The organism is Neobacillus cucumis (assembly GCF_023715505.1).
The window spans coordinates 1-57,671 of sequence record NZ_JAMBOH010000017.1 but is presented as its reverse complement, the minus strand read 5'-3'; the positions used below and the strand labels follow the sequence as shown (position 1 = coordinate 57,671).

The following is a 57,671-nucleotide window of genomic DNA, read 5'->3' as shown; positions in this document are numbered from 1 at the left end:
CCATTGAATATCAACTTGTTCGCCCTTATTAAGCACAGCTTCTAAGTCAACGCCGCCTGTGCCAAGTTCAGCGAAGAATTGTTCTTCATCGGTCGTCATATCTTTCAAGTGAATTAACGGTGTTCGATTTTGATATCGTTCTATCCACTCTGCCGGCTTTTGACCCGCTTTAGTCAGCCAGTACACATCAAGCTCAGCCTTTACCATGTCAGGGTTTGTTTCATCAAAAATCGCTTCAAGTGCCATTCTGCCATCAGATAAGCGCTCAAGTTCAAAATCGTGATTATGATAGCAAAGGGAAATCCCTTCTTGGCGCGTAATCTCACCCGCATGTTCTAAAAACGAAATAAGGGCTATGTAGTCACTTTCACTGCGTCTATCTGGCATTAAATATGGACATACAACATACTTACTTCCTAATATCTTTTGATCTTCAATGACCTGTGCCAGATTGTTTTCTAACTGGTCAAGCGGCACATGACAGGCAGCTGTTTTAAGTCCAAGCTGATCTAATAACTCTTTTATTTCCATCGGAGTTAATCCGTGATAACCAGCAAGCTCAACACCATCAAAGCCAAGTTGTGCGACTTTCTTTAGAGTTCCTGCAAAATCTTTTGCACTTTCTTCCCTTAATGTGAACATTTGTACCGCTACTGGAATTTTTCTCATCCTTACTCCTCCTTTTCTAGAAACCTGCCTTATTTGATTACATCTTAAATTTTATTTCTACTACTAAACATAGATGATATAATTAAAACATCTACTATTCTGCTATCTTTTTCGAAGAGGAAAATTATGACCACAAACATACTTTTTTGCGGCTATTCCTATCATACAAAGGGATATCACTCCCAACATAAATCCGGATATCCTTCCTATCTTTTTCGACTGCAAACAGAAGGGCTATGTGAGGTAGTCGTAAAAGGAACCAATATGGAACTTAAGAAGGGCGATCTCCTTCTAATTAAACCAGGCGATCATTACGAACTACTTGTCAATGAAGGGCAAATTAGCGGAGACTATCACATCGGATGCGAGGGAGCCTGGCTCGACGAATGGTGGAACCGTTCCGCTAAGCCTGCCATTTCCCGTATTGAATTGGATGAAAAACTGCTGCTCCTATGGCGTCAGATTATAATTGAAAAAAGGCGTCCTGGTTCCAATCAGAATGAGGAACTTGCCGACTATCTAGTCCGGGCACTTTGTTTAACGCTTGAACGTGCTGTCAGTGAAACAGTCCCTTCCTTTCATTATCCATATCCAGTTACACGGATGATGAGGTACATTGAGGAGCATGCCACAACCCAGTTTAAAGTCGAGGATGTAGCACGCCATTCAGGACTGAGTGTCTCCCGGTCGGTTCATCTTTTTAAAAGCAGTGTGGGAAAAACCATCATGGAATACACGCAGGAAATCCGCTTATCCGCTGCCCTTGAACGGATGAAGTACACTGCACTAACACTCGAACAAATCGCTGAAGACTGTGGTTTTGGCACCTATCCCTATTTTCATAGAGTGTTTAAAAAGAAGTATGGTGTTGCTCCCGGTATGTACCGCCGGCTTGAATAATATTTTGCAAGGGCTAGAAAACACCAGTTTTCTAGCCCTTTCCATTTCTTATTAACTAACTTAATTCAATTTTGAAGGTACAAGATCAAAGTCTTTAATGACTTGGTTAGTTTCGGCTGATTTAAAAATCGTTTCCATTAATCGCAGGACACGTAAAACTTCCTCGTTTTTCACGATTGGTTCGGCATTCCCTGCCACTACTGAAACAACATTTTCATAAAAGCTTTCCATTGTTTTTTCTACTTTAGGTAAATCAGATGTACTCACAGCTTTTTCAGACGGAGGTGCCATTGTCTTCGTTAAGCCCTGTCCAGCTTTAATCGGTTTAGGGGCTTCTACTTCGCCCAGATTCTGAGTGACAATTTTACCATTAATATCCCAATCGTTAATGACTGCTGTACCTTTGGTTCCTTTTGTATACCAACGCGGAAGTTGAATGAAGTTGGTTGTTCCAACCTCTATCAATGAAGTGATACCGTTTTCAAATGTAATAAACACCTGAAATCCATCATCTACCTCGTCCCCCAAAATATAACTTAAATTAGCAAAGACACTCGTAATCTTGCTATCAACCATAAATAAGAGCTGATCTAATAAATGGACACCCCAGTCAAGAAGCATCCCGCCGCCATATTCTTTCAAGTGACGCCAGTCTCCAGGAATACCATTTGCTCCTTGAACCCGTGATTCGATATGAAAAACATCTCCGATGATCTGTTCGTCGTAAATCTTTTTCATCGTTAGGAAGTCTTCATCCCACCTGCGGTTCTGGTGGACAATAAAGGCACGGTCATTAATTTTTGCCGCTTCCATAATCTCAAGCAACTCTTCACTGTAAATAGTCACCGGCTTTTCACAAATTACATCCTTACCTGCGTTCAAAGCTGCGATGGCAATTTCTTTATGTACATCATTAGGGGTAGCAATTAGAACAAAATCAACAACATCGTCAGACAAAACAGCAGATAAACTTTCATAGACCTTGTAGCCGTCTGCTAAAGAAGCTGTTCTTCTATCCTCAGATATGTCATAGGTTCCAACGACCTCAATGTTTTGGTTGTCTTTTAATAGCTTTGCATGATAGCTCCCCATACCACCATAACCAACAATAACTAAATGATAGTTTTTATTCGTCATCTTATTTTCTCCTTTTTTGCACCTATTCTCCTACAGGCATTTTGGGTATTTTCATAAACTTATAAAAACATTTCTTATTTGATTCCATCTTATTATGAATATGTGAATTAAAACATAGATTATATAGTTAAAAGATGAACTATTTTGCTATTATTCTTTAACTGAACCCGAGGTTAAACCGGATACAATCCTTCGTTGAAAGATTAGCACCATAATAACCAGTGGAACACTTACTACAACTGTAGCGGCTGCAATCTCACCCCATGGAATGGTAAATTGCCCCTGAAACATAGCAATCCCAATCGGTACCGTCTTATACTTATCATCTGTATTGATGGTAAGGGCAAAAAAGAACTCATTCCATGCTGCAATAAAAACAAGGATAGCGGTTGTAAATATTCCTGGTACTGCAAGCGGCATGATGACCTTCCAAAAAGTTTGCATTAAAGTAGCTCCGTCTATTTTTGCCGCTTCTTCAAGATCTAGCGGTATTTTGCGGAAAAAGGTTACTAATATCCAAATAGACAACGGCAGCGTAAAGGTTGAATAAGGAATAATCAATCCTAAATAGGAATTGGTGAGTCCAAGGTTCTTTAAAAAGATATAAATTGGTGTAATGGTTGCGATTTGTGGAAACATCGAGACAGATAGTACAATCCCAAGAATAAAAGTTTTTCCTTTAAATTGAAGCCTCGCAATGGCATAAGCAGCAAATGATGCAACTGTAACGGCATACACAGTTGTAATAGTGGAAACCACCGTACTATTCCATAAATATCTTAAAAACGGATGATCAAAGAAAACGGATTTATAATTTTCCATTGTCGGATGGGAGGTGTAGGGAGTAAATGCCTTGTCCCCGAACAATTCAGTAGCTGGTTTTATTGAACTAATCAGCATCCATAAAAATGGAAACATTACAACAAATACAAACAGTATAAGAAACACATAAAAGAATGGGCTTGCTTTTTTCTGCATGTTAAAATTCCCCCTAAAATGGTGTACTGTCGAATTCCCTTATCTGTCATTTAGTAAATCTCTGCCCAAAAACTTGATATAAATCATTGAAATAATCGCTACGCATATAAATACAATGACAGATAGGGCAGAACCGTCACCAAAATTAGTCTGAGAAAACATCACCTTATAAGCGAGGATAGAAATGGTTTCAGTGGAGTTAGCAGGACCGCCGCCAGTTAGAACGTAAATTAAGTCAAAAACACGAAAAGCGTCAAGTGTTCGAAATAGAAGTGCAACAAGTATGCTTGACTTTAACAAAGGCAATGTAATTTTCATAAATTGCTTCCATTTACTTGCACCATCAATGGAAGCTGCTTCGTAAAGTGAGTCTGGAATGGTTTGAAGCCCGGCCAATAACAGCAAAGACATGTATGGAGTGGTCTTCCAGACATCAGAAAAGATGACTGAAAACATGGCACCGGTGTCAGTTACAAGGAGTTTTTCCATCTTATCCACCAACCCGATATCTGCAAAAATTTTGGCGACAATGCCATTTTGCCCATCATATAAAAACTTCCACATAAGGGCGGAGACCGCGGTCGGAATGGCCCAAGGAATCAGAATGCTCGCCCTAATAATCCCGCGTCCGATGAAAGCCTTATTAATCAAAAGGGCAATCGCTAGTCCAAGAACAAGCTCCACAAGGACAGAGATAATCGTAAATGTAGTAGTATTTCCAATCGCCTTCCACATTCTGCTAGCTGTTAAATTATCTTTGTAATGTTGAAAACCGATAAAATTAGGCTGAATAAGCGCATCTCCATATCCTGCTGCTAAACCCAGGAGTTTCTTTTCTTGAGTGAACTTAACATTGCCGGACAATTTCTTCATTTTATTATTAATAATTTCAGAAGTATTTTCATATTCTTTAGCCATTTTTTTATCAATTTTTGCAATGCTAAGCTCAGAGTTCACCTGTTCAAAATTCATTAACTTATCGTTTACGGAATCATATTTTGTGCTGATCTCAGATCTGCTGCGAATCATCTTATCTATTGATTGCAGTTGATCCTTTATGGGCTGAAGCTCCTCGGCGCCATTCCCACTCTTTATTTCATTATCAATGGTTCCGATTAAAAACGGATAGTTATTCAGATATCGTTCTAGGTCGAGATTATAACTTAAATGGACTTCCGATTTAGTGGGATTGTTTAATCTTAAATCAAACAAACTGAAATAAAAGGATTGCAAAACAGGCCAAATCGCAATGAGGAAGATTAAAATCATAGCAGGCGCCACAAGATAATACCCGGCCGTTTTCTCAGTAAAGAGTTTTTTTCTTTTCTTCTTCGGGGTAATAGAAGTCTTTCTAACCGATGCTTTATAATCATCTGTTTCTACTTTAAGGGCACTATTTTTCACGTTACCCCCTCCTATTTTAGGGATTTAAACGGATTAGCCCCCAAGGAGAAGGCTAATCCTAGCTTTTAAATATTATTTATTAAGGGCTGCCTTCATTTCTTTTTCCATATTTTGAGCCGCTTGTTCAACAGTTTGTTCCCCTGCAATTGCTTTTGAAATATTAATCTGAATAATCTCTGAAATTTCTGGATAATTCGGAGCGACTGGTCGAGAAACTGCTGCACTTAAACCATCTACAAAGCCTTTATCAGCAAAAGTTGGGTTTGCTTTAAGAGTCTCTTGATCTTGGTATAGCTTTGTAATTGTTGGAGCATGTCCACCGTAGATTGCATCAATCTTTTGACCCTCAGCTCCCGCCATGAACTTTAAGAATTCCCAAGCTTCTTTCGGATGCTTGGAATACTTATTGATACCAGCCATCCAACCGCCTAGTGCCGCAGCGGATCCTTTGTCACCTGCTGGAAGTGGAGCTACGCCTACCTGACCTACAATCTTGGACTTCTCTTTGTCATTTGCACTAGCATATTCATATGGCCAGTTACGTAAGAATACCGTTTGTCCTTCAATAAAGGCTTGGTCTGATTCAATCTCAGTAAACGTTGTGACATTACCAGGTACTACATCAGACTTGGCAATTTCAACTAATTTCTTTAAACCTTTGATTGCTTCTGGACTATTAACGGCTACGTTCCCATTTTTATCGATAAACGCTCCGCCATATGAGGCGACAAATTCTACTGCGTTACATACAAGCCCTTCGTACTGTTTCGATTGAAAAACATAACCAAATTTTGTGTTGCCTTGTCCCTTCTTGTCTTTTGCTTTTGCCAATAACTCATCCCATGTTTTTGGAACTTCGTCTTCTTTAACTAAGTCTTTTCGATAGTATAGTAGACCTGCATCAACAAATTTAGGAAGGGCCCATTGTTTCCCGTTAAACTGGGCTGCACCAAGAGCTCCTTGGTTATATTCATTTAAGTCAATTCCATCCTGCTGGATAAAACGGTCAAGTGGAAGCACATAGCCCGCCTGAGCAAATTCCGCAGGCCAAATTACGTCCATATCGATAACATCGATTTCAGAAGACTTTGCATTAAAAGCCGTTATATATGCATCATGCTGCTTTCCGGTATCAGAGGGCATTTCTCGGAACTCAATATCAATATTTGGGTGTGTTGCTTCAAAAGCCTCCACCACTTTTTCCGTTCCCTTAGTTACATCCTTCCCGCGTGCATAGACAATTTTTACTTTTTGCTCAGTTGCTGTTTTTGTTTTGTCGCCAGCTGGCTTTTCCTTTGTGCTGGTTTGATCGGAACTACAGGCAGCAAGTGCCAAGGATAATGTAGCAAATACGGCTAGAAGTTTTGCTTTTTTCGACTTTTTCAACGTTATTCCCCCTATATTGAAATCGATTTCAATTTTGACATAGTTGAATCTCTAATTACCAAATCATAGGGTAATAGAATCTCCTGGTGGTTGACTTCTTTCTTAAAGGCAATGAAATCAATCATTACTTCCATTGCTGTCTTTCCAAGTTCTTCGATTGGTTGTCTAATGGTTGTAAGAGCCGGCTCTACCACCCTGGCAATCGGCTGGTCATCAAAACCAATGATGGCGATATCATCAGGAACATTTTTACCTAACGCCTTGGCTGCCATAATCATTCCGGCTGCCACCTGGTCACTCCCTGTAAAAACGGCTGTAGGTGCTTCTTTCAAATTTATAATCGTTCTTAATACCCTTTTACCGTCTTCGATGTCGAATACATTAGAGAAGATCCAGTCCTCTTGAACCGAAATTCCTGTTTCCACAAGTGCTTTCCTGTACCCGGCCTGTCTATCCTTTGCTAAATTACTTTTATCGCCACAGGTACATGCAATTCTTATATGCCCTTGTTCAATCAAGTGCCGTGTTCCTATGTAGCTCGCCTCAAATTGATCCATACGAATGATTGGCACCTTTGTGTTTCTTTCATATTCATTGCATAAGACCATGGGGCCAAACGCTGAATATGGCTCAATTTTTTTCCACTCGTTTTCATAGGAAGTTAAGATTAAACCATCTACTTGTTTTGTTCTTAATAGCTCTAGAAAATCCATTTCCTTCTGTTTGCTATACCTCGTTTGGCAAATAAGTAACTGAAGATGGTTCTTAGTTGCTACCATATCCATCGCTTCCAGCAAATAGGCGAAAAATGGATTTGTAAGGACTGGAACTAGTATGGCAATGGTGTCTGTTCTTTGGTTCCGGAGCCGCTGAGCAGTTGTATTTGGAACATACTTTAACGACTCCATTGCTTCACGAACTAACCTTTTTTTATCTTCTGTAACATTTGGATGGTTGTTAAGCACCCTTGAAACGGTAGCCCTTGAAAGCCCTGCTCTTTTTGCTACATCGGCAATTGTTGCCAAACAAAATCCCCCCTTTTCCCTCCTTTTAAAAGATATTCTCTCTATTTGTAATCGATTTCAGTAAGCGATTACATTTCTACTTTAATAGATTACCCTTCCAATTTCAATACATATTTCCAGAAAAGTTATAGATTTCAAAAAATATTTTTATGCTTTAAAATCTAGCTAGTAATAAAAGAAAATGACCCCAGTTTGATAACAAACAAACCAGGGTCATTTTCTTTTAATTACCATTCTATTAATTTTGAATAATTCTTCCTGCTACTGATTTAAAAAAATAGGTTGTAAGAGTTCCCTCCATCTGCTTGTTTATTTATTAAAATAAACGGCCTCTCCAGTTTGCGCCGATTTATAGATAGCTTCTAAAATTTCAGTAACTACTAGTGCCTCCTCTGGTTTTACGACCGGCTCGGTATCATTTAAGATACTTTCAATCCACAGTCTTGCTTCTAGTTCGGCTGCACCCTCCGTTTCCCCGTCATAAAAATCAACACCTTTAGCATCTAAATTGATGTGATTCGTATACAACTTGCTGAAATCTTCCCCATTGATGCGAAGGCCATCCCACATATCTGCTCCGCCTTCTGTCCCGCACAGCGTACATTTGGCTTCTCCTGTCTGCAGCATATTAATGGCCCAGCTCGATTCAAGCATGATGGTGGCACCATTTTCCATCGTAATATATCCGAAAGCCGAATCCTCTACTTTAAATTTCTCTGGATCCCACGATCCCCAAGCATTTGCTGCATCTTTCTTCTGCCCAAGCTTATGGAATGTACTTCCTAAAACTGCCTTAGGCTTATAGTTGTTCATCATCCACAAGGTTAAATCGAGCGCGTGCGTTCCAATATCGATTAACGGGCCTCCGCCTTGCTTCTCTTCATCAAGGAATACGCCCCATGTTGGCACCGCACGACGGCGAATCGCATGGGCCTTCGCATAATAAATTTCTCCTAGATCTCCGCGTTCGCATACCTTTTGCAGATATTGACTGTCAGTACGGAAACGGTTTTGGTAACCGATTGTTAATTTCTTCCCAGTCCGCTTGGCTGCCTCTACCATTCTTCTAGCATCTGCTGCTGTTTTGGCCATCGGTTTTTCGCACATTACATGTTTGTCCGCTTCCAATGCCGCGACGGTGATATCGGCATGAGAGTCATTAGGAGTACATACATGGACTACATCGATGGTCTCGTCCTTTAACAGTTCTTGATAATCCACATAGATTGCAGCATCTTCGATTCCATATTTTGAAGCTGCCTCAACAGCACGATCCTCTTCAATATCACAGAAAGCCACCATTTCAATCTGTGAAAGCTTGGCCAAGCTTGGCAAGTGCTTTCCCTTTGCAATTCCACCGCACCCAATGATGGCAACGCGTAATTTTTTTGTCATGTTCTATTCCTCCCCCAATCCTATTTTCATCATCCGTATCTTACTATTTCTATAGAGAAAGCGCTTAAAATCATAAACTTATCTTATATCGTATAAAGATAATAAAACATAGACCATCTAATGAAAACATATACTATTTTGCTATTTTTGTATCAAGCTTACTACGAACACAAAGGAAAAAGCATTCCGTGCGTGAGGCACTGCGAATGCTTTTCTTTTTGAACTTTATCTAATTTCAGATGAAAGGGTCCACTGCTGGCTCTCTAAATCTGGATTCCAATCGTTTAATGTCAAACTGCCCTCTTCTGATATTTCAAGTGCCCTCCCGTTATGAACAGATGTAATGGTTACCGTTCCATTCTCATTTTTTATAAGAATCCAGCGCTGATTGTTATAGCCTAGATAATTATAGAGCTGAATTTTATTTTGCCCCGTATCCAGGTCAAGTGCCCTGCCGCCCTCAGTACGTATCGAATAAGAACCATATTCGTCACCAGTTGGAATTAAAGTCCAATCTGTAGCTTTGTCAGCATCAGTTATTGTCACAGGCTCCCCGTTTTCTGACTTAGCTGTATAAAGCGCTTTGCCTAGTACTTTATTTGTAAAGCTTGTAACAGTTAAATCAGCTGAAGACAGATTGCTTACATTCACATTCTGATAGGAAACTTGACCTCCAAATACATTTAAACCAAAATGACCTTCTGCAAAGGTCCCATCCTGTAAATCCATGACTTTCTGGCCATCCACATAGATCTGGATGTAAGGACCTTTCGCTTCGATTTTCACCTTATATGTCTTTCCTGGTTGAATAAAGGCAGGGACTTTCGCTATGACCATACGGTCCTCAAAGCCACCGTCAATCTTGTAAAATAGACGAAAAGCCTTCATATTCGGATCAAGATTGAGGTAATAACCACTTCTTCCGTCTTCACTTGCCCGGAACAAGATGGAACCTGCCCCTCCTGATTGTCCCAGCACCATATCTGTTTCATACGTAAAGTCTCCCGCTGTTTCCTTGGCCATATAGTTGGCATCACTTGTATACGTACCACGAATTCCATTTTCGGTGATGGTCCAGTGGGAGGAAGACAGATCTGATTTCCATCCAGTCAGATTCGTATAAAATTCACCATCGTACACTCTTACCACAACACTTGCAGAAGCTTTTCCATTTGGTAGATAGGCGGTAATGGTCGCTTCACCTTTGCTTCCTGCTTTAAGCACGGCTTTGGAGTCAGCTGCAGAGGCAACCTTCACTACATTCGGATTACTCGATTTCCACTCAATTGGCTTAGTTCCCTTTCCTTTTCCATTTTTCACTGAAGCAAATAAAGTAAGAGAATCACCAATATTCATCTCTTTTTGATTTGAATCCATGACAATACTGGTACCCTCATCACCGTATGGCCTCCAAGTATTGGATAGCGAATGGACTTTTAAGGATAAAACATTCACCTCTCCACCCTTTGTGTAGAAGTTCATGCTTCGACTTGATGGATCAGGGAAAATGACATCAGAAAAAACTACTTTTCCATCATTAGCAAATACTTCAATCGAAGATTCATCTACAAATATATTCATTTTAATACGTTTATTATTTGGTTTTAAAGGAGCTTCATGTAAAGTAGAAAAAAGGCTGGAGAAATCAGTCTCTCCTGACTCGGCACGATCAACAAATAATTGATTCTCCTCTGTTTTATACCCAACAACCGTTTTTTGGCCAGCTCCTTCACGAACATGAAATCCAAATTCGCTTGTCTTACTGTCAGCAGGGATTTCGACCTCTACTTCTATCTCGAAGGCTCCTGAGTAGATTCCCTTCAATAAGTTGGAAGCATTGGTCGAATTGACTACCTTATTTTGCGCCTGAAATAGAGTACTGCGAATGGACTGCAGCTCTTTAATCGGTGCTTGTGCAAGTCTGATTCCATCAACAGTTTTCAGCAATCTTACTTCTCTTGGAATCGTCAGTTCTCCCTTCCAGCCCGTCGTCGGGAAAGCAAATGGATAATCCCAGTTGGTCATCCACGCCAACATTACACGGCGGTTATCAGGCATATTGGCAAAGGACGTCGACGCATAGAACTCCTTCCCGTAATCCGTTTTCAGTACCGCACCCGCTGGATTATCATTAATAAATTTTCCCTCAGCTGTTAGATTACCAATAAAATACTCCGCATCGGATCCTTGTGTCTTCGGATTGGCTCCTGTACTGATCATCAGAACCCATTTCTTCTCCCCTGTACCGTCTACCGGAAGTTCGAAGAGATCAGGACATTCCCAAACACCACCGCGAACATAATCTCCATAACCAAAATTATCGGTAAGCTTCCAATCTATTAAGTTTATTGAAGTAAAGAAGCGAATGTGGTCTCCTCCAGATACAACCATAATCCACCGATTGTTCGTCTCATCTCGGACCACCTTTGGATCACGGAAATCCCACCCACCTAGATCGTCACCATTCTTACCCGGATTCTCGATAACGATGGGGTGCTCTGTTGAATATTTCCAGGTACGCCCTTGATCGGTACTATAGGCAAGACCGACCCGCTGATTCCCATTAGGTCCATCTGGGTTAAATGAAGTATAGTAGGCAATCAGCCCTTTACCACCAGCATTAGTGAATAAACCGGAGGTATTTGTTACATCTGCTATGGCAGAACCAGACCATACATGTCCGTAATCATTCCATGGTAACGCAATAGGAAGGCGCTTCCAATTTACCAAATCTTTACTAACTGCATGAGCCCAAGTTCCTCCATCCTGATGGAATAAGTGATATTCTCCTTCGTAATAAACGAGTCCATTCGGATCACTTACAGATCCGCGGGCTGGAGTATAATGATAATCTGGCCGATATTTTTCCGTATAATAGCTTGATGCTGGAACAAGATAAGTATCTTGGAAGTATGCAGTCCCTGATACAACGGTAAAACCAGCAAAGCCTGTGCTGTTACTCGTATCCGTCGCATTTACTGCTGCATCCGTATATCCATCAACATAAAGTTCAATTTGATCGCCGTTTGTGATAATTTCAAGATGGTGTATGGTACCTTCTTGAGATTTATAAGTGCGGTCTGATGTTTTAAGTACAGTACCGTCCGCTTTCTCTAATTGAGCTTTGACCGAGTTTCCTTCTTTGATAAGTACCGCTTGATAACCCGTAGTTCCTTGCTCATTTGTACGAAATAAAAGGCCAGCTTCCGCTAGATCTTGGTCAAATGATATATTTCCTTCAAGAACAAAGTCGCTTTCACATCTTTTAAAGATTTGCTTGGCTTTCACCCCGTCAATGGCCATTCCCTTTAGACCTTTAATGGCTGGTTCCCAGCTTCCTTCCTTATATTGATAGGAGCCTAGATTGGTAGATAGTTTGCTAGCGTTTACATTTTGAAATATGGCTGATCCATCCCATACGTTGAGACCAAGTAATCCCTTCTTATATAGATTGTTATGAACATCAATGACAGGAGCATAATGATCCCCCCAATAAACTTGGAGATGATCACCAACCGCCTTTACCTTCAGGTGATAGATCCCCCCTTCTTGCAGGTTCACTTGGTGTTCAACTTTTAATCTCGACTCATCACGAGCATCACGAAGACGAATAATTCCCGCGTTTGGCACGATTTGCAGCATGTACGAGTCCCAGCCATCTTCATTTGATCGGAACACTAATGTGGCGTCTGCGTTCCTGTCGATGATTTTTACATCAGCTTCATAAATAAAATCTTCAGTTGTAACACCCGATATCGCCATGACATTTTCTTTAGGTTCTGAAGTGAGCAAAAGTCCCTGTTCTGTGTCTTCTAATGTGCCTTTCCCTTTCACTTGCCAGTCTGTTAGATTTGTATTTGCTTTGGTTGTGTTTTCATTAATAGTTGAACCCTCCCCGCTTTCTGTCGATTCAGTTGCCATGCCTGTCGTAGGATGAGTAAAAATCGTTCCCATTGCAGCCGTGATAAGCACGATTGACAAAAATACAAAAGCCCATTTTTTCAAAGTCGATTTCATCCATTGCCCTCTCTTCCAATTACACTAATTACTAGATTCATATCTTTATTAGAGCTCGATTATAAATTTACTTCTTCAGATTCCATCTCATCAAAAACTGTATCTTCATACTTGTGCTTTTTACCATTTAGGATGTCTTTAACTTTGACTGGCTGGCCAATTGTTGCGGATTCTAGTGCAGCAAATACAATGCCTAATGCTTCTAGGCCTCTTTGAGCACCAGAAATAGGTGTCTTATTTTTAATAATTGCATCCCATAATTCCACATATGAATGGGCAAATGGATGTGTAACAATATCCGATGCATATCTTTCTATTAATTCTGGTATCAAAATTCTTCTTCCATCATCAAGTGCTACATGCTGTCCAGGACGAAGACATCCTTTATTCCCATAAATCCATACACCCCCGGTTCTTTCACCATGAGCCGATGTGGCACACATCCAATGTCCAAGTCCCCCATTATTAAATTTAAACACAGTAACCGCAGTATCTTCTCCAGTAGGTTTAATTGTCACCTCTCCATTACTTAATTCTTTTTCAAAAATTTCTGTATAGGCAAAAACCTCATCAATCGCACCATTAATTTCAGTGAAGAAGTGTGTTCGATGTACACCATGGTCATTAATCCAGCCAGCCCCAGCCTTACCCTTCATATGCCTCCACGGAGTACCAGCGAAAAATCCTCGATTTAAAGAAACTGTCGCATAATCCATAATTAAAGAAACAGAACCAATTATTCCATCTTTTACAGCATTCACCATCGCAACATTTGCTGCACCTAACACACTTGGTTCTGAAACTGTTAGAATACGATTATACTTTTTGGCATCAGAAATCATTTTCTGACCAAAAGACGGGGAAATGGCTAACGGCTTTTGCATTTGCACATTTACCCCTGCAGCAAAGCAATCTTCCGCTACTGAATGATGCAGATCATGATTGACCAAAACAGAAACGGCATTTAATTGTTCTTTTTCTAACATCACACGATAATCAGAATATACAGCTGGCCGTTTACCTAACCTTTTTTCTACCTCTATAGAAAAATTTTCAGCTCTTTCAACCTGAATGTCACATACTGCTGACAATTCAAATGTTTCCAGTCCTTTGCTCTTTAACTCCGCTAATCCTTCAACATGCTCAATTGAAATAACTCCACAGCCAATAAAGCCTAATTGCATGAAATGCCCTCCTATAAAGTGTTTTATACTCAATTAATGGATGAAAAAGGGCAGGTTCACTCAGGTTGAAATCTGCCCTTACTCAAATAATTCATTTAATTTGAAATAACAATTAACTTCAGCAGTTCAGAAAAAACAAAACTGGATGTAGTCATTAAAAAATTGAAGCCAATTGAACGATGACTAACGAGGCTAATTTAACCTTCTTATTTGTAGTATATAATTCAATCCCTGTACTTTTAGGATCAGGGAAGATTAAATCTGTGATCACCACTTGGCCATTGTTCGCAAAAATCTCAACAGATGAACTGTCTACTAAAATGTGCAGTTTAATTCGATTATTCTCCGCCTTTAACGAGGCTCCATGTAAACATGGGAAATATTCGTTAAACTCAGTAACTCCTGAGTTAATCCGATTAATAAATAGGAATTCATTTACAGCATCATATCCTATAATGGTTTCCTCAGAATCAGATTTTCGGATTTTGATACCAAATTCTGTTGCCGACTCAAGTTCAAATTCAGCTATAATTTCTGACTGTTCTCCAGAAACGTCAAGTGATACATGTTTCCCTGGTTCAATGAAGAGCTGATTCCATGACCGTTTTTCCCGTCTGATTTTTTCAAGCTCAGCCACTGGAGTTTGAATAAGTCTAACGCCATCAGAAGTTTCTTTTAATGTTAACTCCCTAGGAAGGGTTACGGCACTTCTCCACCCGACGGTTGGTGTTTCATTTGCATATTTCCAATTACTCATCCAGCCAATAAAGATCCGCCGTCCATCTTCATGCGAGATATCAGACCAAGTTACACCGGCATAATTATCTCGTCCATAATCCAGCCAAAGAACTGTGTCATCCGAATTCTCGTTTGTAAACGATATACCATCAAACTGACCTATAAAGTACTGCGTTCTTGATCCTTCAATATAAGCGGAGTCGTTGCCAATACTAACGATCATTACCCACTTGCTGGTATTTTCAACTCCGACAACTGGTAATTTGAAGATGTCAGGACACTCCCATACACCAGCATGGGACCCGGATTGGGAACCGAACTCGCTTGCAAACTCCCAAGACTTTAGATTGTGTGAAGCATAGAACCGAACATGGTTCCCTGCAGCAAGAATCATAATCCACTTATGGGTCTCCTCATGCCAAAATACTTTTGGATCACGGAAATCAGTGATTGATTCATCAGCTAAGACGGGATTTCCTTCATATTTAATCCAAGTACGTCCACGATCTGTACTATAGGCAAGACTCTGCCTTTGTCTTGGACGGTCTGAATTCGGGTATTGATCCGCATGTGTAAAAATGGCTACAAGTCCAGATGCACCTTTAAAAAAACCTGTTGAATCATTCCAATCGACCACCACACTGCCAGAAAATATGTCTCCATGCTCGTCAGGTGCCAAAGCGATTGGATGGTGATCCCAATGAATTAAATCTTTGCTTACAGCATGCCCCCAATGCATAGGCCCCCATGTCGTACCGTAAGGATGGTGCTGATAAAACAAATGGTACTCCCCGGCATAATAAACCATTCCATTTGGATCATTCATCCAGTTCGATTCGGGTGAAAAATGATACTGTGGACGAAACTTTTCTTTCATATCAACGTTGATCATAATGATTCCATTCCCCTTTTAATTAATACTTGGCTGTCTCTTAATGCGCTAATTTCTTCTATTAAGGGCATTGCCGGGATTGCCCCTTTTTTTGTTGTTGCTAAGGCTCCTACGGCATTCGCAAATAATACTATTTGTTTTACATCATTTAAAGTCAATTCAGAGAGCGAACGATTATACTCAAGAATTTGATAAAGAACGCCTGCTAAAAAGGCATCTCCTGCACCCGTTGTATCATTTGACACTACCTCATAGCCGCTGCATTTCCCCACTTTTTCTCCTAAACGGTAGAAGCAGCCTTCTCCTCCCATGGTAACGAAGATTAATTCAGTATGAAATTGGTCATAGATATAGGCCGTACCCTTATCAGGATCTTTCGTGCCTGAAATAAAATCTAGCTCTTCTTCAGATATTTTTAAGACATTGGCATATCCTAAACCAATAGTAAACATCTCCTTTGCGCGGCTCAAATTCCCCCAAAGATTAACTCTTAAATTTGGGTCAAATGAGATGAGGAGGCCCTTTTCCTTCGCATACTTAATCGCCATTAAAGTGGCAGATGCAGCAGGTTCATGTGTCATGGAGATCGTTCCGAAATGGAAGATACGCGTATGATCTAATAACTCTAGATTGACTTCTTGCTCCTTTAACATCATATCTGCCCCAGGATTACGATAAAAACTGAAAGACCGATCCCCTTGTTCATCTAAATGTACAAAAGCTAGTGTTGTATTTATCTCATTCGAGAACACAAGGCCCTTCGTGTTGATGTCATTCTTACCTAATACAGAATGTAAATAATGACCAAACTGATCATTACCTACCTTACCAATAAACGCTGTTTTCTTTCCTAACTTAGCTAGTGCTGCAAGAACGTATGCTGGGGCTCCTCCTGGATTCCTTTCAAACTGAACTTCACCACTTTCTGATTTCCCTGCTGGCGTAAAGTCTATCAATACTTCACCCAATGCCGTTACATCGAACATGTCTACTCACCTAACTTTATGAAAAATAAGCCGAACAGAAACGAAATTCTGTTTCGGCTTGGATGGTCATTCCTTAATTTAATAGTCTACTAACTTATTCCCCGCCATTATACTTATCTAATGCCTTTTGTTTAATGTCTAATAGTTTTGGAAGGCCGTTTTTGTCCAATTGTTTTAAATAGTCGTCCCATTGTTTTTCAATACCGCCTTTTAAAATCCATTCCGCTTTCTTTCTTTCTACATATGGTTTTACCACTGTCTCCAGTTGTGTTAATTGATCTTGATCGTCTTTATCTAAGAAAATTGGTGGATAATTATAGGTTGCTTTCATAGAAGGAACATATATTTTATGCAGGATATCAAGTCTCCAAGCAGCATCATCTGGCATGGTCGTTACCGTTCCATAGTAGTTATCTAAAACTGCCAAAGGCCCATCAACATTTGTTTTTTGCCTTAAATCCCAAGGTGAAGTGGAACCAAGCGGTAAATGTTTTAGAGAACCATTGCTGGTAAGTTCAAAGATATTTTGTTGCTTCTTATCTCCATAAGTACCCCAGTTATTTTGTACAGATTGAATTGGTTCATAAGCCTTATCAATCCATTTTGCTGTTAATTCAAGATTCTTGTTTGCACTTGTTACGACCATTCGGCCCCTATCAAAACCATATCCATTGGTCCTTGTTACATTGATCTGCCCATCTGGTCCTTTTAATGGAGGAAGTGGAACATAATCTTCATTATTACCAGAAATATTGGCTCTGTCCCACGTAAAGTATAAGCCGTAGCGGCCGTTCTTCCCTTTGGCCACATACGTATTCCAATCTTGCGTAAAGGCCTCCTTATCGATTAAACCTTTTTGTTGCAGCTGGTGAAGCCATTCAATTCCCTTTTTATATCCCTCTTGGTTTGCTGTATACATGACTTTCTTATCTTCTGATACTACATAATGATCATAGTTATCGCCTGACCCGAAGGCACCTAAGAGCATAGCTGGATCTTCACCGCCATGGTTGATCATGAACGACATCGGAATGATATCATTTTTTCCCTCTGGCTTCTTTTCTTTAAACGCAATCAAAACCTTTTCTAACTCATCAGTAGTTGTCGGCATTTTTAAACCTAACTCATCTAACCATTTCTTATTAATCCAAGGTATGTCATCTAACGCTTGAATCGCTTCTTTCCCATTGCCAAGTTCCTCGATCCATGGGAAGGAATAGATATGCCCATCCGAAGCAGTAATTAATTTTTTGTATTCCGGGCGAGTATCTAAAACTTTCTTGAAATTTGGCATATATTTATCAATTAGTGTTTCTACAGGGACAATAACTCCTTGTTTCGCGTATCTCAGGATATCATTATCACTTAAGCCAGCATGAAAAACGGCATCCGGCAGGTCGCCGCTAGCAAGCTCCAAGTTTCTTTTATCTCCAAATTGTTCCCAAGGGTAATTCGTCCAATCGATATGAACATTTGTATCCTTTTCTACTCTTTTCCAAATTAATTTATCATTTGGATCCTTTGGCGCAATTGGTGAACTTTGTGTTAAAAATTTTAATGTCACCTTTTTATCTAATGGAAAATTGATATTTTTCAGTTCATACTTTGGTGATGAATTGGCCCCATCTGCCTCTTTTTTCGAACTGGCCGAATTCGAACAACCTGAAGCTAGTAAACTTGTAACAAGTGCAGCCGTTACTAAAAAACTCATTTTTTTCTTTTTCTTCATAATCCCTTCACCCCATTTATTAGTTTGGCTGTGTTAATGGTTATTGTTGATTTTCAGCGTTGATTGGAGCGGAAGGCGGCGAAGACTCCTGCGGGAGTACGGGGCAGGGGAGACCCCACAGGCGCTAAAGCGCCGAGGAGGCTCCCCGGCACGCCCGCGGAAAGCGAAGCCGCCTGGAGCGGAAATCAACATTCAAGATTAACAGAGCCATTAGTTTAAAATTAAGTTTTAACCCTTTATTGAACCCACCATTACTCCTTTTTCAAAGTACTTTTGGAAGAAAGGATAAATTATAATTAGCGGCAAACTGGAAATGACAATACTTGAATACTTGACCATTTCAGCAATTTGCTGCAGCTGGGCTGTGTTTTGTGCGTCTTGAATCATGCCAGGTCTAGGCTGCATTTGAACAAGAATTGATCGAAGGACAATTTGTAAAGGCTGTAAATTCTCGCTTTTTAAATAAATCATGGCATCAAAATAAGAATTCCATTGTGCGACAAATTGATATAACACTAATACCGCTATGATTGGTTTACTTAATGGAAGCAGGATTTTAAAGAAAAACTGGATTTCCGATGTACCGTCAACAATAGCGGCTTCTCGTAATTCATTTGGGATGCCTTGAAAGTAGGCTCTTGCTAAAATAATGTTCCATACATTTACAGCACCTGGTAATAAAATGGCCCAAATGGTATCAAGCATATTTAAATTTTTGACTAACAAATACGTTGGGATTAATCCCCCGCCAAAAAACATTGTAATAATAAAGAGAGCCATCATCAGTTTTCGGCCGACAAAATCCTTCCTTGATAATGGATAAGCAGCGAATAACGTGATTGTAACTGAAATAAGCGAAAAAGCAGTGGAGTAAAAAAGTGAATTTCTAAAACCTATTAATAGTGATCCATCTTTAAATACTCGTGAGTATCCCTGAAGTGTCCATTTGGATGGATTAAGGGTAATCCCACTGTTTAACAAAGTTGCTGGATTTGTAAACGATGCCATAATGACATAAATTAATGGGATTAAAATAGCAAATACGATTAAGGTCAAGATAATCCCGTTTGTTGTTAAGATGACTTTATCTGCCCTCGTTTGATGCTTAAACATACCTCTCACCTCCATCAAGTAGATTTATATACCTTCTCCTTCGTTTAACCGTTTGACGATTTGGTTAACGCTGATTAGTAAGATGACATTAATCACGGCGTTGAAAAGCCCAATTGCGGTTGAGTAACCATAATCCCCCATCTGCAAGCCAATTTTATAAACATAGGTAGGCAATATTTCAGATGTAGGAAGGTTCATTGATGTTTGCAATAAATACGCTTTTTCAAACCCCAGGCTCATGATGTTTCCGGCAGCTAAAATAAATTGAATCACCATAATCGGTTTAATCGTTGGCAAATCGATATGACGTATTTGCTGCAATATATTAGCTCCATCTATTTTCGCGGCATCAATTAAGTCTTGGCTTACATTGGAAAGTGATGCTAAATAAACAATCGATGCCCAGCCCGCAAATTGCCAAATATCACTTATAATATAGATCGTCCTGAAATAACTAGGTTCTGTCATGAAGGAGATACTGTCTCCACCCAAAAAAGTGATGAATCGATTAATAGGTCCAACCGGCGATAGGAAAATAAAAACAATCCCGACTACAACAACAACTGAAATAAAATTTGGAGCATATAAGACTAATTGAATATTTTTCTTAATGGCCACTCTTTTAATTCGATGAATCATAAGTGCTAGAATGATAGGTACAGGAAAGCCAATTATTAATCCAAAGGCACTTAATTTTAGGGTGTTCTTTAAGAGATTCATAAAATCTGGTGTGCTCATGAACTTCTCAAAATTTTCCCATCCAATCCACGGACTTCCCATGATTCCTTGTAATGGATTAAAATCTTTGAAGGCAATAATGGCTCCATACATGGGTACGTATTTAAAAATAATAAGCAGGATTAACGCTGGAAGAACAAGGAGATATAATTGATAATTGTTCTTCATATACTTTAAATTCCTCGACATTTTAGTGCCCACTTCTGCTTTCATTACTTCGTTTGGACCATTCTCTACTTTCTGGTATATCTGTTCCACAATTGCTTCCTCCTCTCTGGGGTATTTTCTTCTTCTGGCTTTACTTTAACAAAATGGCTCTTATGAATATTTCAATATTTTTGGTTTAAGGTGTTTAATATTTTCGGCACTTTGAAATCGGTTACAATTTTAACAAATAAAAAAACCTCTAGTTTTGAACTAGAGGATACCTTTTATGGGTTCTGTATTTGTTTTAGACTAGTGTTAATTTTCTCCACGGCTTCCTTTGCAGAAGCCCCTACATCATTTCCACCAAGTCCAACCTCTTCAAATAAGGTCTTTAGGGCATCGCTGATCACAGGATAAGCCGGGGTAACCGGGCGGTTTTTAGAAAATTTTTGTGCTTGTTGTAAAAAGATATTTTTAGGATATTGATTAAATTCAGGAAAGTCTTTCGCAACAGAGTATCTAGCAGGTATATCACCTGTTTCCTCGACATAGATTTTTATCCCTTTATAACTTGTAACATATTTGATAAACTCCCAAGCTTCCTTTGAGTATTTAGTCTTGGAGGAGATACCGAGGGCCCATCCTCCATTTGGAACAACTTGATACTTCTCTTTTGGCAAAGGGGCAACTCCAAAATCTTCACCTAATTTAAATTCAGAACTATTTTCCAGATCCTTCAATGTCCAAGATCCAAGAACAGTCATCGCAAGTTTCCCTGTTATAAATGGGTCTGGCGGTAATTCAAAACCGGCCACTTTATCTTTATAATATAAATCTTGATAAAATTGCAGGGCTTTTAATGCCTCTTTTGAATCCAAATACCGGCTTGCAGTTGTACCATCTGGACTTAGCGCGTCCGCTCCAAACTGCCAAAGGAGAGGCATTTTAAAATAAGCAGGAGACTCGCCATCATTAAAGCCCTGTGCTGGATCAATCCCATACACTCCCTTTTCAGGATGGGTTAGTTTTTTGGCAATCTGCAGCACTTCCTCCCATGTCATTGGTTTATTGGGATCGCCTGATGGAAAAGGTATGCCTGCATTTTTAAAAAGCCGCTTATTATAAAATAATGCAATACTGGATTCAACGAGCGGAGCCAAGTAAATGTCACCCTGAAAACTCATTCCTTTTAATGTGGATTCAGGGATATCCTCAATATGTCCCTCTTTTCTCATATATGAATCGAGTGATAATAATGAACCTGTATTGGCATAAAGAGCCAAGGTCGGGCTGTCAATTGTCAGCACATCCGGAGGGTTTCCAGTGGCAAGCTCGGTTCGCAGTCTTATTTCATAATCACTATAAGGAAATGATTTCATATGAACTTTAATAGCAGGATGAGCTGCTTCGAAAGAAGAAACTAATTTTTCATATGCTTTATTTTCTGCTGCATTTCCATTATTGCGCCAGAAGGTTAGCACGATTGGACTCGTTTTATTTAGTTTTTTAACATTTTCTGTTTTACGGCTAGAGAATGTACCAAGGAAAGATAGCGCATACAAGGAACTACTTATAAGTATAATGGCAAAAATAATCAAAGATAACCATTTTTTCATCTACATTCCCTCACCTTCCTGCTTTAAAAAATTAAACTTATGAATCTAGTGAGTTTCGGAACTCAACAGGGGTTTGTCCAAAATACTTTTTAAAAACGGTACTAAAATACCCTGAGTTAGAAAAGCCAGTCAAGTTTGCCACATCAATGATTTTAAGCTGTTTATCTTTCAGGAACTGCCGGGCCTTCTGTAGTCGTAATTGAACAAGATAATCGCTGAAATTCTGTCCAACAGTATGTTTAAACGTTTCGGATAAATGTGCACTATTGATATGGAAGAGTTCCGATAGCATGGAAAGGGAAATTTCACTTGCGTAATGCTGTTCCAAATATTGCTGAACACTAGCTACGATAACTTTACCGTTCGAAAAACGCGCTACATGGACCTTCTCGATAATTAGCTTCGCTAATTGAAGAAGATGCTCGATTACTTTAGTTTGCGAATTGAGTTCCCAAATGCTTTGCTGACAATTCCACATTACCTTTTGAAAATCGTTTGTTTCCATATTATATTTTCTTGCGAGTGAGCCTAACAAAAACAACACACGATTAGCAGCAAAGGTAAAGGACATAATCGAGAGGTTTCGGTCCCCTTCCAATAAAAAGTATATATTCTCTTTAAATGCCTCGTAATTGACACTCTCAATTCCATTAGTTAACTTTCTTTCAATCTCAGGTGAAAACTCAAATACTTCTTCTTTTACATTCGACCCATCCAATACCTGTGATTGTGAGCCGAGTTGACTTTGACTCCATGCAAGTAAACTAGAGATATAACCTGTCTTAAAATTTGTAATTCCACAAGTCACATTTCCAATTCCAACAACCGTTTCTAATTTCAAGAGTCTCTTAATCGTCTGCTGTATTTCGTTTACTAGCCTTGAAGGACTGTCTCTATTGTCGGAATCGAGAAGCTGTAAAAAGTGAATCATATTTGCATAACTAGGGTCATAAAACGAATACGTTTTGGGATGATCTTTTGCAATTTCCTTACATAACATCTGAAAGGGAAGCCATAGTTCCTTTAATCGATTCGGATTGTATTCTTTCCCTCTAATTTCTACCGTAACAAATTGTACTTCTCCGTCATCATTTACAAGATCTTCTAACTGCAATTGGCGCAATCTCTCTGTTACCTTGTTTAGCTCTAGCCATTCCTCTTTTACAAGGTAGAGTAAATATTGCTCCTGAACTTCTTGAAACTGAGAATGAACAAGCCTGCGCAATCGAGCCGATTCCGCTTGGATCCGCTTCTCTTCTTCCACTTCCTTACGAATCTTACTCAATACCTCTACTAATTCATCAGGGGCAACGGGTTTCAACAAGTAGTCTTTTACCCCTTGTTTCAATGAACCTCTTACATATTCAAAATCAGAATAACCCGATAACACAACTACCCTTACGTTCGGAAATTCTTGCTGACAACGTTTCGCTAATTCAATTCCATCCATAATCGGCATCCTCATATCCGTAATAACCACATCGATATTCAAATCCCGAAGCAATTCAAGCGCTTCTACCCCATTGGACGCCTCACCTGCAATTTGGAATCCTTGTTCTTCCCAGTTCACTTTCATCCGTAAGCCTTTACGAATTTGAATCTCGTCATCTGTGATGATCACCTTCAACATGTCTATCACCCCGATCTGTATTGATGCATAACGTAATCCGTGTGCCTGCATTCCTTTCAGATTCAATCATATACGAGAAATTTGGACCATAGTTAAGCTTCAAGCGACTTAGTACATTCCTTAGTCCAATGCTGCTTCCTTTACTCATGAGGACACTATTTATATCATTCTTCGTCTGGACACTCATTAGATCGGAGATCACTTCTTCAGACATTCCGATCCCCTTATCTTCAATAACAATAAATACTAAATGATTACTTTGCTTGGTTTTAATAAAAATTTCTGCTGACGTTTTTTCGATAAAACTATATTTCACTGCGTTCTCGACGAGAGGCTGTAAAATAAATTTAATAATAGGAAGACTTCTTGTCTCTAAATCTTCTTCAATCTCAATTGATATAGCATCTTCATATCTTAGCTTTAATATTTCAGTGTAACTGCGGATATACTTTAACTCTTCTCCCAAATTTACTACATCACTGTGCGTGTTCAAGGAATATCTCATCATTCGGCCTAAGTGAATACTTACATCCATCACCTGTTTATTTTTTCCTTGCATAGCTAATCCACCAATAATTTCAAGCGTATTATTTAAAAAGTGTGGATTGATTTGTAATAATAAGGCTTTATATTCCGCATCTTTTTGGCGTAAATTTGCCTCATATTCGGTTTCAATTAAATTCTTCAACCGATCAATCGTCTGATTAAAAACGGTTATTAGGTAACCCACTTCATTATTAGCTGATTTTATTGTCGGCATAAAGCGTTTGGCACCGGAAAAATCGCCGCTTTCTATATACCTCATTGCTTTTGCCAACTTACCTAAGGGGCTAACTATATTCGAAGAAATCATGTAAGAAGCTACAATCGTTATTAAAAACACGATCGCACTAGTTAACAGCAGGTTCCGTTGTAAACGTGTGACCTTAGCGAATAATTCAGACTTAGTTACTTCACTAATTAAAATCCAATCGCCTACCCCTAACTTTTGATAAAAAACTAAATATTTTTCTCCATGATCATCCGTTTCGACTAATCCCTTTTGATTTTTATCATCGCTTAATTTAATTAAGGTTTGTTTCAAAACCTTTTTAGGAGTTCGGATCTTTCCAGGCAGGATATTTTCGCCATTATGATTGATCAAATAAGCATGTCCGTTTTTTCCAATCTTGGTTTTATTCAACGATGTTTCAAGCAATTCTGAAGGAAAATTCACCTTAATCATTCCATACGAAACAAATGTATTCATATCGAAGAGGGGTAAAATATAGCTATTAATGTTACCTTGGGTTGGCTGAAATGGATCAATATGCGACTTAATATATTGCTGTTTATTTTGAGAATAGTTTTTAAACCAATCTACTTGATTTAAGTTTGAGATATTTCCCCAGGTCCCTGTGCCATCATTCAAAACAACTGAAATCGACATGCCATTTGAATTGTTTACCATCATCGACGATAACAACATTTTGAGTTGATTCTTCTGTAGAAGTCTCTGTCCATCGGATATATTGGCATTCTTGCTTTCTAGTTTGATCCATTTTTGTGTCGTTTGGTTTACGAGTACCTGATTCCCTAAATCTTTCGCTTGCGTTGTGATGGAATCAATAAAAAGCGAATATTGGTCCATAGCCTCCACTGTCAGTTCCTGTGTCTGTTCCTCAATGATGGATGTAAACCAGCTTGGTATAATAAAGGACAATATAATTAACGGGATTGTTAATAAACAAGTAAATACGATAAATAAACGATTACGTAAGGAAAAAAACATATCATTCCCCCTGAAGGCTTAAGTAAGCCCTTACAGTATTATGCATTTTTTCTAATCTAGTTGTATTATTAATTCAATTTAACATATCCTTTCTCATCATACCATTGTAATTTAATAGCTATATTAGTAGTTTTTCTGCTAATATTTTTTATTAACTGAAAAATAAAAGTGACCCAAAAGGTAACAATCCTTTTGGGTCTACGGAGTAATATTTTAAAATGTATCAAAAAAACAGGTAACAAATTCGCGAATAGAGCTTATTGACGACCGGTTACCTTGAAAATCATTCAAGTAGTCAATAACCAATTTGTGAGTAAAAATGTAATTATATTAATCTATTTCTGTTGTTCACCGTTTTCGATACGACTCTTATTCACTGCAAGCTTTTAAATGCCAAACGTAGCTTTGGAAATCTCCATGTATATTAGCAGGTATACTTAGACCTACATAGGACAGCTCATCCCCGCCAAATACTTCATCAGTTCCGATCACTTGGTATTGTTTCGTATCATCAATTCCCTTTAGCTTTAATACAGTTGTTGGTGCAGCTGGTTCAGCTAATACCCGGAAATAGTAGACAATGGCTTCAGACTTGTCCTTAGTAGTAAAAAGCCAAGCTGTTTCATTTCCTTCGAATGGGCTCTGCAGCCGGTAAAAATCACCAAACTGGATTAATTTACGAATGTCTTTATAGTGCGCAACCTGCTGTTTGACGATTTCTTTTTCATCGTCTGTTATCTTGGTTAAGTCTAGCTCATACCCTAAATTCCCAGACATCGCGACATTACCGCGCATCTCCATTGAAGTGCTCCGATGCACCTGATGGTTCGGCACCGCGGATACATGGGCGCCCATAGTAACAATCGGATAAACAAGACTCGTACCATATTGAATTTTCAAACGTGAGATTGCATCGGTATTATCGGAAGTCCACACCTGCGGCATATAGAAGAGCATCCCTGGGTCAAATCTTCCCCCGCCGCCAGAGCAGCTCTCAAATAAAATATGCGGGAACGAAGTCGTGATTGTTTCCATCACTTTATACAAGCCGAGCATATATCGATGCGCCGTTTCCCTTTGCCTGTCCGCAGGCTGGGCTGCCGAACCAATTTCCGTCATATGGCGGTTCATGTCCCATTTCACATAAGAGATTGGAACAGTTGCTAAAATATCACTAACTCGTTTGGTAATTTCATTGCAAACATCTTCTCTTGAAAAATCGAGAATAAGCTGGTTGCGGCTCTCCGACCGAAGTCGTTCAGGAACATGCAGGCACCAATCTGGATGCTCGCGATAAAGGTCACTATCAACTGAAACCATTTCCGGTTCAAACCAGAGTCCAAACTCCATTCCCATATCCTTTACTTTTGACGCAAGATTATCTAATCCTTCAGGGAGCTTTTGATGATCAATGAACCAATCCCCTAGTGAAGACTTATCATTATCTCGTTTTCCAAACCAGCCATCATCCAAGACGAATAATTCAATCCCTAATTCGCTTCCGGCCTTGGCAATCTCAAGGATCTTCTCAGCATTGAAATCAAAATAAGTTGCTTCCCAGTTATTCACTAGAACCGGCCGCTCTTGATCGCGGTAGCTTCCTCGTACCAAACGGGTACGATAAAGCTCATGGAATGTCCGTGACATACTGCCGAGACCTTCAGCCGAATAGACCATCGCTACTTCCGGTGTTTGGAATACCTCACCCGCTTCAAGCTTCCAGCTGAAATCGAATGGATTAATTCCCATCGTGACACGGGTATTGCTAAATTGATCTACCTCCGCCTGTGCCAAGAAATTTCCGCTATACACAAAGTTAAACGCATAAACCTCGCCTGTATCCTCCGTTGTACCCTTTCTTAATAGAGCAATAAATGGATTATGCTGATGGGAGCTTGCCCCCCTCGTACTTTCAACTGACTGAATTCCATGGCGAAGCGGCTGACGCTCAATATGCCTTTCTTTCACATGGGCACCATGAAGATGTAAAAACTCAAAATCCGCATCTCGAAAATCGACACTCATACTTAATGCACTTAACAGCTTTAATGATTCTTCTCCCTCATTTACGAAGCGGACTGAACGGGTAATCACATTAAACTGTTCGAAAACAGTATAACTTAAGATTACTTTTAAGCCGATAAGTGAATCCTCCATCGTAATTTCGAGCGTTTCCGCCTCATCATCACTCTCCACATACGTTGCAGGCAGACCTGATAAAGGTGCCTTTCCTTTAAAAATGATATGGGATCGGTACTTCAAATCTGTGATTGTTGAGCCATTTTCGAGCTGAATTTGATAGGCCGGCTTCCGAAAATCGGTGTTACCGTACTGTGGATACTCTTGCGGAAGAGTATCCAGGGAGAATGTCCGGTCCTCTTTATGCTGATAAGGATTACCGGAAAAGCCACGGTCTAACGATTGCAGAAAATTGGAATGGCTATACTTTCTAATTTTTCGCCCCCAATAATTGTGGACTAAATAGCCGTCACGGACTATTTCCATAACATAGCTTGTATCCTTTGCCTGCAAGTGAAAGGTTTTATTTTTTGAACTAAAATGAATTCCCATGAATCTCCAACTCCTAAATTGGCTATTTGATAGCTCCCTTTACCACACCGCCGATAACCCACTTTTGTGCGAAGATGTAGACGATAACCATCGGTGATAGAGCTAATAGATATGATGCAAATGCTAAGTTAAAGTCCGTACCAAACTGAGACTGGAAAATATACTGAACTAATGGAAGAGTAGCATCAGCTGGATCGTTTAGAATAATTAATGGAAGCATAAAGTCGTTCCACGCCCATAAGCATGTTAGAATTCCCACTGTAGCATTTATTGGTGTTAACAGCGGAAAAATAACTTTCCAAAAAACTCCCCATGTACTGCAGCCATCGACAATTGCTGCCTCCTCTAGTTCCTTTGGAATCGAACGAATATATCCTGTATAAATAAAGATGTTTAATGCCGCCCCATATACAATGTATAAAAAGATCAGTCCGCCTTGATTATCCATATTGAGTAATGAAGTCTGTTTAACCAGTGGCAGCATAATAATTGGAAACGGGATAAACATAGCACTAACAAAATAGTAATATAGTCCTTTGAAAAATTTCTTGTGCATATTTCTTGCAATGGCATATGCAACCATTGAATTTGTCAAGATGGTAAAAACTACCGTAACCACAGTTATAACCGCACTATTTTTGAAGGCTGCAAAAAAGTTAGTTGCTTCGATGGCCCGGGTGAAATTTTCAAAATGAAGTCCTGTTGGAAGAGAAAAGACCGATTTGGCCATTTCATCCGGTGTTTTTAACGCAATCGAAACCGCAATATACAAAGGGATAAGTATAAATAGAGACCCTAAAGCAATTAATATCGTAACAGGCCAGTTTGTCTTTTGTTTTAACATTACATATCCATCTCCCTTTTTTGGAGAACCTTAATTTGAAAAACAGAGATTACAACAATTACAATAAAGTAGACTACGGAGTTTGCTGATTGGTATGCAAACTCTCCCCCAGTAAATCCACCTTTATAGATTAAAAGGGAAATCGATTCTGTCGCTCTTCCCGGTCCGCCTCCTGTTAAGGCAACAACCTGGTCAAAAACCATTAAGAAGTTCTTCATCGAAAGTACCATATTGATGGTAAAGAATGGGGCGATCATTGGGAAAGTAATTTTCCAAAATTCTTGCCACTTATTCGCTCCATCAAGACTTGATGCCTCATATAATTCAGTTGGAACGGTTTGCAAGCCGGATAAGTATAAAATGACATTAAAGGCACACGCCTGCCAAACCGCAACAATGACGATACCTAACCAGGCAAATTTTTCACTTCCCAAGATATTGGTGGATAAAAAACCAAGGTCCAGTTTGTCTCCTAATTGTGGGAGGACATTAGAAAAAATAAAGTTAAAGATAAAACCAACGATTAGCACACCAAGGACATTAGGCAGGAAATAAGCCGCCCTGAAAAAATTCTTTCCTTTAATCTTGGCATTGAGCCCCATTGCGATTAATAGACTCAATACATTGACAAGAATTGTGGAGACAATCGCAAATTTAAAAGTAAATAAGTAGGAGTTCAAGATATTTCCATCTTTAAATAAGTTCAAATAATTCTTCAAACCGACAAAGTCATACGTAAAACTTAAACCATCCCAATTTGTAAAAGAATAATAAATACCCTGAAGGGCTGGGAAGGTATGGAAAATGAGGAAAAGAAGAAACGCAGGAATCGTCATTAAATAAAAGGGAACGTTTTTAAGTTTAATTTTTGTCTTCTTTTCTTTTGTTTTAGCAGAAGAAATCGTTGGATTTTTCAAGGCAATATCCTCTTTACTCATTGCTTTCACTCCCTATTTTTAAAACTGGAGAAATTGGGTCCCCAATTTCTCCATAATCATTATTTACGGTCTGCTACTTTTTCCCATTCACTATCTAATGTTTTCAAGTACTCTCCAACATTCTTTTTCTGTGTTAACACTTGCAATTGTTTGTCAAGAGCAACAGCTGTTGGTACATAGTGGTCAGGAAAGTCAACGACATTACCCTTGTCAAAGCTTGCTTTTAATCCTTCTAGTTCAGGTGCTTCCTGTACTACACCTCTCTTAGCAGCAAAAGCATTTTGCTCGGTTAGATATGTTTTCATATTTTCATCACTTAATAGAAAATCGATGAACTTCTTGGCTTCTTTTGGATGCTTGCTAGTTGCAGATTGAGCTAGTAGTAAATCGACCCCTGAAACAACCTTTGAATCATTAATTGGGTATGGGAATACACCTAAATCAATATTAGGATTTGCCTTTTTAATTTCAGGAATTGCCCAAATGCCTTGCAGATACATGGCAGATTCACCTTTTGCAAATGCAACGTTCCCATCGTTATATGCTTTACCCAACTGATCCTTATGACCATATTTGAGTAAGGTTAATAGCTTTTCAGTTGCTTCCTTATGTCCTTCTGCAAATGTAGTTTTTCCCTTATCAAGGTCTTTAAAAAAGTCTTCTCCTTGAGTGTTGGCTGCAAGAACATTGTAAGCAGGAAGGGCTGTCCAAGCATCTTTAAAAGTAAAGTAGAATGGAATCTTACCAGCCGCCTTCACTTTTTCTGCAGCAGCGATGAATTCATCCCATGTTGTCGGTACCTCAATACCTAAATCTTTGAAAATAGTTTTATTATAAATAACAGCATCGGCGTTTGCTGCATATGGAATTCCATATACTTTTTCTTGCTTTGAAATATCTTTTAACATGCCAACATACGCAGGCTGTACATCATTTAAAGCACTATCCTTTGAAACATCTTTAAAGGCTCCTGCCTTTGAGATTTCTGCATACGATACATCCCCGCCCATTCCGATGACATCTGGAAGGTCTCGTTTTGCAACACGTGTTTTTAGTACTGTAATAGCATCAGGCGGCTGAGACTGAACGACATCAATGGTTGGATTTTCTTTTTCAAACTTATTAATCAGTTCATCAAACGTACCTTTTGCCTCTGATTTATACTGGAAAAACTCAATTTTCACCTTGCCATTTGAACTACTAGAAGCCTCGTCTTTACTTCCACAGCCTGCTAGAACAGAAAGTGCAATCATACCAGTAGCTACTAATGAGATTGATTTTTTCATAGAAAACCCTCCATAATTTTTAAAATAGTTTAATATTAAAACTAACAAAAGGATTACGCGAGCGGTTCAACAATCCTTAACCGCCCCGAGCACTTTTATTATTTTTTAACGCTTACACTATCACGTAAAACAAGTTCCGTTGGAATGGTCACCTTCAGCGGGATTGTTCTTCCCTTCAAACGATCATATAGCAGCTTTACTGCTGTTTTCCCCATTTCATCTCCATATACTTTTACGGTTGAGAGGGGGGGATTCATAAAGGCCGCTGCCTCGATATCATCAAAACTGAACACCGAAACTTCCTCAGGCACTTTGACGTCGGCCTCATGTAAGGCACGAAGGACACCTAATGCCATTGGATCACTGCCGACTACAATCGCACTTGGCAGTTGAGCGTTTTCAATTAACTGTTTCGTTAATGTGTATCCGCTTGTTGGCCCCCACTCGTCAATTAAGACTTTATCCGGGTTGTACAATCCTTTTTCTTTCATGACTTTTTCAAAGGTCATTTTTCTTGTATCTTCTTTTTCCTTCGACTTTTGGCGGCTTACCCCAAACACCATTCCTCTTCCGCCTAGATAAGCGATGTCCGTATGACCAAGTTCAAGCAAATGATCTAGAACTTTTTGAGTTGCCCCTTCAAAATCTGAAATTACCACATCCACATGTGAATCTTGAGGCAAATAATCCACCGCGACTATATGGTTATTTTCATAGTAAATTTCTTTTAAATCCCCGATATCAACATCTCCCAGAACAATCAGCCCATCCAGTCCGCTCAAGCTTTCTGCTGTAATAGTGCTTTTTCCTACCATCATCGTCGTAGCGATTGTTAGAGAATATTGATTACAGGTACTTTCTACACCAAGGCGAATCGACTGAAAGTACGGATCAATCGTTTCATCATTTAACATGATGACGCCAATATTAAAATTCTCATTAGGTTTATCCGTTTTCCCACTCTTTTTTCGCAATGGTTTATAATTTAACTCATTGACGATTTCAATTACCCGTTTTCTCGTATCATCAGATACGGAAAGTGTGGGATCATTATTTAAGATCCGGGAAACTGTTGCCGTCGATACATTTGCCTGATCGGCAATATCTTTTATCGTTGTCATTTTCTCACCATCAATCTATTTAGTTAACTTAACTAAATTTATATTTTTAATATATCAGAGGATGCGCTTTCATTCAATACTTTTTACTTTATTTTTTAGTAAATTATTTATTTTTATAAAATTTACCTGTAATTTAGTTACATTTGAGTTTTATTAACTAACAAAAATAGAGTTAACATAACTAAAATAACCAGTTACATTAACTCCCGTTTACTATTTATAATCTGCTCATTTCTGAATAATATGTAATTCCCGAAACTCATTGGGTGTTACGCCTTCCACCTTTTTAAATACCTTTCGAAAATACTTGTCGTCCTGGTAACCGACCATGTTGGCAATTTCATAGATTTTTAGCTCACTATTTTTCAATAAAGCTTTAGCTCTATTTATTCGGATTTTAACAATATAATCAGAAATATTAACGTTAAACTCCTGCTTAAATTTCCGCGAAATATATTCCCTGCTTATATAAAAATGGTTTGATATCTCTTGCAGCTTTACATCCCGATCAAAATTAGCCTCCAAATATTTCTCTATCTCATATATGACATTATTGCTTTTCCGAACAGTCTTTCGCTTAATCTTTCTTAGAAAAATAGAAATTTCGCGGATGGTTCGACCAATATAATCCTGCAGCTGGAATGTACCGTTATGATTGAAAAATTGATCAACTCTGTATTCAATATGTTTCGGAATCTTTCCTGTGATATGAAAATGTTCATACCAGCGATTACTGATGACCAGATACTCATTTTCTAGCTGGAGCAGCTGGCCCCATGATAAGTAATGGCCCTCCGTGTAGTCTTTAGCAATTTTACCAATCAATTCCTCAAAAGCCCTAGTTTCCCCTGCTTGAATAGCTAATTCAATTTCAGAAGAATACGCAAATAAATTTTTTAATACCTGCGGTTGAATAACATCTTGACGGTAGACCTTGCTTTTTTCATCAGCTAATATATTACTATTTAATAGAACCTCCTTTGCATGCTGATAAGAATTCATTAATTTGTCCCTTTTATCCACCTCTATCCCAACCGCAATATGACAAGAAACATTTATGACATTCAAAATCGCTTTATAGATACGTTCCAGCAGTTCTTCTATATGAGTAAACTGATTCCAAAAGACAATGACGATTTCACCTTTATTCGCAAGGTAGCGAAAGGCTATTCCACATTCTTTTTCCTGTAAAATTTCATTCATGACGTTCAAGAGTGTAAAATAGGTTAGGTCCCGGTCTCCCCGAAAAGCCTCGATTGCCTTTCTATTGATCCGAACAAGTGCGACGAGATATTTTTGCGCTTTAGAAAAACCAAATTCCTCATACCATTCTTCCTTCAGATTATCACTATTTAATAATTGGGTTAATTTTCGATCCCGGTAAACTGGCTTCATTTCATTTATTAATTGATAGCTGGTCGTTTTACTATTCCGCTCCTCTTCCTCTTTTCTCCACTCCTTCACCACTTTTGCCAGCGTTTGGTTTAATATTTCCGGATCAACCGGCTTTAATAAATAGTCTGAACTACCGGAATGAATGGCTTTACGCATATAGTGGTAATCATCGTAACCAGTCACGACAATCGTTTTACTTGTTGGCTGATTTTCTTTAATCCACTCTAACAGCTGTGTACCATCCATCTTGGGCATTTTCATATCAGAAAAAATGATTTCCGGACGAAGAGTTCGAATAAGCTGGATTGCCTCCTCACCGTTACTGGCCTCATAAATCTCCGTTATCCCATTCTGTTCCCATTCTCCGAGCAGATTAATTCCCTCACGAACGTGTTTTTCATCATCGACGATTAAGACTTTCATGGATGTACCACCTCATTATGAATATCTCTTGGAATAATTATCGTAACAGTAAATCCGCCTTCTTCGCTGCTGTAAACATCCATTTCTACCTGATTACTATAATAAATCCTTAAGCGGTCATAAATATTTTTTAATCCAATACCAGCGCTCTTCTGATTTAAGTCACTCCCGCCGTCGGACAATTCTCGGCGAAGTTGTTCAAGGTCGTGATCATTAACACCAACCCCGTTATCTTTAATAGAAATGCATAAATGATGGTCATGTTCCCCTCTTGCTGCAATCACAATTGTTGCTTTTTCTAACTGCTGATCAAAGCCATGTTTAAAGCAATTTTCAACAATCGGCTGTAAGATCATTTTCGGTACTAATACCTCTTCTACACTTTTTTCAATATTTAATTCAAACTCAAACTGCTCGTCAAATCTTTGCTTTTGTAAATTCAGATAGGATTTAACATGGTTTACCTCTGCTAAAAATGGGACAATATCATCTTTCATATTCATGCTGTAACGCATGATATTCGATAATGAGTTTAATAACGAATACACCTGGACTGCCTTCAATTTTAATGCAAGCGTTCCAATCGACTGAAACGCATTATAAAGAAAATGCGGATTTATTTGTGATTGGAGAACCCTTAACTGGGAAGATTTATTTTCAATCTCTAGTTTATATTCGCGTTCAATTAATTCATTTATTTTTGAAATCATTAATTTAAAATGCCTGCCCAGCATCCCAATTTCATCATTCCCTAATGACTCAAAATCTGCTTCAAACACACCTTTTTCTACTTTTTTCATATTAGCAATTAATACTTTGATTGGAGCAGTGAGTCTCAAAGAGATGAACATGGTAGCAAATAAAACAATAATAAGTGTAATAATTACAATGATTATATTTGTAAATACAGTCTGCCTCGCACCTTGGTAAAGTACATCATAAGGAATTCTTTTAACAATGTACCAGTTTTTAAAAGAATCAGAAAACTTTTGATAGACAATTACGCCCGAAAACTTTTCGTCCTTCCAGTCAAGACTTTTATTCGCCTTTGGTTCTTTCTTTATTTGTTTAAACCAAGCGTCTTTATTAACCTTTCCAATTTCGTCGTTTTTTGAAGAATAAACGACAACCCCATTTTCATTCATTATATATAAGTCTTCAACCCCATCCGTATATAACCTTCCAGAAATATCTCTGATCTTAGAAAGATTAATATCTATAGATACAAAACCTAATATAGTATCTAATGGTACATCTCTTATAATCGTATGGAAACTTAAAACTTGATTTTTCTCGGAATTAGGAATCACCGACAAGTTATTGTAACTATAAATCTCATGAGGCGGTTCAATTACGGAAAAGTCATGAGACCGACTTAAGCGGGCATAGAAAGGATTGGACAAGATATTCTCGTATTTCCCTCTGCCGCTAATTCTTGAGTGATAGTTGGTATATGAATCTTCTCCTTTATTTATATAAAGCAGCATTTGTTCAACTTCCGGCCGGGAATTAAAGGTATAGGCGAGCATCCTCCGCACTTCTTCTTGATTACTGCCTAGGTTATCTGATATACCAACCCTCATTACCGACATAAATGGTGTATATCGATATAAAACAGTCGACATTTGTGCGACATCTTCTAAATAAGTACTTAGCTCTGCTTCCCCTTTAACAATTAAATCATGATTCGTAGAAACAAAACGGTCATTTATTGACTTTGTCGTTTGATAATACGTAATCGTAATCGCTATTCCAAAAGGGAGTATGATGACAGCCATTAAAGTGATAATTAGTTTAGTTCGAATCCCCCATTGCATTAGCTCTTGGGCTAGTCCCTAAGACTTGAACTAGCCTCCCCCCTTTTCTAAGTGATACTAAATTTCCCACCATTTTATCATAAGAAAACATCGTAATACATGGGGTCTATTTTAATATGGCAATTTGGACTGTTCAATATTTTCCACCCTACTGGTCAATGTAAGCCGTTTCATAATTTTTCAAAATCCCTAAAATGGAGTTATGGGAGGTGCAGTCAGTGAATAATCAAAGTGAGTTAAAAAGTTCAGCATTACCTGGCAAAGCCAGCATAAAAATTTCAGAGTCAGCTTCTTTAAACAAAAAGAAGAAGCTAAAAGATGCAGGGTTATTCACCCTATTTGTCGGTCCAGTATTCTTAGCGTTTACTATCATTGTCCTAATTCCTTTCTTTACGGGTATTTATTACGCCTTCACCGATTGGAACGGAATTACAGGTGATATTAAATGGGTCGGTCTTGATAACTTTAAATACCTATTTACTGAGGACAAGCAATTTCAAGATTCCTTTATCCTTACAACTAAATATACCGTTGTAGCGATCGTTTTAACAAATGTGATTGGTTTTGGATTAGCCATTCTAGTGACACAAATGTTAAAAACAAGGAATATATTACGAACCGTTTTCTTCATGCCAAACATGGTGGGCGGTCTTTTACTAGGCTTTATCTGGCAGTTCATTTTTGTAAAAGGTTTTGCCTCACTTGGACAGTTAACACATATTCCTTTTTTCGAATTACCTTGGTTGGGGGATGCTAATACCGCATTCTGGGGAATTGTCATTGTCAGTGTATGGCAAGGCGCAGGCTATATCATGATCATCTATATTGCTGCATTGCAAAATGTTCCACAAGAATTAATTGAAGCAGCTAAAATTGATGGAGCGAACAGGTGGCAGATTCTTCGCCATATTACAATGCCATTAGTAGCTCCAGCCGTTACCGTCTGTTTATTTTTAACAACTGCATCATCCTTTAAGATTTTTGATGCAAACCTGTCGCTAACTGGCGGCGGACCGTTTAAATCGACAGAAATGTTAGCACTTAATATTTATACGGAAGCATTTGTTAACAACCGCTATGGTATCGGTGAAGCAAAGGCATTAATTTTCTTCATTGTGGTTGCCGCAATTACCATCCTTCAAGTAACAATTTCAAAGAAGAGGGAGGTTGAATCATAATGGGAAACAGGTATACAGGAAAAACATTTATTGGTGAAATCTTTGCCATCCTACTTGGTCTTGTCTTTTTAGTCCCATTTTATTATTTGATATCAAACTCTTTAAAACCCTTTGCAGAAATTCTAACGAACACATCTGCTTTACCAAAAACGTTTATGCTCGATAACTATGTGAATGCCTTTGAAAAATTGAACTATCTAAAGGTTTTTACAAATTCTATAATTATCACAGCGATTAGTAACGTTGTTCTGGTTGTTTTTTGTTCGATGGCAGCGTATATGCTTGTTAGAACGAAAAAGAAAATCAGTAATGTAATTTTTATGACTTTCGTTGCAGCCATGATTATTCCGTTTCAATCCATTATGATTCCGCTCATTAAAACGGCCGGTAACTTTGGATTACTTAACAGTATCTGGGGTCTTGTTATCATGTACTTAGGTTTTGGATCTGGAATGACGATCTTTTTATATCACGGGTTCATCAAGGGTATCCCGGTAGAACTTGAAGAGGCAGCCATTATCGATGGATGTACAAGGTTTGGAGTTTTTTGGAGAATTGTTTTTCCGTTATTAAAACCCATCACCGTAACCATTGTCATCCTAAACAGCTTGTGGATATGGAATGACTACTTATTACCATCACTGGTCCTTCAGGATCCAGAATTAAAAACCATTCCATTAGCGACATTCTCCTTCTTTGGTCAGTACACAAAACAATGGGATTTAGCTTTGGCAGGACTTGTTCTTGGTATCATACCATTGTTAATCTTCTTCTTTTCAATGCAGAAACACATTATCAAGGGGATCACGAGCGGATCAATTAAGTAATTTCATCCTAGGGTCAACCCCTGCTGTCAGTAAGATATTGACGGTAGGGATATATAAATTAGATATATAATTTCAGGAGGGAAAACAAATGGCATTTAAAAAATATTCAATCGCAGCGGGGATTTTATCAGCTTCACTTCTTTTAGGAGCTTGCGGCAACAGTGACAGCGCATCTGGTACGAAAAAAGACAGCGGCAGCAAGGATGGTAAAGTGGTTGTTGACATCTTTAATGGTAAGGTTGAAATCGCGGATCAGTTGAAAGCGTTAACAGATAAATATACAAAAGAACATCCAAACGTTACATTCAATATCGAATCAGTCGGAGGCGGCGCTGATGGTGCTGCAGCCCTTAAAGCAAAATTCGCTTCAAACAAAGCACCTGATATCTTCGGAAATGGCGGATATCAAGAAGCAATCACTTGGAAAGATAAATTAGAAGATTTATCTGATCAGCCTTGGGTAAAAGATGCTTATGAGGATGCCTTAAAACCAATGACAATGGACGGAAAAATTTATGGTCAGCCGGTAAACATGGAAGGATACGGCTTTGCTTATAATAAGAAATTATTTGAAAAAGCTGGTATTACAGAACTTCCAAAAACCTATTCAGAGTTAGAATCTGCAGCGAAAAAGCTTAAAGCTGCAGGTATTACACCTTTCTCAGTTGGCTATGCGGAATGGTGGGTATTAGCAAACCATGGTCTTAACGTTCCATTTGCTTACCAACAAGCAGATGACGAAAACTTTATCCCTGGTTTAAATGAAGGAAAATCAAAAATTGCAGGAAATAAATACTTCGAAGACTACTTTAAGCTTGTTGATTTAACTGTTAAATACGGTAACAAAAATCCATTAACTACTGACTACAATACAGAAGTAACCCAATTTGCTAATGGCGAAACTGCCATGATTCAACAAGGTAACTGGATTCAGCCAATGCTCGATAAATTAAATCCTGGTATGGAAGTTGGCTTTGTTCCTTTAGCACTTACAGATGATGCTGCGCAAGCAGATAAACTAATGGTTGACGTACCAACAAACTGGGTTGTTTATAACAAAGCACCAAATGCAGACAAAAAGGCTGCAAAAGATTTCTTGAATTGGATGGTATCTTCTGAAGAAGGTAAGACAGCATTAGTTAAAGATTTCAAATATGTTCCTGCATTCAAAACCATTGAAGCAAAAGCAGAAGACATTGGACCTTTAGGTGCTGACCTTCAAAAGTACTCTCAAGATGGAAAAACTTATTCTTGGCAGTTCATGAAGTATCCTGATGGTGCTGGACAAGAATTCGGAGCAACACTACAAGCATATGTTGGCGGCCAAAAGTCTAAAGCGGAGGCAATGAAGGCTCTTGACGCAACATGGGCTAAATTAAAAAAATAAGATTATAAATTTTTAAAGGCTCTTCTCGCCATGAGAAGAGCCTTTACTTTATTCACTGTCCGGTGTGTTTACCATGATTCCTGCTACTTGCGTTAATCTCTCATAAAAGGCTCTGCCTGCAGGATTCTGGTCAAGACCAATTTCTTGAAGGGCATCTTTCATACATTGCAGCCAATGCCGAGCCCTGGTTGGTGTTACCTCAAAAGGGAGATGACGCGATCTCATTGCCGGGGGACCGAATTCTTGACTATAAAGAGCGGGGCCTCCTAAAAATTGCGGCAAAAACATCCGCTGTTTTCGTTTGATCTCTTCCATATCTCCTTGAAAAAGCGGGGCCAGGACAGGATCGGCATAAACATGCGGATAAAAAGCTTCCACCAGTTTATCAATGGTTTCCTGTCCGCCAATTTCACTATAAAGTGATTTAAAATCGTAATCCATCTCTCTCACCATCCACTTTTAATTTTCCCCTATTTAAACAATAATAAAGAAAAAAGGGACCGAGTTTAGTGATTTAAATCACTCATTTCTGTTTAAAGTAGTTACCAAGTCTTGATTGTACTTTGTTGTGGTATTCTAAAATAATAATGGTTATTTCTCCTAAGAGGTGCAAATGATGAATAAAGCATGGTTCTATGTTGTTTTAACTTGTGTGTTTGAATGGATCTGGGTATACGGGTTTAATACTGCCCATACGTGGTGGCAGTGGGCTTTGGTTATAGCTGTGATTTTATGGGATTATCATATTCTTCCGAAAGCTTGTGAAACCCTCCCAACAGGCACGGTATATGCTATTTTTGCTGGGGTCGGTACGATTGGAACGGTGTTAATGGATGTATTCCTTTTTGGCGGCAGCATCACCCTGGGTGAAGTCTTTTGTATCGCCATTATTATTATTGGTGTCATTGGATTAAATCTTTCGGATAATAAGGAAGAAAAAGCAGCCATGAAAGGTGCTGCATAACCATGGGATGGTTATTTGTTTTGTTAGCTGCAGCTAGTGAGGTTACCGGTGCTGTTGGATTAAAATTGTATAGCCAGCAAAAGAATGTCCGTAATGGAATCGTTTATATAGGCGGATTCGGGGCTTCGCTTGCATTTTTATATGGATCATTTCAGTTTCTCCAGCTGAGTATCGCCTATGCGGTTTGGGTTGGAATTGGAACTGCTGGGGCTGTTTTCATCAATATGTTTCTGTTGGGAGAATCGAAAAGCGCGGGACGTGTCTTTAGTGTGGTATTGATTATTATTGGTGTCATCGGATTAAATGCTCTATCCTAAAAAAATCTGTCAGCACCCGCTGACAGATTTTTATTCTAGCTATTTAGGATATCTTCAATTCTTTCCAGTTCTTCATCCGTAAAGTCGAGGTTGTTCAATGCCGCAACATTTTCTTCAATTTGACTGACTCGGCTCGCACCGATTAGAACGGTTGTCACTTTTCCGCCGCGCAGTACCCATGAAAGGGCCATCTGCGATAAGCTTTGACCACGCTCACCAGCTATTTCATTTAATTTCCGGACTTGTTCAAGTACTTCCGGAGTGACATGTTCTTTTTGCAAGAATCCTGTTGGACTTGCGGCTCGGGATTCTGCTGGAATTCCTGTTAAGTATTTGTTCGTTAACAGTCCTTGCGCTAATGGACTAAAGGCAATCGAGCCAACTCCATTTTCTTGTAATACATCCTGAAGGCCATCCTCAATCCATCTGTTAAACATCGAATATTTTGGTTGATGGATAAGAAGCGGTGTACCAAGTTCGTTCAAGATTTTGATTGCTTCAGTGGTTTGTTCGGCACTGTAATTAGATATTCCGACATATAGTGCTTTTCCTTGACGCACAATGGAATCTAATGCCATCATGGTCTCTTCTAACGGTGTATTCGGATCTGGACGGTGTGAATAAAAAATGTCAACATACTCAAGTCCCATTCGTTTTAGACTTTGGTCTAAACTTGAGATTAAGTACTTCCTAGAGCCCCAATCCCCATATGGACCAGGCCACATATAGTAGCCAGCTTTTGTTGAAATCACCATTTCGTCACGATATGGAGCGAAATCTGATTTTAGCATTCGGCCAAACATTTCTTCCGCTGAGCCTGCTGGCGGGCCATAATTATTGGCTAAATCGAAGTGGGTGATTCCTAAATCAAAGGCCCTTCTCAGCATATCTCTGCCATTTTCGTATGTATCGACGCCGCCGAAGTTATGCCAAAGGCCTAAAGATACCGCTGGAAGCAACAATCCTGAACGTCCGGTTCGATTGTATTTCATCCCTTCGTAGCGATTGTCTGCAGCTTGATAAACCATCGTAATCCCCTCTTTCCCAATGTAAACCCTTCCACCATTATATAGACTGGGGGTTAATTTTTAAAGGATGGAGACTTGGAAAGATAGTAAATGTTGTTTGGCAATAGACAAAACATGGATATTTCCGAAGAGTATTTTAATACCGATGAATTCGACAATATCTAAATGTCTTTGAGGACACTTTCATCAATCTCGCGGAAACTTAGTCATAAGCAGCCGCTAGTGAAAAATAGATTTTGCCATTCCTGATTCTTCCTACCTTATTCTTGCTAATTCTTCTAAAAATGCCGGTCTTTTTTTATGTCTATCTCTTAGATCTGTAATGAGCTGATGGGAAGGTATTGTCCCACAGGCTTTTTTATAGATCTTAATTAAGTCACACACCTTACGATATTTTTTTCGATCTGCCGCTTCATCTGCTGATTGATGGATATATTGGATGAAGACGTCGGTTACTTCCTTAGTAAAATCCTTAATTAAATACGGGTAATATTCCGTAATTACCATCATATGGTCCTGACAGTAACACAATAGCTCAGCTTTCAAATCTTCCTCTATTAAAATCGAAACATAGGCAGAAGGCTGGTGTTTATCCCTGCGAAATTCCTCAACAATTTCTCGCAAAGCCGCTTCCCATTCGATTACGGGATATAACTCTTTTAGCTTCTGATAGTATTTAAATTCATTTTTATATAGAAGCTCTCTAGCTAGCTCCCTTTGTTTCTCAATATCCCCAAGTATTTCGTATGCCTGATAGCGGTATTCTTTCCATTCTTTCACAAGACCCGGATATGCCTGATCGGCTGACTCCCCCTCTAAACAAAGCTGAATCACATTTTTATAGTCTGCTGAATCCAACTCCATTACAATGGCCTTTTTACGGAACTCACTAATATTGATATTTTCATAGATAAACTTCCTGGCTTCGTCCAATCCCTCACATGTTTCAATGATTTCAAGCTGAATTAGTTTTACTTCTTTTTGGTCATAATTAGCATTCCAGGAGGTTCCGGACTTCTCTAGGAGGTTATCCAATTGTTTTTCTAACTTCTTCCTAATTTCTTGATGGTGGGAAAAATGGGTACAGATCCTTAAAAGATCGTAGCGCCAGTCACTCCAGTCATCATATACAGCTTTCTGCAATTCTTTTAAGATGGCCTCAAAAAGTTTCTTTTGCTCCTTTTCAGGCAGTAGTTTTACACTGGCTGAAACGGCCTTTTCCAATATTCTGAGAGCCCAATTGATGATGCTGCCGGCAGAGCCATCGGAGTCATCGGCATGCTGGAGCATTTTTACAACAGGAGTTAAGACTGTGAGAGACAATAATACCGCATTTTGAGTATCCCCTGCATCTAGTTTGCTCTGTGCCTTTTGTAGTGTTAAATCCGCCCCTTTTAGCGCCTGCCCAATGTGACGCCAATTAATAAATCCTTTTCTTTTTGCCCCAGTAATATATTCCTGAATTAGCTTTTTGGCAGAGGATATTTCTTCTTTATCAGGACTAAACTTAAATATCAATCTTTTTTCTATATCTGGAAACTCCTCAGTTAAATCAAGAATAATGTTAATTAAATCCTCTTTGTTTTGGCTTTGCAGGATTGAATTTACACTTTTTTTCTCCTGTTCCTCTATCACCGCTAAATCATGCCTTTCTGGCCTTTTGTCTCTTAATGCATAAAGAACCGCTGCCTTATGCTTACAATATTTGTTCAGGTCATATGGACAATCACAATAAGCATTCACTACAACATCACCATTAATATATATATTAACGCGATAAACCTTCGAACCATCTACTAGGGCTGTATATTGAATTTCATCTGAGGTAGTAAGATTTAGAATTTTTCCCTTTTTAAAATAACCTTGGCCGCGTTCGAGTACTTTATCTTCAATCCACTGCTCAAAATTAGATAGTTTCACACGCTCACCCCCGAGAATAAATTATCTATTATTCTACCATTTTCTCATGCATGATGCCTTCTCTTAAAAGAAAAAGAGCTGGTCCCATCTGGGAGAAGCTCTTCTTCATTTATTATAATTTCTCACCGTTCGTAGCAATAAGTTCTTTATACCAATAAAAGCTTTGTTTCCGAATGCGGCGTAAATCTTTTAAATCAAACTCATCACGGTTAACAAAGATAAAGCCATAGCGCTTGCTGCAGCCTTGATGGGTACTGATTAAGTCAATCGCTGACCATGGGCAGAAGCCGAATACTTCAACTCCATCAGTGATTGCCAGCTGCATTTGTTCGATATGCTTGCGTAAGAAATCAATACGGTAAGAGTCGTTAACCACATCGCCCTCTTCTAGCTCATCGAATGCACCTAAGCCATTCTCGGTTATAATTAGCGGAAGATTATATCGGTCATAAATTTCCCTTAATGTGTTTCTAAAGCCCACCGGATCAATCTCCCAGCCAAACTCATTCTTTTTCAGGTTCGGATTGGTCGCTCCTTTATAGACACCAGGCTCTCCGACGGTAATATGCTGGTCCCCTGTATGACCTACATCAGAACGATCCCCTTCACTAGCCGCAACCGTTTGGGAAGTATAGTAGTTAAAGGCAATAAAGTCAGGCTTCGCACTTGCTAAAACTTCCATATCGCCATCTAGAATGGTTGGAACATAGCCTTTTTCTTCAAAGTAATTCCATGCTGTCGTATTATAACGTCCAAAAACAGCCATATCTAAGTAAAGCCAGTTGCGGATGGCGGAATAATTATGGGCAGCCATAATATCTTCTGGCTTCGAGCTAGCAGGATAGATGGATACAATGTTCGGTGCCGGACCGATTTTTGCATTTGGCAGCATTTGATGACACAAATTCATCGCCTTTGCCTGTGCCACGAGCATGTGGTGGTTTTGCTGATATAATTCCTTCTTAGGATTTTCTAAGTTAGGATCTACTGTTCCAATTGCGTCTCCGTGAAGGATCATCATATTTTGTTCGTTAATCGTTAACCAATAGTTTACCCGATCACCGAAGTTTTCAAATAGGGTTTGAGCATATACTTCAAAGGCATCAATTGTTTCTCGGTTTGACCAGCCGCCTTTTTGCTGAAGGGTATACGGCAAGTCGAAATGATACATTGTAACAATTGGCTCGATACCATGTGAGACGATTTCATTAATTAAATTATTGTAAAACTCGATTCCCTTTTGATTTACTTCCCCAGAGCCGTTTGGATAAATTCTTGTCCAGGCGATTGAGAAGCGATAGGCTTTAAATCCCATTTCGGCTAGTAATGCAATGTCCTCTTTGTAATGATGATAATGATCGCTGGCTACTTTAAAATCAGTTGTGCCTTCAGGATATTTCGCCATATCGATAACAGATGGACCTTTTCCGTCTTCATTCCAGGCCCCTTCAATCTGATAAGCGGATGTGGAACCACCCCAGAAAAAATTTGTTGGGAATGGTTTAAGTTTAGTGTGTTTCATTTTCATGATCCTCCAATTCATGTTTATTTAAAGGCTTATAGAAACCCTGTTATCTGCCAAAACATATTCATGCCATTGCTTTCGGGAGTTATGATCCCTTCTTATCTGTCGTAACCCTCTCGCTCCATGCTTTTCAGGGGTTATGATCCCTTCTTATCTGTCGAAGATCAATCGCTCCATGCCTTTCAGGGGTTAGGATCCCTTCTTATCTGTCGAAGACCTCTCGTTCCATGTCCTTCAGGGGTTATGATCCCTTCTTATCTGTCGAAGATCATTCGCTCCATGCATTTCAGGGGTTATGATTCCTTCTTATCTGTCGAAGACCTCTCGTTCCATGTCCTTCAGGGGTTATGATCCCTTCTTATCTGTCGTAACCCTCTCGCTCCATGCCTTTCAGGGGTTATGATCCCTTCTTATCTGTCGTAACCCACTCGCTCCATGTCCTTCAGGGGTTATGATCCCTTCTTATCTGTCGTAACCCTCTCGCTCCATGCTTTTCAGGGGTTATGATCCCTTCTTATCTGTCGTAACTCTCTTGCTCCATGCCTTTCAGGGGTTATGATCCCTTCTTATCTGTCGTAACCCTCTCGCTCCATGCTTTTCAGGGGTTATGATCCCTTCTTATCTGTCGTAACCCTCTCGCTCCATGTCCTTCAGGGGTTATGATCCCTTCTTATCTGTCGTAACTCTCTTGCTCCATGCCTTTCAGGGGTTATGATCCCTTCTTATCTGTCGTAACCCTCTCGCTCCATGCTTTTCAGGGGTTATGATCCCTTCTTATCTGTCGTAACCCTCTCGCTCCATGTCCTTTAGGGGTTATGATCCCTTCTTATCTGTCGAAGATCATTCGCTCCATGCCTTTCAGGGGTTATGATCCCTTCTTATCTGTCGAAGACCTCTTGCCCCTTGCCCTTCAGGGGTTATGATCCCTTCTCATCACCCGTGCCATGTGCGTCAGGGGTTATGAAAGATTTTAATCTCTCAAAATACTTTTTAAGAGTATGAAAGACTTTAACTTTTCCCCAACTTCAAAATGTGAAATGCCGGCAGCCAAAACGGCTTACCGGCATTGTGAAGGATTAAAGTTGTTCGCCATTAGTAGCAATAACATCTTTATACCAGTAGAAAGATTTTTTCTTGCTTCGTCCTAATGATCCGCTGCCGTCGTCGTGTTTATCAACGTAAATAAATCCGTAACGCTTAGACATTTCGCCAGTAGATGCACTCACTAGGTCGATACAGCCCCAAGGAGTGTATCCTATTAAGTTAACACCATCTTCGATCGCTTCACCGATCGCTTTAATATGATCTCTTAAATAATCAATGCGATAATCATCGTTGATTGAGCCATCTGCTTCTACTTTGTCTATTGCCCCAAGACCATTTTCTACAATGAATAAAGGTACTTGATAGCGGTCATAAAGCTTATTTAATGAGATTCGAAGACCTTCTGGGTCAATCTCCCATCCCCAGTCACTGGCCTTAAGGAAAGGATTTTTCACACCACCGATTATATTACCGGATGCACCTTCTTCATTCGTTTTGTCTTTCTTTTCCGTGCGGGACATATAATAACTAAATCCGATATAATCGACAGTACCTTCTTTAATGATCTCTAAATCGCCATCTTGAATGTCTAATTTAATACCATTTTCCTTAAAGTAACGTTCGGCAAAGGCAGGATATTCACCACGAACTTGGACATCTCCACAATAATAGTTAAAAATTTGTTCCTCTTTTAAAGCATGCATGACATTTTCAGGGTTGCTGTCGAAAGCATACACTGGAGCATAAACGAGCATACATCCAATTTGCGAACCTGGAATAATTTCATGTCCTATTTTTACAGCTAAAGCACTAGCCACAAATTGATGATGCAGTCCTTGGAAGCTTTCTTGTAAACGAGCTTCTTCACTTGAGGCGGAAAAGCCTAAACCGAAAAGTGGGAAATGTGTCGCTCCATTAATTTCGTTAAAAGTCATCCAATACTTCACTTTATTTTTATAACGATCAAAAACGGTTCTTGCATATCGCTCAAAAAATCCAATGAGTTTTCGACTTTTCCAGGCACCATATTCTTTAATAAGGTGTAAAGGTGTTTCATAGTGAGAGATGGTCACAACAGGTTCAATACCATGTTTGTGTAATTCATCAAATACCCGGTCATAAAAAGCTAAACCTTCTTCATTCGGTGTTTCTTCGTCTCCTCTTGGGAAAATACGTGACCAAGCAATCGACATGCGGAATACCTTAAAACCCATTTCCGCAAAAAGAGCAATGTCTTCTTTATAGCGATGGTAAAAATCAATTGCTTCGTGGTTTGGATAGTGGTACTTACTTTCATCAATCTCATAATTGAAACCAGGTTTCATAAGGAGTTCTAAACGAACTTTTCCACCGGGTAGTACATCGGCAAGGTTTAAACCTTTACCGCCTTCTTGTGATGCTCCTTCTAATTGATTAGCAGCGGTTGCTCCGCCCCATAAAAAGTCTTCGGGAAATTTACGATTCATCAAAAGTCACCTCATTATTTTTTTTAGATCCTTAATTTTTACATTTATAATATGTAGAAAGTAGGGGGGGAATTGGTTTCCCCCATACCTCCTATTACTGCAGGGCTAGAAATGCTTCTCGTGCGTTAATGCTGCCTTTTTTTACAGGTTCGATGGTTTGATAACGGTCAGGATTTGTAATAATGACTGGAGTAATTAAGTCATATCCCTCTGCTTTAATAGCTTCCATATCAAAGGTTACAAGAGTTTGGCCAACTTCAACAAAGTCGCCATCTTTCACATGTGCGGTGAAATGTTTCCCTTCTAGCCTTACTGTATCCAAACCAACATGAATCAAGATTTCTGCTCCATTATCACTTGTAATGCCGATAGCGTGCTTGGTCTTAAAAATAGTTGTTACTCTACCAGTAACGGGAGATACTACTTTTCCTTCTTGCGGCTGGATGGCTAAACCTTTACCCATAATTCCTGTAGAGAAAGTGGGATCATTAACTTCGCTTAATGGTTTTACTTCACCTTTTAAAGGGCTGAATACTTTTTCTGCTGCTACAACTAATTGAGACTTTGTATCTACTGTGTTAGTTGCAGTTGCTGTTGTTGTATCTTGATTTTCTTCACTTTCAACGTCTTCAAATCCTATTAAAAAGGCTGCAACAGCACCTGCTGCGAAAGCGATTGGGAATCCTAAAGCTGCCCAGATAAATGTGTCACCGACAAAAGATGCTAATCCTGGTAAACCAGCGTTACCGCCAAGGATAAAGTATTTTACACCAAGAGCGCTGTAGTACGCTCCACCAACGGCTCCACCGATAAGTCCACCGATAAATGGCTTCTTAAGACGCATGTTTACACCGTACATAGCCGGCTCAGTAACACCCATAACAGCAGTTAAGCTAGTAGTCATGGCTAAAGATTTAAAAGATTTATTTTTAGAACGTAGTGATACAGCAAATGTTGCTCCAGCTTGTCCCATATTTGCCATAAACATCGAAGGCATAATAACATCATAGCCTTTAGTCGCTATATTGTTCATTGCAATTGGCAAAAATGCATAGTGCATACCTGTCATAATGATTAATGACCATGTTCCACCTAATAGGGCTCCTGCAAATAATCCTGCGTGATCAAATAATGATCCTACTCCAGCAGAAAGCCAGTTTCCGATAATTGAACCTAATGGTCCAACGGCAATTAAAGTAACTGGGACAACAATTAATAATGTTAATGTTGGGACAAAGATCAGTTTAAACATGCTAGGAATAATTCGGTCAACCCATTTTTCCACATATGCTGCAATCCAGATGGCTAGTAAAATCGGGATAACAGTTGATGAATAAGTGACTGCCGTTACAGGTAGACCAAGGAAGTGAACCGGCTGACCTGCACTTAATAATGCTGTTATCGTTGGATGTAACAACGCTGCCCCTATGGCTGCTGCCACATAAATGTTGCTGCCAAATTTTCTAGCTGCACTCACTGCCAGCAAGATCGGTAAGAAATAAAACGCTCCATCGCCAATCGCATTTAAGATCGTGTAAACTTGACTCTTATCAGATATCCAATGGAATGTTAGTAAAATGGCTAGAATCCCTTTAATCATACCTGCACCGGCAATCGCAGGCAGGATTGGTGTGAACGTACCCGAGATTACATCAAAGATTGCATTGATTGGATTTGTCCCTTTTTCAGATTTCTTACTTTTACTATCAATTTTAATCGTGCTATTTTCTAAAATAGCATTATATACTTTTGGAACATCATTTCCGATAATAATCTGGAATTGATCACCGCTGATATTGGTGCCCATGATTCCAGGAACTTTTTCTAATCTTTTACGATCTACCTTACTTTGATCCTGTAAATTGAAACGTAGTCTTGTCATGCAGTGAATAACATTCTGAACATTTCCTTCACCGCCGACAAGTTCTACAATACTTATAGCTGTTTTTTTGTAATCCATGGTGTGACCTCCTGATTTTTTGTAAAAAAATAACCTGAGTAACAAGAGTTGGACACAGACACTATGGTCCCACTCGTGTTCCTCAGGTTTTGCCTGCATTACCAGTAACAATCCTGTGTTAAAAGTATTGAATTTGTAAACCGCCGAAGCCAGTTGTTATTCTGGCCAGTTCCTGCAACTGTACTTCGACTAAGGGAATAAAAAAAACCTAAATTGCACACCACACCCATAAGAGTTATAGCACTACAATTTAGGTTTTGCCTGCTTATCAGTAACAATCCTAATAAATTAATATTAATTTGTAAACACATAATAGCACACGCTTTCATTTCCTGTCAACGCTTTCTCCTAAAATTTTTTTAAGATCTATTTACTACACGTTCAATATGGATGGTAAGGTAGGCCATCTCTTCTTTTGTCAGCTGATGGTTATGTGTTTTTTTGATAAAATCGCGGATTTTCTCCACACATACAAAGGCTTCTTTTTGCTTCTCTTTGACCATCTCATAGAGAAAATCATCTTCATTGTTATAGGGAGAATCGGTATATAATCTCTGCGCAAAAAATTTAAGATGAGTAAGAAAACGGAAATAGTTCAATGACTCTTCATCGAGTTCAATTTTAAAATGATATTTGACGATATTTAAAATATCTTGAATTAATTTAGTCATATTAACAACGTTAGGCATTTCTTCGTTTAACTCGGCATTGACAATATGCATGGCAATAAAGCCGGCTTCATCCTCTGGAAGAGTAATCCCAAGCATCTCTTTTATCTTTGTTAATGCCTTTAAACCAACCGTATATTCGTCAGCATAAATACGTTTTATTTCCCAAAGTAATGGGTTGGAAATCCGTAATCCTTTTTGCTCTCTCTCAATAGCAAAGTTAATATGGTCTGTTAAAGATACATAAATACTATCATTTAATTTTTTCCCTAGTTTTTCTTTCGCGTAGGAAATAATCCTTTCAGAGATATCCATATATTCCATTGGGACATCATACAATAACGTTTTAAATTTTTCCGAGACATCCTTATTATCTAACTTAAAAGTTTTCTCAATCTTTGATTCGTCCACAAGGTCACCCGGTCTTTTTTGGAACGCAATCCCTCTGCCCATAACCACAAGTTCTTTATTATGGGCATCGATTACACTGATGACATTGTTATTAATTACTTTTGCGATTTTCATGTCATTCACCTCTAAAAAAAATAAAAACCTAAAACTAATGATAATCACATTAGTCTTAGGTTTTGCCTGATTTAACAGTAACAATCCTATAATATAAAAATTAATTTAATAAAATCTTAACATCAAATAAAAAGACAATCAATAATTAATCGAACGGGAGATAGGAAATTCGGCCCTTGTTCGATTTAAGGGAGTAGCCTTTTGATGAGTGATTTGGGCTTCTTTCTTGATTTTTCAACCATGAATTGGAAGACATACATTAGCACGGATTTGGCCATAAACAGGATTCCCATTTGATAATGCTTCAGGCGGACAAGTGTGACAATGCCTATCCTTTTTAATGCAAACATTCCAGGATAAACAAACAGAAAATCGGTGACTAAGTTTAGTATTAGATAGCGAAAAAAGTTTCCAAATGTAAATTTTAATATCCACATTGAGCCAATAAAAAAGGGCCCTAAAAGGAAAGGTAATTCCCCCATTACATTTGGGATTAATTTTTCATAAAATCTCCACCATACTCGCCTCTTGGCTAGTATGCTTTCGACCGAAATCCAGGCTACGATAAAAAAGGCACCTGGTAAAAAGCGTTTGAAGTTTTTTTTCCCTAGCATCGGTACTGATAGCCAGGGTATTAGCATTAATACGAGTAAAAACATTTTATTATGTTTCATCTATAGCCATTCCTTTTTTATTTTTAATATGCACAATCATCCGTGGTATTATTTACTATATTGGAAATTCTTCCTATATTGATGATATATCAAAATAATGTCATGGACTCATGTTTGTTTTTATAATAATATGTTAGTTTGCGAGTATTCTGAATTAACGTGGTTCGAAAACCTCCCACGTAAAAAAACTAAGGAGAAATGAATATGGAGAAATTTGCGCAGGCAACAAGTACGAATACCCCATCAGGCAAAGTACACAGAAACGCGCACGGAATCGTCGTTAATGGGATTATTGCCGCATTGTACATTGCTGTTTCAGCATTGATTCAGCCGTTTGGGTTTACCCAGGTTCAGTTCCGTATATCAGAGATGTTTAATCATTTAGTCGTTTTTAATAAAAAGTACATTTACGGGATTGTTTTAGGTGTATTTTTGACGAATTTATTTTTCTCGCCGATGAAGGCTTACGATTTAATTTTTGGGGTGGGACAATCGGTGATTGCTTTAGTCATTACCATTCTTTGCTCACGGTACATTAATGGGAGTTGGGCTAGAATGATGGTAAATACTCTTGTTTTCACGTTTACGATGTTCTTGATTGCACTTGAACTGCATTTAGCTTTTAATCTGCCCTTCCTATTCACATGGCTCACCACCGCTATAGGTGAATGGGTTGTGATGGCAATAGGAATGCCGGTAATGTATATTTTGAATAAACGTGTTCATTTTAAGAAAATGGTGTAAATGTAAACGGAGAGTTGCTGCTATTAGCGGCAGCTCTTTTATTTTTGAATGGTGATTTTGGTGTGGAGCTCTCATACGCAAATTTCTCAAAAATAAGCAGATAGATAGCAATTCAATTTTTGAAAAATTATAATAATAAGGCAAGTCGGCTAAACAATTAGGTGGATAAAATCAATTAAAAATAAATTCTTTAATCTTAGACTAGAGGGGGAAAATTGCGATGGTTCAACGTCCAGAAGTAAGTGAGTTTCCTGAGTATTACCTGCCGTATGTAAATTTGGTTTCAGATGGGGACTTATTGGAGATTTTAAAAGAGAATTTGAAGAATACTGCCTCAATAGCTGAAGGTTTATCCGAGGAAGCTGGACAGTCTCGTTATGCTCCAGGGAAGTGGAGTATCAAAGAAGTTCTTGGTCATATGACTGACACAGAACGGATTATGAGCTACCGTTTGTTGCGAGTTGGCCGCGGTGATCAAACACCACTTGCTGGTTTCAACGAGAACGACTATATTGCTGCCTCTAACTATGATGGGCTTTCAATAAAACAAATCATCGAAGACTTTACCGCTGTCCGTAAAGCTACCATCACGCTCATTAACAATATGCCAGAAGAAGCTTGGGAGAAGATTGGAATTGCCAACAATTTCAATACTACTACACGTGCCCTCGCCTACATCATCGCAGGCCACGCACTCCATCACCTTAAAATAATAAATGAACGATACCTATAGTAATAATGGTGTCAGGCACCATTTGATAGCAAGAAAACCTTTATTGGTTTTTCTTTTTTATTACGAACATAAATTCCTTGTTTTATAATTAAAATATTGGTAAGAATAGGAATTGTGTTGTTTCACTTATCCTTGTTCATACCAATGTTGTTTTATGTTACAGAAGGAAAGTCATGTTTACCATTAACCAAGGAGCTGATTTATGATGACATTACGTTTGATTCCCTATCTAGTGATGAATGGTAATGCAAAGGAAGCAATTGAATTTTATCAAAAAGCCTTAGATGCTCAGGTTCTGTTCAGCCAATCGTTCGGTGAAATGCCGGAGAATCCTGAATTCCCACTGCCAGCAGAAGCAAAGGATCGTGTTAGTCATGCAACCATTAAAATTGGTGAAACAGATCTAATGCTGTCCGATACCTTCCCAGGACAGCCACATCAAAGCGGGAATCAGGTAACGATCTGTATTTCCACAAATGATGCTGATCAGGCACATAGATTTTTTGATGCATTAAAGGATGGCGGTCAAGTGGGTATGCCGCTGCAAGAGACTTTCTTTAGCCCGGCTTATGGCAGTGTTACGGATAAGTTCGGTGTTACATTTCAAGTTTTCACTGAGGGCAGATAATCATTTGGATTAATTTCCTAAACTAATCTCCAGCATGAGGTTAATATACATAGTGGGAAAGCAACCAAAAAAAGGCTTTCCTGCATCTTATGCAGCGAAGCCTTTTTTTGGTTTTTATCCATTGTTCACCCATAATCGAGTGAATATAATTTCATTTATAAGTTAATCTTTGCCTCCACGCCATAATGGTCAGATACCACCATTTTATTGTGATTGTTAAAGATTACTCTTGAAAAATCTACTTGTACAGGTTGATTGGTTAAGATTAAGTCAATTCGCAGGTCTTGCTTATTATTGCTCCAGCCGGCGATTTTTCCTTTAACGGTAATTCCTTCATCTTTTTCTTCTGCCAAATTGTATGTGTCATAAAGGCCATGACTTACCAAGTACTCATACCCCTCTCCCTTAAGAGAAGCATCGTTGTTGAAATCACCCATTAGAAAAAAATGCTCATCCCAATTCAACTTCTTGAACATCTTGTCAGCCTGTGCCTTAAAAGGTTCAACTTCATCATGCCACCAGCCCATATGGCAAGAATAAAAAGTATAAGGTTTGTCCTTGTACTTAATCGTTGCTCCTATTATTCTTCTTGTTTTCCAGTTTACTGCATAATCCTCACTTTGCGATACAAAAAAGGAGCGGTGCTGAATGATTGGATGTTTGGTTAGAATCGCAACCCCTTCTTCATAGGTTCCATTCTTGATATAGTGAGTTAAATCCCACACCATCGCATATTCGTCATTGCCACGCTTTTTAAGTTCTTGTAACAAAACGTAGACATAATTGTTTTTCTTTACTAGCCCATCCACATACTCTTCAGCTAATGCCTGGCTTACCTCCTGCAAGGAAATAACATCATAAGAGTTTTCAATTATGGTATCTACTAAATGTGCTATCTTATCAAGCTGATGTTCCTCATGCCAAGAATGGCAGTTTAATGTTAAGAGTTTCATAATCACCATACCCCGATGTATTTGACATAGTGAATATTTTAACATACAAGTTTCATGTTATACATTAATGAGTCCTTCAACATTGGTATAGTGTTAATACCATTAATGGTGACAGGCACCAATTTTAGCCTAGTTTGGTGCGGGCTGCGGCTGGCTGATATTTTCTCATCGGCCCTTTTTCGAGGACTTCATGGAGATAGAGGTTACCTTTCGGGCTCGTTTTCTTTAGCAGGTCCATCAGGTATGTAATGTCATCGAGCGCTCTATGTGTTTGGTAATCTGTAATATCATGAGCCTGTAATAATGTAAGGAGTTTTCCGTTTGGAAATCCATAGTTTTTCCAAGGAATATTTCTCATCGTACAATACCATTTTAATTCATTGACTTCAGGATACATGTGGTACAGGAAACTTCGGTCAAAAGAAGCGTTATGCGCAAAAACCGCATCAGCACGATGGAAATACGATTTAATTTTCACATCATAAAAGCTTTTTCCTTTTACTAATTCATAAGGAATCCCATGGACACGAAAGGCAGTGTCATAATTGTTTCGGGCGGTCCTTGAAAGGGGCTCACGTAAGAAGGAATCCTCTTCTATAATGTCAATAATTTCTCCCGTTTCACTCCGGTAGGTGAATAATTTAAGGGCAAGTTCAATAACTTCGTCTTTTGTAGGCCCCAAACCGGTGGTTTCAACGTCTAGAACTAACCCATATTGTTCCAATCTTTGCATACTGATCATTCCTTAAAATAAAGTTATCCCCATTATATCAAAGCTCAGGTCATTAAACATGGCCATTCTTTGGGATTAGATATATTTAAAAAGGCATCCCCCTAGTGAATGCCTTTCATCTCATCTCGTACTTATTTTTCCTATTTAGAAACTTGCTCCTTTTCAATAATATCCTTAACCACATCTTCAATCGTCACATTTCCAAACGCCTTCTCTAAAGCGGTTTGTGCAATTGAAAATAGCGGGCCAATTGCGTCTTGAATATTTCTTCCCACGGGGCAAGCTGGATTTAGATGTTCATGGATACTAAATAATTCATCTTCCTTGACCACATCCACAGCCTGATAAACATCGAATAGAGTAATTTCGGATAGGTTCTTTGCTAACTCCGCTCCTGCAACCCCAGGTCGGACATTGACCAATCCTGTACTTTTTATCATCACCATTATTTTTCTAATAAATGCTGGATTCATGTTTACACTTCCTGCTAAAAACTCGGATGTACTAACACCACTTTATTTATCTCAATTAGGGTTAATATATGAATGTTAAAAACGGCAAATGGGCTGCTTATAGACATCTTTAGACACTTCCTTACAGTTACTAACCTATCTTTTTTGATGTAAATAAACCAATTACATGTTTACTTTACCTTAAAAGGCCCTAATCAATCAAAAAAGCAACAATGAATCGTTACTTTTCCATGAAAACCTAACGGCTGCTCTCCATTCCGTTCAGAAATGCCTGAATAATGATTGTAAGACTTTCATCCAAATTCAACTTCATTTTAAAGCCGCCCTTTTGCTCTAACGCAGAGAAGCCATGCAATATACTGCGTAATCCTCTGACAGTGTGTAAGGCCTGCTCTCCCTCCAAATGATAGGATTGCAGGACACGGACAGATAGGTCAACAATTCTTCCCCCGGCCTGCTGTACCTCTTCATCTTCCGGGTTTGGTGCTAGTAATGTCGCTTCATAAATCCCCGGATGTTTTCGGGCATAGTTTACATATGCCTTACTCATCGAAAGAACGGCCTCCATTCCGGCTACCCCTATGGAGGCATTTGCCATCTCCTCATATAATTGGTTGATTCCATGAATCGCAAGTTTTTTTCTTAAACCTGGCAGTCCGTCAAAATGGTTATACAATGACGGGGGGCGAATCCCTAATTTTTTCGCTAGGGTTGCTAGTGTAACCTCAGACATTCCTTGTTGATCGGCAATTTCCCCTGCTGCATCTAGTATGGCGGACAATTCAAGTCCAACTTTAGGTCTCGGTGACATTTCCCTTCTCCTTTATCCGATTTTCCGATTAAACACTTCCACTGCTTTTTCCATAACAGCCATAGGATTCTCCACCATTTCCCCGTGGCCCACTGCCAGCAGCTTAGGTTGATAGCTAAGCAATTTTTTTGCACTTGCTAACGCTGTTTTCTTACTCCAAGTACCGAAAGCCGGAAATGGAAAGAATGGTTTTATATCCCCGGCAACGGCGATACCACCTCTTGTTTGAAAGGCATCACCAGCAATTAAGGCTTTAGTCCGCAAATCGAGGAATGACATCGATCCTGGTGTATGCCCTGGTGTTTCAATGGCGGTTAATGAACCAACTAACTCTCCTTCTTTGAGTAAAATGTTGGCCCGAGTTTTTAGATCCTTCGGCACTCCCCCTTTTATCGGAGTTTGATCTTCATGAGGATCAAGTGAACGGTCATAATTCATTAGTCTGTAGTCACGGGATGAGATATAAACAGGTACTTCTGGCAGTCCCTTTTTTAATGGATCAAGGGCACCAACATGGTCTTCATGAGCATGTGTTAATACAATTTTGGTAATAGGTTTCCCAATTTGTTCTGCTGCCCTCAAAATTCCATTTGCGCAAAATCCGAGGCCAGCATCTATTAACGTTAGTCCCTCGTCTTCTTCCACCAAATAGCAGTTTACCGGAAAAACATGTGCCATAAATGTCACTTGATAAACATAACCTTTTTTTATTAGCCTCATTTCCCTATCTCCTTTAACTAATATCGTTAGTTTTATTTTAGTTAACGCAATTAGTTAAATCAAGATATTTTTTCCTTTTTTTTGAAATAAAAAAGCGTCTCCTACTCTTATTGAGATGGAGACGCTTATCTTATTTCAAAAGACATGATTTGGATTGTTAAAAGCTGCTATCCTCATTTAATTCCTGTTTGCTTTCATACCAACGGGTAACCTGAGTAAGAATAGCATAGACAAAAAAGAAATTCATTGCCCAGACATTAATAAAAGGTGCAATTCCTCCATATTCGATCGTTTCAAAGCCTTTTAGCTTCATTACGATCATCGATTCGATAAAAATAAGTATAAAACCAAGTACTCCCGCGACAGCAGCCTTTAACATTAGCCTTCCCCTCCAAATCTTCTTCCTAAGTTTTTTATCCTAATTAAACATTAGTAATATTGCAATTTCGACAATTTTGTGAACGTAGATAATTCTATTATATGGCATATTTTAATAAACACAACTAATTAAAAGTAAAAAAGGTGCCTGACACCCTTTGGGTG

The 57,671-nt window shown here is 38.9% G+C and carries 46 protein-coding genes, 1 pseudogene and 1 riboswitch (1 of these 48 running past the window's edge); of the genes and pseudogenes, 9 read left to right on the top strand and 38 right to left on the bottom strand.

Annotation, left to right across the window (positions count from 1 at the left end):
- Positions 1 to 669 carry the 5' portion of a sugar phosphate isomerase/epimerase family protein gene (locus M3226_RS21035; RefSeq protein WP_251570334.1) on the bottom strand. Its footprint begins 93 nt before the window's first position, so 669 of the gene's 762 nt are visible here — the first part of the coding sequence; it begins with the start codon at positions 667 to 669; the stop codon falls past the left edge of the window.
- 126 nt (positions 670 to 795) lie between these two features.
- Here M3226_RS21035 and M3226_RS21030 point away from each other — a divergent pair, with 126 nt between their 5' ends.
- Positions 796 to 1,569, top strand: a complete 774-nt coding sequence (locus tag M3226_RS21030; protein WP_251570332.1) for an AraC family transcriptional regulator — start codon at positions 796 to 798, stop codon at positions 1,567 to 1,569.
- 60 nt (positions 1,570 to 1,629) lie between these two features.
- On the opposite strand, the gene M3226_RS21025 is transcribed toward M3226_RS21030, so the two are convergent.
- The 23 genes from M3226_RS21025 to M3226_RS20915 all read right to left on the bottom strand — a co-directional run bounded on the left by M3226_RS21025 (position 1,630) and on the right by M3226_RS20915 (position 35,850).
- On the bottom strand, positions 1,630 to 2,706 hold the full coding sequence (locus M3226_RS21025) for a Gfo/Idh/MocA family protein (RefSeq protein WP_251570328.1): 1,077 nt from the start codon (positions 2,704 to 2,706) through the stop codon (positions 1,630 to 1,632).
- Positions 2,707 to 2,856: 150 nt separating this feature from the next.
- Positions 2,857 to 3,684, bottom strand: a complete 828-nt coding sequence (locus M3226_RS21020) for a carbohydrate ABC transporter permease (protein WP_251570327.1) — start codon at positions 3,682 to 3,684, stop codon at positions 2,857 to 2,859.
- A gap of 39 nt (positions 3,685 to 3,723) precedes the next feature.
- Positions 3,724 to 4,953, bottom strand: a complete 1,230-nt coding sequence (locus M3226_RS21015; protein WP_251570446.1) for an ABC transporter permease subunit — start codon at positions 4,951 to 4,953, stop codon at positions 3,724 to 3,726.
- Between the two features lie 207 nt (positions 4,954 to 5,160).
- A complete protein-coding gene (locus M3226_RS21010; protein WP_285857933.1) occupies positions 5,161 to 6,474 on the bottom strand; it encodes an ABC transporter substrate-binding protein in 1,314 nt (437 codons plus the stop codon).
- Between the two features lie 11 nt (positions 6,475 to 6,485).
- Positions 6,486 to 7,499 (bottom strand): LacI family DNA-binding transcriptional regulator, encoded by a 1,014-nt coding sequence (locus M3226_RS21005; RefSeq protein WP_251570326.1) that lies wholly within the window; start codon positions 7,497 to 7,499, stop codon positions 6,486 to 6,488.
- A 309-nt stretch (positions 7,500 to 7,808) separates the two neighbouring features.
- On the bottom strand, positions 7,809 to 8,894 hold the full coding sequence (locus M3226_RS21000) for a Gfo/Idh/MocA family protein (RefSeq protein WP_251570324.1): 1,086 nt from the start codon (positions 8,892 to 8,894) through the stop codon (positions 7,809 to 7,811).
- A 225-nt stretch (positions 8,895 to 9,119) separates the two neighbouring features.
- Positions 9,120 to 12,911 carry a GH32 C-terminal domain-containing protein gene (locus M3226_RS20995; protein ID WP_251570323.1) on the bottom strand — a complete coding sequence of 1,264 codons (3,792 nt, stop codon included), beginning with the start codon at positions 12,909 to 12,911 and terminating at the stop codon, positions 9,120 to 9,122.
- Between the two features lie 59 nt (positions 12,912 to 12,970).
- Positions 12,971 to 14,095, bottom strand: coding sequence for a Gfo/Idh/MocA family protein (locus M3226_RS20990; RefSeq protein WP_251570317.1), 1,125 nt, complete (start codon positions 14,093 to 14,095; stop codon positions 12,971 to 12,973).
- Positions 14,096 to 14,249: 154 nt separating this feature from the next.
- Complete coding sequence (locus tag M3226_RS20985; RefSeq protein WP_251570314.1) at positions 14,250 to 15,725, bottom strand: glycoside hydrolase family 32 protein; 1,476 nt, start codon at positions 15,723 to 15,725, stop codon at positions 14,250 to 14,252.
- Positions 15,722 to 16,711 (bottom strand): carbohydrate kinase family protein, encoded by a 990-nt coding sequence (locus M3226_RS20980; protein WP_251570313.1) that lies wholly within the window; start codon positions 16,709 to 16,711, stop codon positions 15,722 to 15,724. The genes M3226_RS20985 and M3226_RS20980 overlap by 4 nt, the downstream gene beginning before the upstream one ends.
- 94 nt (positions 16,712 to 16,805) lie before the next feature.
- Positions 16,806 to 18,440 carry an ABC transporter substrate-binding protein gene (locus M3226_RS20975; RefSeq protein ID WP_251570311.1) on the bottom strand — a complete coding sequence of 545 codons (1,635 nt, stop codon included), beginning with the start codon at positions 18,438 to 18,440 and terminating at the stop codon, positions 16,806 to 16,808.
- Between the two features lie 228 nt (positions 18,441 to 18,668).
- Positions 18,669 to 19,553 (bottom strand): carbohydrate ABC transporter permease, encoded by an 885-nt coding sequence (locus M3226_RS20970; RefSeq protein ID WP_251570309.1) that lies wholly within the window; start codon positions 19,551 to 19,553, stop codon positions 18,669 to 18,671.
- A 24-nt stretch (positions 19,554 to 19,577) separates the two neighbouring features.
- The gene (locus tag M3226_RS20965; protein ID WP_308211974.1) at positions 19,578 to 20,504 is read right to left on the bottom strand and encodes an ABC transporter permease; all 927 of its coding nucleotides are present in this window, start codon (positions 20,502 to 20,504) and stop codon (positions 19,578 to 19,580) included.
- A gap of 218 nt (positions 20,505 to 20,722) precedes the next feature.
- Positions 20,723 to 22,054, bottom strand: coding sequence for an ABC transporter substrate-binding protein (locus M3226_RS20960; protein ID WP_251570307.1), 1,332 nt, complete (start codon positions 22,052 to 22,054; stop codon positions 20,723 to 20,725).
- A 37-nt stretch (positions 22,055 to 22,091) separates the two neighbouring features.
- Entirely contained in the window at positions 22,092 to 23,684 is a 1,593-nt protein-coding gene (locus tag M3226_RS20955; protein ID WP_251570305.1) for a response regulator transcription factor, read from the bottom strand.
- Entirely contained in the window at positions 23,659 to 25,455 is a 1,797-nt protein-coding gene (locus tag M3226_RS20950) for a sensor histidine kinase (RefSeq protein WP_251570258.1), read from the bottom strand. The genes M3226_RS20955 and M3226_RS20950 overlap by 26 nt, the downstream gene beginning before the upstream one ends.
- 369 nt (positions 25,456 to 25,824) lie before the next feature.
- Positions 25,825 to 28,026: an alpha-galactosidase gene (locus M3226_RS20945; protein WP_251570238.1), complete on the bottom strand. Its 2,202-nt coding sequence runs from the start codon at positions 28,024 to 28,026 to the stop codon at positions 25,825 to 25,827.
- A gap of 22 nt (positions 28,027 to 28,048) precedes the next feature.
- On the bottom strand, positions 28,049 to 28,870 hold the full coding sequence (locus tag M3226_RS20940; protein WP_098530831.1) for a carbohydrate ABC transporter permease: 822 nt from the start codon (positions 28,868 to 28,870) through the stop codon (positions 28,049 to 28,051).
- Positions 28,870 to 29,706 carry a carbohydrate ABC transporter permease gene (locus tag M3226_RS20935; protein WP_251570442.1) on the bottom strand — a complete coding sequence of 279 codons (837 nt, stop codon included), beginning with the start codon at positions 29,704 to 29,706 and terminating at the stop codon, positions 28,870 to 28,872. The genes M3226_RS20940 and M3226_RS20935 overlap by 1 nt, the downstream gene beginning before the upstream one ends.
- Positions 29,707 to 29,867: 161 nt before the next feature.
- A complete protein-coding gene (locus tag M3226_RS20930) occupies positions 29,868 to 31,094 on the bottom strand; it encodes an ABC transporter substrate-binding protein (protein WP_251570214.1) in 1,227 nt (408 codons plus the stop codon).
- Between the two features lie 98 nt (positions 31,095 to 31,192).
- Positions 31,193 to 32,215 (bottom strand): LacI family DNA-binding transcriptional regulator, encoded by a 1,023-nt coding sequence (locus M3226_RS20925; RefSeq protein WP_251570198.1) that lies wholly within the window; start codon positions 32,213 to 32,215, stop codon positions 31,193 to 31,195.
- Between the two features lie 228 nt (positions 32,216 to 32,443).
- A complete protein-coding gene (locus tag M3226_RS20920) occupies positions 32,444 to 34,033 on the bottom strand; it encodes a response regulator transcription factor (protein ID WP_251570189.1) in 1,590 nt (529 codons plus the stop codon).
- On the bottom strand, positions 34,030 to 35,850 hold the full coding sequence (locus tag M3226_RS20915; RefSeq protein ID WP_251570170.1) for a sensor histidine kinase: 1,821 nt from the start codon (positions 35,848 to 35,850) through the stop codon (positions 34,030 to 34,032). Before M3226_RS20915 ends, M3226_RS20920 begins: the two co-directional genes overlap by 4 nt.
- 275 nt (positions 35,851 to 36,125) lie before the next feature.
- Here M3226_RS20915 and M3226_RS20910 point away from each other — a divergent pair, with 275 nt between their 5' ends.
- The 3 genes from M3226_RS20910 (at position 36,126) to M3226_RS20900 (ending at position 39,242) form a co-directional block, all read left to right on the top strand.
- Entirely contained in the window at positions 36,126 to 37,028 is a 903-nt protein-coding gene (locus M3226_RS20910; protein ID WP_374110658.1) for a carbohydrate ABC transporter permease, read from the top strand.
- A complete protein-coding gene (locus M3226_RS20905) occupies positions 37,028 to 37,855 on the top strand; it encodes a carbohydrate ABC transporter permease (protein ID WP_144563373.1) in 828 nt (275 codons plus the stop codon). Before M3226_RS20910 ends, M3226_RS20905 begins: the two co-directional genes overlap by 1 nt.
- Positions 37,856 to 37,943: 88 nt before the next feature.
- Positions 37,944 to 39,242 (top strand): ABC transporter substrate-binding protein, encoded by a 1,299-nt coding sequence (locus M3226_RS20900; protein ID WP_251570152.1) that lies wholly within the window; start codon positions 37,944 to 37,946, stop codon positions 39,240 to 39,242.
- A gap of 48 nt (positions 39,243 to 39,290) precedes the next feature.
- Here the strand turns inward: M3226_RS20900 and M3226_RS20895 are convergent, their stop codons facing one another.
- Entirely contained in the window at positions 39,291 to 39,683 is a 393-nt protein-coding gene (locus M3226_RS20895) for a globin domain-containing protein (protein WP_251570137.1), read from the bottom strand.
- A gap of 172 nt (positions 39,684 to 39,855) precedes the next feature.
- Here M3226_RS20895 and M3226_RS20890 point away from each other — a divergent pair, with 172 nt between their 5' ends.
- Positions 39,856 to 40,206, top strand: a complete 351-nt coding sequence (locus M3226_RS20890; RefSeq protein ID WP_251570131.1) for a DMT family transporter — start codon at positions 39,856 to 39,858, stop codon at positions 40,204 to 40,206.
- Positions 40,207 to 40,208: 2 nt separating this feature from the next.
- Positions 40,209 to 40,523, top strand: a complete 315-nt coding sequence (locus M3226_RS20885) for a DMT family transporter (RefSeq protein ID WP_251570123.1) — start codon at positions 40,209 to 40,211, stop codon at positions 40,521 to 40,523.
- A 35-nt stretch (positions 40,524 to 40,558) separates the two neighbouring features.
- On the opposite strand, the gene mgrA is transcribed toward M3226_RS20885, so the two are convergent.
- The 7 genes from mgrA to M3226_RS20850 form a co-directional block, all read right to left on the bottom strand.
- Complete coding sequence (gene mgrA / locus M3226_RS20880) at positions 40,559 to 41,551, bottom strand: L-glyceraldehyde 3-phosphate reductase (protein ID WP_251570107.1); 993 nt, start codon at positions 41,549 to 41,551, stop codon at positions 40,559 to 40,561.
- A 255-nt stretch (positions 41,552 to 41,806) separates the two neighbouring features.
- Positions 41,807 to 43,471, bottom strand: a complete 1,665-nt coding sequence (locus M3226_RS20875; protein ID WP_251570087.1) for an SWIM zinc finger family protein — start codon at positions 43,469 to 43,471, stop codon at positions 41,807 to 41,809.
- Positions 43,472 to 43,583: 112 nt separating this feature from the next.
- Positions 43,584 to 44,993 (bottom strand): glycoside hydrolase family 1 protein, encoded by a 1,410-nt coding sequence (locus M3226_RS20870; protein WP_251570058.1) that lies wholly within the window; start codon positions 44,991 to 44,993, stop codon positions 43,584 to 43,586.
- 1,079 nt (positions 44,994 to 46,072) lie between these two features.
- Positions 46,073 to 47,506 (bottom strand): glycoside hydrolase family 1 protein, encoded by a 1,434-nt coding sequence (locus M3226_RS20865; RefSeq protein WP_251570037.1) that lies wholly within the window; start codon positions 47,504 to 47,506, stop codon positions 46,073 to 46,075.
- A 94-nt stretch (positions 47,507 to 47,600) separates the two neighbouring features.
- Complete coding sequence (locus M3226_RS20860) at positions 47,601 to 49,466, bottom strand: beta-glucoside-specific PTS transporter subunit IIABC (RefSeq protein ID WP_251570025.1); 1,866 nt, start codon at positions 49,464 to 49,466, stop codon at positions 47,601 to 47,603.
- Positions 49,467 to 49,825: 359 nt separating this feature from the next.
- Positions 49,826 to 50,659, bottom strand: coding sequence for a BglG family transcription antiterminator LicT (gene licT / locus M3226_RS20855; protein ID WP_251570013.1), 834 nt, complete (start codon positions 50,657 to 50,659; stop codon positions 49,826 to 49,828).
- Positions 50,660 to 50,844: 185 nt separating this feature from the next.
- Positions 50,845 to 51,333, bottom strand: coding sequence for a hypothetical protein (locus tag M3226_RS20850; RefSeq protein WP_251569982.1), 489 nt, complete (start codon positions 51,331 to 51,333; stop codon positions 50,845 to 50,847).
- Between the two features lie 153 nt (positions 51,334 to 51,486).
- A riboswitch (PreQ1 riboswitch) is annotated at positions 51,487 to 51,531 on the top strand.
- 6 nt (positions 51,532 to 51,537) lie between these two features.
- On the opposite strand from M3226_RS20850, the gene M3226_RS20845 reads away from it, so the two are divergent.
- The 3 genes from M3226_RS20845 (at position 51,538) to M3226_RS20835 (ending at position 53,438) form a co-directional block, all read left to right on the top strand.
- Entirely contained in the window at positions 51,538 to 52,077 is a 540-nt protein-coding gene (locus tag M3226_RS20845; RefSeq protein WP_251569970.1) for a QueT transporter family protein, read from the top strand.
- Positions 52,078 to 52,297: 220 nt separating this feature from the next.
- Positions 52,298 to 52,810: a DinB family protein gene (locus M3226_RS20840; RefSeq protein ID WP_251569952.1), complete on the top strand. Its 513-nt coding sequence runs from the start codon at positions 52,298 to 52,300 to the stop codon at positions 52,808 to 52,810.
- 205 nt (positions 52,811 to 53,015) lie between these two features.
- A complete protein-coding gene (locus M3226_RS20835; protein WP_251570440.1) occupies positions 53,016 to 53,438 on the top strand; it encodes a VOC family protein in 423 nt (140 codons plus the stop codon).
- Positions 53,439 to 53,593: 155 nt separating this feature from the next.
- On the opposite strand, the gene M3226_RS20830 is transcribed toward M3226_RS20835, so the two are convergent.
- The 6 genes and pseudogenes from M3226_RS20830 to M3226_RS20805 all read right to left on the bottom strand — a co-directional run bounded on the left by M3226_RS20830 (position 53,594) and on the right by M3226_RS20805 (position 57,507).
- Positions 53,594 to 54,391 carry an endonuclease/exonuclease/phosphatase family protein gene (locus M3226_RS20830; RefSeq protein ID WP_251569942.1) on the bottom strand — a complete coding sequence of 266 codons (798 nt, stop codon included), beginning with the start codon at positions 54,389 to 54,391 and terminating at the stop codon, positions 53,594 to 53,596.
- Between the two features lie 124 nt (positions 54,392 to 54,515).
- The gene (locus M3226_RS20825) at positions 54,516 to 55,124 is read right to left on the bottom strand and encodes an exonuclease domain-containing protein (protein WP_251569928.1); all 609 of its coding nucleotides are present in this window, start codon (positions 55,122 to 55,124) and stop codon (positions 54,516 to 54,518) included.
- A gap of 140 nt (positions 55,125 to 55,264) precedes the next feature.
- A pseudogene (locus tag M3226_RS20820) lies at positions 55,265 to 55,704 on the bottom strand (Rrf2 family transcriptional regulator).
- Positions 55,705 to 55,835: 131 nt separating this feature from the next.
- Positions 55,836 to 56,408: a TetR/AcrR family transcriptional regulator gene (locus M3226_RS20815; protein ID WP_251569913.1), complete on the bottom strand. Its 573-nt coding sequence runs from the start codon at positions 56,406 to 56,408 to the stop codon at positions 55,836 to 55,838.
- A gap of 12 nt (positions 56,409 to 56,420) precedes the next feature.
- The gene (locus M3226_RS20810) at positions 56,421 to 57,128 is read right to left on the bottom strand and encodes an MBL fold metallo-hydrolase (protein ID WP_251569906.1); all 708 of its coding nucleotides are present in this window, start codon (positions 57,126 to 57,128) and stop codon (positions 56,421 to 56,423) included.
- 157 nt (positions 57,129 to 57,285) lie between these two features.
- On the bottom strand, positions 57,286 to 57,507 hold the full coding sequence (locus tag M3226_RS20805) for a hypothetical protein (RefSeq protein WP_098530856.1): 222 nt from the start codon (positions 57,505 to 57,507) through the stop codon (positions 57,286 to 57,288).
- Between the last annotated feature and the right edge of the window lie 164 nt (positions 57,508 to 57,671).

Excerpts from the sequence above, each read along its gene's own strand:
- M3226_RS21030 (WP_251570332.1), top strand. The coding sequence starts at position 796 with ATGACCACAAACATACTTTTTTGCGGCTATTCCTATCATACAAAGGGA.
- M3226_RS21025 (WP_251570328.1), bottom strand. The coding sequence starts at position 2,706 with ATGACGAATAAAAACTATCATTTAGTTATTGTTGGTTATGGTGGTATG.
- M3226_RS21020 (WP_251570327.1), bottom strand. The coding sequence starts at position 3,684 with ATGCAGAAAAAAGCAAGCCCATTCTTTTATGTGTTTCTTATACTGTTT.
- M3226_RS21015 (WP_251570446.1), bottom strand. The coding sequence starts at position 4,953 with ATGATTTTAATCTTCCTCATTGCGATTTGGCCTGTTTTGCAATCCTTT.
- M3226_RS21000 (WP_251570324.1), bottom strand. The coding sequence starts at position 8,894 with ATGACAAAAAAATTACGCGTTGCCATCATTGGGTGCGGTGGAATTGCA.
- M3226_RS20995 (WP_251570323.1), bottom strand. The coding sequence starts at position 12,911 with ATGAAATCGACTTTGAAAAAATGGGCTTTTGTATTTTTGTCAATCGTG.
- M3226_RS20990 (WP_251570317.1), bottom strand. The coding sequence starts at position 14,095 with ATGCAATTAGGCTTTATTGGCTGTGGAGTTATTTCAATTGAGCATGTT.
- M3226_RS20985 (WP_251570314.1), bottom strand. The coding sequence starts at position 15,725 with ATGATCAACGTTGATATGAAAGAAAAGTTTCGTCCACAGTATCATTTT.
- M3226_RS20980 (WP_251570313.1), bottom strand. The coding sequence starts at position 16,711 with ATGTTCGATGTAACGGCATTGGGTGAAGTATTGATAGACTTTACGCCA.
- M3226_RS20975 (WP_251570311.1), bottom strand. The coding sequence starts at position 18,440 with ATGAAGAAAAAGAAAAAAATGAGTTTTTTAGTAACGGCTGCACTTGTT.
- M3226_RS20970 (WP_251570309.1), bottom strand. The coding sequence starts at position 19,553 with ATGTTTAAGCATCAAACGAGGGCAGATAAAGTCATCTTAACAACAAAC.
- M3226_RS20965 (WP_308211974.1), bottom strand. The coding sequence starts at position 20,504 with ATGAAAGCAGAAGTGGGCACTAAAATGTCGAGGAATTTAAAGTATATG.
- M3226_RS20960 (WP_251570307.1), bottom strand. The coding sequence starts at position 22,054 with ATGAAAAAATGGTTATCTTTGATTATTTTTGCCATTATACTTATAAGT.
- M3226_RS20955 (WP_251570305.1), bottom strand. The coding sequence starts at position 23,684 with ATGTTGAAGGTGATCATCACAGATGACGAGATTCAAATTCGTAAAGGC.
- M3226_RS20950 (WP_251570258.1), bottom strand. The coding sequence starts at position 25,455 with ATGTTTTTTTCCTTACGTAATCGTTTATTTATCGTATTTACTTGTTTA.
- M3226_RS20945 (WP_251570238.1), bottom strand. The coding sequence starts at position 28,026 with ATGGGAATTCATTTTAGTTCAAAAAATAAAACCTTTCACTTGCAGGCA.
- M3226_RS20940 (WP_098530831.1), bottom strand. The coding sequence starts at position 28,870 with ATGTTAAAACAAAAGACAAACTGGCCTGTTACGATATTAATTGCTTTA.
- M3226_RS20935 (WP_251570442.1), bottom strand. The coding sequence starts at position 29,706 with ATGACGATTCCTGCGTTTCTTCTTTTCCTCATTTTCCATACCTTCCCA.
- M3226_RS20930 (WP_251570214.1), bottom strand. The coding sequence starts at position 31,094 with ATGAAAAAATCAATCTCATTAGTAGCTACTGGTATGATTGCACTTTCT.
- M3226_RS20925 (WP_251570198.1), bottom strand. The coding sequence starts at position 32,215 with ATGACAACGATAAAAGATATTGCCGATCAGGCAAATGTATCGACGGCA.
- M3226_RS20920 (WP_251570189.1), bottom strand. The coding sequence starts at position 34,033 with ATGAAAGTCTTAATCGTCGATGATGAAAAACACGTTCGTGAGGGAATT.
- M3226_RS20915 (WP_251570170.1), bottom strand. The coding sequence starts at position 35,850 with ATGCAATGGGGGATTCGAACTAAACTAATTATCACTTTAATGGCTGTC.
- M3226_RS20905 (WP_144563373.1), top strand. The coding sequence starts at position 37,028 with ATGGGAAACAGGTATACAGGAAAAACATTTATTGGTGAAATCTTTGCC.
- M3226_RS20900 (WP_251570152.1), top strand. The coding sequence starts at position 37,944 with ATGGCATTTAAAAAATATTCAATCGCAGCGGGGATTTTATCAGCTTCA.
- M3226_RS20895 (WP_251570137.1), bottom strand. The coding sequence starts at position 39,683 with ATGGATTACGATTTTAAATCACTTTATAGTGAAATTGGCGGACAGGAA.
- M3226_RS20890 (WP_251570131.1), top strand. The coding sequence starts at position 39,856 with ATGATGAATAAAGCATGGTTCTATGTTGTTTTAACTTGTGTGTTTGAA.
- M3226_RS20885 (WP_251570123.1), top strand. The coding sequence starts at position 40,209 with ATGGGATGGTTATTTGTTTTGTTAGCTGCAGCTAGTGAGGTTACCGGT.
- mgrA (WP_251570107.1), bottom strand. The coding sequence starts at position 41,551 with ATGGTTTATCAAGCTGCAGACAATCGCTACGAAGGGATGAAATACAAT.
- M3226_RS20870 (WP_251570058.1), bottom strand. The coding sequence starts at position 44,993 with ATGAAACACACTAAACTTAAACCATTCCCAACAAATTTTTTCTGGGGT.
- M3226_RS20865 (WP_251570037.1), bottom strand. The coding sequence starts at position 47,506 with ATGAATCGTAAATTTCCCGAAGACTTTTTATGGGGCGGAGCAACCGCT.
- M3226_RS20860 (WP_251570025.1), bottom strand. The coding sequence starts at position 49,466 with ATGGATTACAAAAAAACAGCTATAAGTATTGTAGAACTTGTCGGCGGT.
- licT (WP_251570013.1), bottom strand. The coding sequence starts at position 50,659 with ATGAAAATCGCAAAAGTAATTAATAACAATGTCATCAGTGTAATCGAT.
- M3226_RS20850 (WP_251569982.1), bottom strand. The coding sequence starts at position 51,333 with ATGAAACATAATAAAATGTTTTTACTCGTATTAATGCTAATACCCTGG.
- M3226_RS20845 (WP_251569970.1), top strand. The coding sequence starts at position 51,538 with ATGGAGAAATTTGCGCAGGCAACAAGTACGAATACCCCATCAGGCAAA.
- M3226_RS20840 (WP_251569952.1), top strand. The coding sequence starts at position 52,298 with ATGGTTCAACGTCCAGAAGTAAGTGAGTTTCCTGAGTATTACCTGCCG.
- M3226_RS20835 (WP_251570440.1), top strand. The coding sequence starts at position 53,016 with ATGACATTACGTTTGATTCCCTATCTAGTGATGAATGGTAATGCAAAG.
- M3226_RS20830 (WP_251569942.1), bottom strand. The coding sequence starts at position 54,391 with ATGAAACTCTTAACATTAAACTGCCATTCTTGGCATGAGGAACATCAG.
- M3226_RS20825 (WP_251569928.1), bottom strand. The coding sequence starts at position 55,124 with ATGCAAAGATTGGAACAATATGGGTTAGTTCTAGACGTTGAAACCACC.
- M3226_RS20815 (WP_251569913.1), bottom strand. The coding sequence starts at position 56,408 with ATGTCACCGAGACCTAAAGTTGGACTTGAATTGTCCGCCATACTAGAT.
- M3226_RS20810 (WP_251569906.1), bottom strand. The coding sequence starts at position 57,128 with ATGAGGCTAATAAAAAAAGGTTATGTTTATCAAGTGACATTTATGGCA.
- M3226_RS20805 (WP_098530856.1), bottom strand. The coding sequence starts at position 57,507 with ATGTTAAAGGCTGCTGTCGCGGGAGTACTTGGTTTTATACTTATTTTT.